Annotated in this window: 53 protein-coding genes and 1 pseudogene (1 of these 54 running past the window's edge); 21 read left to right on the forward strand and 33 right to left on the reverse strand. The window is 34.1% G+C overall.

Translation table 11 applies throughout. The features are described from left to right. On the reverse strand, positions 1–269 hold a 269-nt coding region (locus WFZ85_RS12370; protein ID WP_342696613.1), incomplete at its 3' end, for a fasciclin domain-containing protein. Between the two features lie 348 nt (positions 270–617). Between WFZ85_RS12370 and WFZ85_RS12375 the strand changes: the two genes are divergently transcribed. Further along, a complete protein-coding gene (locus WFZ85_RS12375; protein WP_342696614.1) occupies positions 618–755 on the forward strand; it encodes a hypothetical protein in 138 nt (45 codons plus the stop codon). Positions 756–807: 52 nt separating this feature from the next. Here WFZ85_RS12375 and WFZ85_RS12380 read toward each other — a convergent pair whose 3' ends face one another. The 13 genes and pseudogenes from WFZ85_RS12380 to WFZ85_RS12440 all read right to left on the reverse strand — a co-directional run bounded on the left by WFZ85_RS12380 (position 808) and on the right by WFZ85_RS12440 (position 8,067). Continuing rightward, the gene (locus WFZ85_RS12380) at positions 808–1,020 is read right to left on the reverse strand and encodes a fasciclin domain-containing protein (RefSeq protein WP_342696615.1); all 213 of its coding nucleotides are present in this window, start codon (positions 1,018–1,020) and stop codon (positions 808–810) included. Beyond that, positions 1,017–1,570: pseudogene (locus WFZ85_RS12385) on the reverse strand (REP-associated tyrosine transposase). Before WFZ85_RS12385 ends, WFZ85_RS12380 begins: the two are co-directional and overlap by 4 nt. Positions 1,571–1,627: 57 nt before the next feature. Continuing rightward, a complete protein-coding gene (locus WFZ85_RS12390) occupies positions 1,628–1,816 on the reverse strand; it encodes a hypothetical protein (protein WP_342696616.1) in 189 nt (62 codons plus the stop codon). A gap of 53 nt (positions 1,817–1,869) precedes the next feature. After that, on the reverse strand, positions 1,870–2,451 hold the full coding sequence (locus WFZ85_RS12395; protein WP_342696617.1) for a hypothetical protein: 582 nt from the start codon (positions 2,449–2,451) through the stop codon (positions 1,870–1,872). 3 nt (positions 2,452–2,454) lie between these two features. After that, a complete protein-coding gene (locus WFZ85_RS12400) occupies positions 2,455–2,901 on the reverse strand; it encodes a hypothetical protein (protein ID WP_342696618.1) in 447 nt (148 codons plus the stop codon). 17 nt (positions 2,902–2,918) lie between these two features. Then, on the reverse strand, positions 2,919–3,242 hold the full coding sequence (locus WFZ85_RS12405; RefSeq protein WP_342696619.1) for a hypothetical protein: 324 nt from the start codon (positions 3,240–3,242) through the stop codon (positions 2,919–2,921). A gap of 23 nt (positions 3,243–3,265) precedes the next feature. Then, the gene (locus WFZ85_RS12410; protein ID WP_342696620.1) at positions 3,266–3,490 is read right to left on the reverse strand and encodes a hypothetical protein; all 225 of its coding nucleotides are present in this window, start codon (positions 3,488–3,490) and stop codon (positions 3,266–3,268) included. 64 nt (positions 3,491–3,554) lie between these two features. Next, a complete protein-coding gene (locus WFZ85_RS12415) occupies positions 3,555–3,959 on the reverse strand; it encodes a hypothetical protein (RefSeq protein WP_342696621.1) in 405 nt (134 codons plus the stop codon). Positions 3,960–3,989: 30 nt separating this feature from the next. After that, the gene (locus WFZ85_RS12420; RefSeq protein WP_342696622.1) at positions 3,990–4,568 is read right to left on the reverse strand and encodes a hypothetical protein; all 579 of its coding nucleotides are present in this window, start codon (positions 4,566–4,568) and stop codon (positions 3,990–3,992) included. Positions 4,569–4,800: 232 nt separating this feature from the next. After that, complete coding sequence (locus tag WFZ85_RS12425; RefSeq protein ID WP_342696623.1) at positions 4,801–5,502, reverse strand: hypothetical protein; 702 nt, start codon at positions 5,500–5,502, stop codon at positions 4,801–4,803. Between the two features lie 488 nt (positions 5,503–5,990). Then, positions 5,991–6,659, reverse strand: a complete 669-nt coding sequence (locus WFZ85_RS12430; RefSeq protein WP_342696624.1) for a hypothetical protein — start codon at positions 6,657–6,659, stop codon at positions 5,991–5,993. A 30-nt stretch (positions 6,660–6,689) separates the two neighbouring features. Continuing rightward, positions 6,690–7,229, reverse strand: a complete 540-nt coding sequence (locus WFZ85_RS12435) for a hypothetical protein (RefSeq protein ID WP_342696625.1) — start codon at positions 7,227–7,229, stop codon at positions 6,690–6,692. Between the two features lie 64 nt (positions 7,230–7,293). Further along, positions 7,294–8,067 carry a M15 family metallopeptidase gene (locus tag WFZ85_RS12440; protein ID WP_342696626.1) on the reverse strand — a complete coding sequence of 258 codons (774 nt, stop codon included), beginning with the start codon at positions 8,065–8,067 and terminating at the stop codon, positions 7,294–7,296. 652 nt (positions 8,068–8,719) lie between these two features. On the opposite strand from WFZ85_RS12440, the gene WFZ85_RS12445 reads away from it, so the two are divergent. From WFZ85_RS12445 to WFZ85_RS12460, 4 genes are all read left to right on the forward strand, one after another. Continuing rightward, complete coding sequence (locus tag WFZ85_RS12445; protein ID WP_342696627.1) at positions 8,720–9,205, forward strand: hypothetical protein; 486 nt, start codon at positions 8,720–8,722, stop codon at positions 9,203–9,205. A 75-nt stretch (positions 9,206–9,280) separates the two neighbouring features. Beyond that, the gene (locus WFZ85_RS12450; RefSeq protein WP_342696628.1) at positions 9,281–9,931 is read left to right on the forward strand and encodes a hypothetical protein; all 651 of its coding nucleotides are present in this window, start codon (positions 9,281–9,283) and stop codon (positions 9,929–9,931) included. Next, entirely contained in the window at positions 9,907–10,695 is a 789-nt protein-coding gene (locus tag WFZ85_RS12455; protein ID WP_342696629.1) for a sensor histidine kinase, read from the forward strand. The genes WFZ85_RS12450 and WFZ85_RS12455 overlap by 25 nt, the downstream gene beginning before the upstream one ends. 46 nt (positions 10,696–10,741) lie before the next feature. After that, positions 10,742–11,386 (forward strand): response regulator transcription factor, encoded by a 645-nt coding sequence (locus tag WFZ85_RS12460; protein WP_342696630.1) that lies wholly within the window; start codon positions 10,742–10,744, stop codon positions 11,384–11,386. A 127-nt stretch (positions 11,387–11,513) separates the two neighbouring features. Here the strand turns inward: WFZ85_RS12460 and WFZ85_RS12465 are convergent, their stop codons facing one another. Together WFZ85_RS12465 and WFZ85_RS12470 are read right to left on the reverse strand one after the other, a co-directional pair. Next, the gene (locus WFZ85_RS12465; protein WP_342696631.1) at positions 11,514–11,741 is read right to left on the reverse strand and encodes a hypothetical protein; all 228 of its coding nucleotides are present in this window, start codon (positions 11,739–11,741) and stop codon (positions 11,514–11,516) included. Between the two features lie 220 nt (positions 11,742–11,961). Then, positions 11,962–13,329 carry an MATE family efflux transporter gene (locus WFZ85_RS12470; protein ID WP_342696632.1) on the reverse strand — a complete coding sequence of 456 codons (1,368 nt, stop codon included), beginning with the start codon at positions 13,327–13,329 and terminating at the stop codon, positions 11,962–11,964. Between the two features lie 104 nt (positions 13,330–13,433). Between WFZ85_RS12470 and WFZ85_RS12475 the strand changes: the two genes are divergently transcribed. Then, positions 13,434–14,456, forward strand: coding sequence for a T9SS type A sorting domain-containing protein (locus WFZ85_RS12475; RefSeq protein WP_342696633.1), 1,023 nt, complete (start codon positions 13,434–13,436; stop codon positions 14,454–14,456). Positions 14,457–14,505: 49 nt separating this feature from the next. On the opposite strand, the gene WFZ85_RS12480 is transcribed toward WFZ85_RS12475, so the two are convergent. Beyond that, positions 14,506–15,381 (reverse strand): PPK2 family polyphosphate kinase, encoded by an 876-nt coding sequence (locus tag WFZ85_RS12480; RefSeq protein WP_342696634.1) that lies wholly within the window; start codon positions 15,379–15,381, stop codon positions 14,506–14,508. A gap of 27 nt (positions 15,382–15,408) precedes the next feature. Here WFZ85_RS12480 and WFZ85_RS12485 point away from each other — a divergent pair, with 27 nt between their 5' ends. After that, entirely contained in the window at positions 15,409–16,218 is an 810-nt protein-coding gene (locus tag WFZ85_RS12485) for a DUF6929 family protein (protein WP_342696635.1), read from the forward strand. A 33-nt stretch (positions 16,219–16,251) separates the two neighbouring features. Here WFZ85_RS12485 and WFZ85_RS12490 read toward each other — a convergent pair whose 3' ends face one another. After that, entirely contained in the window at positions 16,252–17,505 is a 1,254-nt protein-coding gene (locus tag WFZ85_RS12490; protein ID WP_342696636.1) for a hypothetical protein, read from the reverse strand. A gap of 57 nt (positions 17,506–17,562) precedes the next feature. After that, a complete protein-coding gene (locus tag WFZ85_RS12495) occupies positions 17,563–19,197 on the reverse strand; it encodes an ABC-F family ATP-binding cassette domain-containing protein (RefSeq protein ID WP_342696637.1) in 1,635 nt (544 codons plus the stop codon). Between the two features lie 193 nt (positions 19,198–19,390). On the opposite strand from WFZ85_RS12495, the gene WFZ85_RS12500 reads away from it, so the two are divergent. Beyond that, positions 19,391–20,593: an MFS transporter gene (locus WFZ85_RS12500; protein ID WP_342696638.1), complete on the forward strand. Its 1,203-nt coding sequence runs from the start codon at positions 19,391–19,393 to the stop codon at positions 20,591–20,593. A 49-nt stretch (positions 20,594–20,642) separates the two neighbouring features. Here the strand turns inward: WFZ85_RS12500 and WFZ85_RS12505 are convergent, their stop codons facing one another. The 5 genes from WFZ85_RS12505 to WFZ85_RS12525 all read right to left on the reverse strand — a co-directional run bounded on the left by WFZ85_RS12505 (position 20,643) and on the right by WFZ85_RS12525 (position 23,424). Further along, complete coding sequence (locus tag WFZ85_RS12505) at positions 20,643–20,945, reverse strand: type II toxin-antitoxin system RelE/ParE family toxin (RefSeq protein WP_342696639.1); 303 nt, start codon at positions 20,943–20,945, stop codon at positions 20,643–20,645. A gap of 1 nt (position 20,946) precedes the next feature. Then, the gene (locus tag WFZ85_RS12510; RefSeq protein WP_342696640.1) at positions 20,947–21,192 is read right to left on the reverse strand and encodes a hypothetical protein; all 246 of its coding nucleotides are present in this window, start codon (positions 21,190–21,192) and stop codon (positions 20,947–20,949) included. Positions 21,193–21,227: 35 nt separating this feature from the next. Continuing rightward, positions 21,228–21,443, reverse strand: coding sequence for a DUF2007 domain-containing protein (locus WFZ85_RS12515; protein ID WP_342696641.1), 216 nt, complete (start codon positions 21,441–21,443; stop codon positions 21,228–21,230). Positions 21,444–21,575: 132 nt separating this feature from the next. Continuing rightward, positions 21,576–22,193 carry a DEAD/DEAH box helicase gene (locus tag WFZ85_RS12520; RefSeq protein ID WP_342696642.1) on the reverse strand — a complete coding sequence of 206 codons (618 nt, stop codon included), beginning with the start codon at positions 22,191–22,193 and terminating at the stop codon, positions 21,576–21,578. Between the two features lie 67 nt (positions 22,194–22,260). Further along, complete coding sequence (locus tag WFZ85_RS12525) at positions 22,261–23,424, reverse strand: sigma-54-dependent transcriptional regulator (RefSeq protein WP_342696643.1); 1,164 nt, start codon at positions 23,422–23,424, stop codon at positions 22,261–22,263. A gap of 252 nt (positions 23,425–23,676) precedes the next feature. On the opposite strand from WFZ85_RS12525, the gene panB reads away from it, so the two are divergent. From panB to WFZ85_RS12560, 7 genes are all read left to right on the forward strand, one after another. Further along, positions 23,677–24,495 carry a 3-methyl-2-oxobutanoate hydroxymethyltransferase gene (gene panB, locus WFZ85_RS12530; RefSeq protein WP_342696644.1) on the forward strand — a complete coding sequence of 273 codons (819 nt, stop codon included), beginning with the start codon at positions 23,677–23,679 and terminating at the stop codon, positions 24,493–24,495. A 101-nt stretch (positions 24,496–24,596) separates the two neighbouring features. Further along, on the forward strand, positions 24,597–25,286 hold the full coding sequence (locus WFZ85_RS12535) for an RluA family pseudouridine synthase (RefSeq protein ID WP_342696645.1): 690 nt from the start codon (positions 24,597–24,599) through the stop codon (positions 25,284–25,286). Positions 25,287–25,371: 85 nt separating this feature from the next. Then, complete coding sequence (locus WFZ85_RS12540) at positions 25,372–26,721, forward strand: hypothetical protein (protein WP_342696646.1); 1,350 nt, start codon at positions 25,372–25,374, stop codon at positions 26,719–26,721. 33 nt (positions 26,722–26,754) lie between these two features. Further along, positions 26,755–28,086, forward strand: a complete 1,332-nt coding sequence (locus WFZ85_RS12545) for an aldehyde dehydrogenase (protein WP_342696647.1) — start codon at positions 26,755–26,757, stop codon at positions 28,084–28,086. Positions 28,087–28,756: 670 nt separating this feature from the next. Next, on the forward strand, positions 28,757–32,161 hold the full coding sequence (locus WFZ85_RS12550) for a PAS domain S-box protein (protein WP_342696648.1): 3,405 nt from the start codon (positions 28,757–28,759) through the stop codon (positions 32,159–32,161). 2 nt (positions 32,162–32,163) lie between these two features. Next, positions 32,164–33,021, forward strand: a complete 858-nt coding sequence (gene ypfJ / locus WFZ85_RS12555; RefSeq protein WP_342696649.1) for a KPN_02809 family neutral zinc metallopeptidase — start codon at positions 32,164–32,166, stop codon at positions 33,019–33,021. A 157-nt stretch (positions 33,022–33,178) separates the two neighbouring features. Next, the gene (locus WFZ85_RS12560) at positions 33,179–34,534 is read left to right on the forward strand and encodes a hydroxymethylglutaryl-CoA synthase family protein (protein WP_342696650.1); all 1,356 of its coding nucleotides are present in this window, start codon (positions 33,179–33,181) and stop codon (positions 34,532–34,534) included. 247 nt (positions 34,535–34,781) lie between these two features. On the opposite strand, the gene tnpA is transcribed toward WFZ85_RS12560, so the two are convergent. The 4 genes from tnpA to WFZ85_RS12580 form a co-directional block, all read right to left on the reverse strand. Beyond that, on the reverse strand, positions 34,782–35,231 hold the full coding sequence (gene tnpA, locus WFZ85_RS12565) for an IS200/IS605 family transposase (protein WP_288132893.1): 450 nt from the start codon (positions 35,229–35,231) through the stop codon (positions 34,782–34,784). Positions 35,232–35,348: 117 nt separating this feature from the next. Next, positions 35,349–36,884, reverse strand: coding sequence for a YifB family Mg chelatase-like AAA ATPase (locus tag WFZ85_RS12570; RefSeq protein WP_342696651.1), 1,536 nt, complete (start codon positions 36,882–36,884; stop codon positions 35,349–35,351). Positions 36,885–36,926: 42 nt separating this feature from the next. After that, complete coding sequence (locus tag WFZ85_RS12575) at positions 36,927–37,832, reverse strand: patatin-like phospholipase family protein (RefSeq protein WP_342696652.1); 906 nt, start codon at positions 37,830–37,832, stop codon at positions 36,927–36,929. Then, positions 37,832–39,865 (reverse strand): M1 family metallopeptidase, encoded by a 2,034-nt coding sequence (locus tag WFZ85_RS12580; RefSeq protein ID WP_342696653.1) that lies wholly within the window; start codon positions 39,863–39,865, stop codon positions 37,832–37,834. Before WFZ85_RS12580 ends, WFZ85_RS12575 begins: the two co-directional genes overlap by 1 nt. Before the next feature lie 204 nt (positions 39,866–40,069). Between WFZ85_RS12580 and recG the strand changes: the two genes are divergently transcribed. The 6 genes from recG to WFZ85_RS12610 all read left to right on the forward strand — a co-directional run bounded on the left by recG (position 40,070) and on the right by WFZ85_RS12610 (position 51,323). Then, a complete protein-coding gene (gene recG / locus WFZ85_RS12585; protein ID WP_342696654.1) occupies positions 40,070–42,178 on the forward strand; it encodes an ATP-dependent DNA helicase RecG in 2,109 nt (702 codons plus the stop codon). A 127-nt stretch (positions 42,179–42,305) separates the two neighbouring features. Then, on the forward strand, positions 42,306–43,364 hold the full coding sequence (locus WFZ85_RS12590) for an efflux RND transporter periplasmic adaptor subunit (RefSeq protein ID WP_342696655.1): 1,059 nt from the start codon (positions 42,306–42,308) through the stop codon (positions 43,362–43,364). Positions 43,365–43,410: 46 nt separating this feature from the next. Beyond that, positions 43,411–46,506 carry an efflux RND transporter permease subunit gene (locus WFZ85_RS12595; protein WP_342696656.1) on the forward strand — a complete coding sequence of 1,032 codons (3,096 nt, stop codon included), beginning with the start codon at positions 43,411–43,413 and terminating at the stop codon, positions 46,504–46,506. A gap of 19 nt (positions 46,507–46,525) precedes the next feature. Then, positions 46,526–47,860: a TolC family protein gene (locus WFZ85_RS12600; protein ID WP_342696674.1), complete on the forward strand. Its 1,335-nt coding sequence runs from the start codon at positions 46,526–46,528 to the stop codon at positions 47,858–47,860. Between the two features lie 188 nt (positions 47,861–48,048). After that, the gene (gene pheT / locus WFZ85_RS12605) at positions 48,049–50,469 is read left to right on the forward strand and encodes a phenylalanine--tRNA ligase subunit beta (RefSeq protein ID WP_342696657.1); all 2,421 of its coding nucleotides are present in this window, start codon (positions 48,049–48,051) and stop codon (positions 50,467–50,469) included. A gap of 143 nt (positions 50,470–50,612) precedes the next feature. Beyond that, positions 50,613–51,323, forward strand: coding sequence for a hypothetical protein (locus WFZ85_RS12610; protein ID WP_342696658.1), 711 nt, complete (start codon positions 50,613–50,615; stop codon positions 51,321–51,323). Between the two features lie 60 nt (positions 51,324–51,383). Here WFZ85_RS12610 and rpsA read toward each other — a convergent pair whose 3' ends face one another. The 5 genes from rpsA to lon form a co-directional block, all read right to left on the reverse strand. Next, positions 51,384–53,159 (reverse strand): 30S ribosomal protein S1, encoded by a 1,776-nt coding sequence (gene rpsA / locus WFZ85_RS12615; RefSeq protein ID WP_342696659.1) that lies wholly within the window; start codon positions 53,157–53,159, stop codon positions 51,384–51,386. 348 nt (positions 53,160–53,507) lie between these two features. Continuing rightward, positions 53,508–54,764, reverse strand: coding sequence for a nucleoside permease (locus WFZ85_RS12620; RefSeq protein WP_342696660.1), 1,257 nt, complete (start codon positions 54,762–54,764; stop codon positions 53,508–53,510). Between the two features lie 71 nt (positions 54,765–54,835). Then, positions 54,836–55,525 (reverse strand): (d)CMP kinase, encoded by a 690-nt coding sequence (cmk, locus tag WFZ85_RS12625; RefSeq protein ID WP_342696661.1) that lies wholly within the window; start codon positions 55,523–55,525, stop codon positions 54,836–54,838. A gap of 19 nt (positions 55,526–55,544) precedes the next feature. Next, a complete protein-coding gene (porQ, locus tag WFZ85_RS12630) occupies positions 55,545–56,576 on the reverse strand; it encodes a type IX secretion system protein PorQ (RefSeq protein ID WP_342696662.1) in 1,032 nt (343 codons plus the stop codon). A gap of 131 nt (positions 56,577–56,707) precedes the next feature. Continuing rightward, positions 56,708–57,671, reverse strand: partial view of an endopeptidase La gene (gene lon, locus WFZ85_RS12635; protein WP_342696663.1) — the final stretch only. It continues 1,487 nt past the right edge of the window; the window shows 964 of its 2,451 coding nt (coding positions 1,488–2,451); its start codon lies off the right edge, out of view; its stop codon occupies positions 56,708–56,710.

The following is a 57,671-nucleotide window of genomic DNA, read 5'->3' on the forward strand; positions in this document are numbered from 1 at the left end:
TTATTCACAGTAACATTAGCACCAAGCGAAGTGAAAAATGTTGTAAACGCAGCATTTGTTGGAGCAAAAACAGTATATTGCCCTGAACCATCTAAAGTGCCAGCTAGATTAGTACGGGTAAGTGCAGTAACCAAAATTGATAGATCTGGATTGGCAACAGCAATGTCTGTAATTGTTTGCTGAGCAGGAGTGTTGTTGTTATCATCACTACATGAGAAAATAGTTAAAGATAATAATGCAATTCCGATAATTTTTGAAAATTTTTTCATTGTTTTTTGTTTTAAATTATTAATTATTTTTTTAATTTTCTTAATGATTACAAAAACAAAAAATGGTTGCGTATTATTTATAAAATAATTTTTTTTTTTTTGATTATTACTATATTGTATTGATATTCTTATATATTTTTTTATCACAAAAATGGTATTTTATTTGACAGTCTTCTAATTTGCAAAACCAAATCTATAGACTTTTACTCCATTGTAGACTAGTTCATACATTCAATAATTAAAGCAGTATTGTTTTAGGTTTAAACGGATTTGAGCCAAATTATTGCTCAATCAAACGTCTATGGTTTTAGTTGCTATCCAAAATAGTTATTTGTTATCCAACGTAGAATGGATAAAAAAGGAGCATCCAAAGGAGAAACAATCGAAAGCGCTTTGCAAGCTTTAGGATTAGGATTTATAGAAAATGTAATTATAGATGCTGTAAAAGCGTTTAATAGTAAAAAGGTATTTGAATTGAATCCATAAAAAAAGGGTTGACAAATTAAAGTCAACCCTATTATATTATTAAATTGTATTTTTAGTTACCTAAGTTAGGTAATAAAACCTTATTTATTCTGTGAATTATACCATTTGTACATCTAATATCTCTAGCTCCAATTTCAGAATCAGCAGTTGTTGTGTTGGCATCAGTAACAGAGACCGTGGTAACATTTGCAACTGTATCTATATTAATTGTAATATTCTGACCCGATAGCGCGGATTTGCAATCCGTGCCCGCAAACCACTTCAAAACAAATTTAGTAAAATAACCTCTAAATCATTATCCAAGCCACCTAATTTCTTGCAGAACTAAAATAGTAATCCTCGGGTAGTGAAACTATTTTATCTTTAACAGGATTGTTATGAATATATTCTACTTTTTGCTTTATAAAAGAGTTACTATAAATTATTTCAGCATGATAACCATCTTGCCAAACTTTATAGTGTTGTTCTCTTTTTAAATGTTCACATGCCTTTTGAAAATAAGCTAACATCCATTCTCTTCTGCTTTCAGGTTCGTCAAGACAGGTTTGTATTATTTTTTTAGAAGTAAATTTTTTAAAATCTCTGATGACATCCGATAAGATAAAACCATCAGTAGTTTTACAAAGCAAATGGATATGACTACTCATAATAACATAAACATAAATTTCTAATCCTTTATTTTGTTGGCAATATTGCAATGCGTTTATTACTGCTTGCTTTTGATTTAATCGTGTAAACACATCAATCCATCCAACTGTTGTTATGGTAATAAAATAAGCTTCCTCTGTTGTTGTGGCTTTATATTTTGTAGACATATTCTATGTTTATTCACTTATGTTTGCGGGTTTGCGGGCACGGATTGCAAATCCGCGCTATCGGGAAGTCACCACCAAATATTTTTTTTCTTGATCATTTTCAAAACTAGCTTCATTCAATTCTTGTAAAGTTTTAAATTTTCCTTTAAAAAGTCGTTGTAAAACTTCGTGACTTACAAATACTTTTTCAAATCCATTTTTATCCGCCCAATCATTATTGTCAATAAAACGTAAAACTTTATCCAATCCTTGACGTTTTGTGTTTTGCCACTCTAGCCAGAAATAATTTTTTATGATTTTTACCAATTAATTTTCAACTTAGATAAAATATTTTCTTTTTTACCTTTTATAGATATACTTAAAGTTAAAGAATCTGGGACTTTCCGCATTTCTTCGAGCAACTTAGGGTTATCTATCCTATATTGTTTGTAAGAAACTAATGGTATTGTATCATATTTTGTCTTAACTTTATCAAGTGATGCGTTTGGATTGTATTTTTTTATCAATTCTAATGCTTGTTGTTTAGTAATTTTATTTTTTCTCTCGATTAAGTAAATATTTTTAGGATAATTATATGTTTTAAAACGATCAAAACCTAAAACAACTTTATTATCAGCTTTATCAGTATAAATATAATCCTCACCTAATTCCATCAAAGAGTTGTTTTTCTCATAATAATCTACGATGCTAAAAATTTCTTCACTGTTTAAATTTAATTCAAGTTCTAATGGAATAAGTAGTACTAGGTATTTATCATTGTAAGTTTCTCGCATAATAATAGAAACTTTTTTATCTGAAATGACTTCTTTAATGTACTTTTTTTCAGCACAACTACAATTTACCATAACAAATATCAGTCCAATAAAAATATTAACTTTCATAAATTAGTTCTTAATAATTATACAATCTACAATATCTGTAAAAGTTCCGAGAGCATTATTTAACACTCTATAACATACAACTATATATGGTTTTTGCTCATCTTTTTCAAAACTAGCATCATTCAATTTTTGATATGTTTTAAATTTACCTTTAAATAAATCTTGAAGGGTTTGATAACTAATAGAGAGTGTTTTAAAATCATTCTTTTTAGCCCAATCATTATTGTCAATAAAACGTAAAACTTTGTCTAATCCTTGACGTTTAGTATTTTGCCATTCTAACCAAAAACTTTCATTTATAACTTTATTTTGTTCTTCTATTTGTTCTAATAATAAATATTCGGCTAGTGAAAAAACAAAAGTATATACTTTTAAAGCAGGAATAAAACCAACAAATGTAGATAATGATGGCATGTTAAACTCGTTATTACTGCTCAACTCTGGTATCATTTCATACATTTACTTAACTACCAATTAATTCTTTCTTTAAACACTTTTTGTTTTCCACCACTAAATCCAATACTGAGTGAAATTGTATCAGGAACTTTGCGCATTTCACTTAAAAAATAAAATTCAGAAGTTCGAAATTTTGAATAAACTTCTAAATAAATTGTGTCATTTTCTGTCTTTAAACTTTGTAAAGTTGCATTAGGATTATATTTATTAATTAATGCTACTGCTTCTTCATTACTAATGAAATTTATTCGATTATATAACAAAATACTTTTTGGATAATTTGGATATTCAAGATCTTCAATTGCATAAATGATTTTATTTGTTTTACCATTCATTACCATATATTCCTCTGCTGGTATTAATCTTTTTTTGTCAATTCTAAAACGTATTCTAACATCTTTAATTTTTTTTTATTTAAAAACAAATTAAATTCCAAAGGTATATTTAATACCAATTGCTCTTTATTAAATGATCTTGCTAAGGAAAGTGAAACTTTTTTATTTGAAATTACTTCTTTAAAATAGTTTTCTTTCTTACATCCATTAATTAAAAGTAATATAGTAAATATTATTGTTGCTTTCATTGATTTAATTATTTATAATTACACAATCAACTATGTCATTAGAAATACCAAGTATTTTATTAGTTTAACGATGACTTATAACAACGCATTTTTTTTCGTCTTCATTTTCTAAAGAAGTATTTCTTAAACTCTCGAAAGTTTTAAACTTTCCTTTAAAAAATAATTGCAAAATATCTTGACTAAGGTAAATATACTCAAAACCATTTTTTTCAGCCCAATCATTATTGTCAATAAAACGTAAAACTTTGTCCAATCCTTGTCGCTTTGTGTTTTGCCACTCTAACCAAAAACTTTCATTTATAATCTTGTCTTGTTCCTCATTGAGTTGCATAATTAATTCCTCGGCAAGTGAAAATGCAAATGCATAAACACCAATATTGGGTACTTTGGGTATAAATCCAACAAAAGTTGATAAAGATGGTAAATTAAACTCATTATTACTGCTTAACTCGGGTATCATTTGTCTCATTTGTTCTAAATCTTGGTTTTAAAGAATTTTTTACCAATTAATTTTTGTTGATGTAAGTATATTTTCTTTTTTACCCGATTTGTATATTGAGAAAGTCAGTGAGTCTGGTATTTTTCGCATATCCTCTAGGAATTTTGGATTGTCATTTCTATACTGTTTATAAGAAATTAATTTTATTGTATCGTTTTTTGTTTGAAGCTCATCAATAGTTGCAGTTGGATTATATTTATTTATTAACACTAAAACTTCTTCTTTGCTTAGTCTTAATTGCCTGTCATATAAATAAATTTTTTTTGGATAATTAAACGCTCCAAAACCATCAAAAAGTAAAAACCTTTTATTTGTGTTTGCATCAAAAAATAGATAATCATCACCTTTCAACATTGATTTATTTCCTTTGATATAATAATGCCCTATACTGTATAACTTTTCTGAATTTAAATCAAGATGAAATTCTAATGGGATGTTTAAGTTGAAATAGGTCTCGTTAAATGTCTTAATTAATGAGATACTTACTTCTTTATCTGAAATTACTTCTGTAATGTATCTTTTTTGAGCACAACTTGACAATAATATGAAAGATAGTAATAATACTGCTTGATTTTTCATAATATTATTTTATTATAATTATACACACCCGATAGCGCGGATTTGCAATCCGTGCCCGCAACCCGACTTTGAGCCTCAATCCCCCTCACAACCTCACCGCCAATCTTACCAATCTCGTGTGAATTGCGCTAACTACTGTTAGTCGTTGTTTTGGCTGCAACTAATATAAAGTATTATTTTTTAAAAACTTTGTCAAAGTTTTAAACTTTGACAAAGTTGTTGTTTTCCTCTCCTATTCGTCCTTAGGATCTTCTAAGCTCTTGTGGCGTGCTGCAAAGAGCAAGTTAAAGTTGAAGAAGTTCAGGCAACGCTTTACATCGCCGGGGAACTTTTTTCCTATGAAGTGAATGGTTTCTAACAAAGCAATCTCTACATCGCGGCGTGCCACGCTCCTATCGGTGCGGTTGGTTTTTACGGCCGCTTTTTCTTGTAGTTGATTTTCACGAAGTGTTTTCCATTTTGTTTCTAGTCCTTGTAGCTCGCCACTAATCGTGGCACCTATTGCCACTTGGTGTTTTACAGCGGCTACTTTTAATCGTTCTACTATAGTGGGCATTTGGGTTTTGGTCACTTTGGTGTATTCTGATTTTCCACGAGGGTAAAATTCAAGCAATTCGGGCGTTTTTTCACCACCCAATGCCGCCGCAATATTGATGTATTTGCTTTGCATATAGGCTTTAAATTCTTTAATAAAATTATCCACCGTCAGGGTTTTACCCACTTGTGTGTTTAAGGTGGTGTCTACCTCGCTTAGCTCCTGTTGAAACGGGACTAAGGCAGTAGTTAAAGTGTTGAGTACATCGTCATACTCGTTGCTTCCGTTGTTATCGGTAAGTTTTGCTTGTACGTCTAATGCAAAACGTTCGATGTAATTGGGGGTCATATTTCTATCGTCAAAAATATTCCCGAATAGCATTCTTGGATTGGGTTTCATAATTTCAATTATTTATTAGTGATGTATTTTTTCGATTTTTATGTTTAAAATTTGTTTTATACCTATACCGCACGAGAGATAGTATATATCCAACTTGTTTTATACCTATACCGCACGAGGGATACTATATATCCAACTTGTTTTATACTTATACCGCACGAGGGATACTATATATCCAACTTGTTTTATACCTATACCGCACGAGGGATACTATATATCCAACTTGTTTTATACCTATACCGCACGAGGGATACTATATATCCAACTTGTTTTATACTTATACCGCACGAGGGATACTATAGATCCAACTTGTTTTATACCTATACCGCACGAGGGATACTATATATCCAACTTGTTTTATACCTATACCGCACGAGGGATACTATATATCCAACTTGTTTTATACCTATACCGCACGAGGGATGGTATATATCAAAGTTTTTCGGGTGGTGCATGGATGGTGTTCATGGTGGGATGTGTACTAGTTTTTAGTTATTAAAATGTTTGACGCGTTTTAGTCGCATGGCAAAAGGCACGGTAGCGTTTTCAAAGGCATAGGTTAGCGTTCGTCCTAGCTGTAGTTTGTTTGCCGCTTGTAAGTGACTGGCGGGTAGCGACGCTTCAAAATCGGCAGCCACATCGGTATCAATTTTTAAGGATAGTGTTCCATAATAGAGTTCTGTGATGATATAGGCTCGTCGAAGTCCCCGTTTATACTCGTCCCAGTGGTGCTCTTTGATTTGGTCGAGCATATCATCGAGCAGGATGAAATCCCGATTGGGCATTTCTTTGCCTTTGGAGTTGCTGATGGTAAAGGAGGCTATTCGCTTCATATCAAAATTGGCATTGATATTTAAATGGTTTTGCAGTTTTATATTCAAGGCATCTTCAAGGGCTAGCTCAATGTTGATATTGGCAAACGAGGCATTCTCTTGGGGTAGTTTTCTAAATCGGTCTAAGATGGCGTCACTTTCCTCGAGGGTGATAATCCCTTGAGCGGCAAACGCATTATAAATATAGTTGGGCATACCATCGCGGGTAAATGAGGGCGTGTCAAACCAACCGCCGTCCCAAACGCATTTGCCAAAAGTTAAACTTTCGAGTGCTACGGGAATTAACTCTAATCCATACTGTCTGTAAAATGTTCTTAAATTCATAGTTTCTATACTTTATCTATTATGCCTACTCTAGTTGCTCTTTTCGGCTGGCGAGCTGGGTTTTACTCTATCGGCGAGTTCTTCTATAAAATACCCCACGGCATAGGGCACCGATTGATTTCGTTTGTTAAAAGGCAGGTTGTAACGAGCATGTTGAAACCCTAGTTTGTGCAACCATTCGTGAAAAAGATAATTGGCTATTTGCTTGCTGGTCATTTGTTCAAATTGGGCTTTATCAATATAAATTTCCTTTTCACGGTGTTGTCCGTTGTTAGCCAGGCGACTGTTTTTGCCGTGGAGCAACTCTAGATAGAGGTCGATAGTGTGAGGCGCAGTATTGCCTGGATAATTGACAGCGTTTTCTATGATTTCGAGCACTTGGCTGCTGGTATAGGGAAAATCGATAGCCCCGCCAAATAGTTTTTTGCGGTAATGAAACTCATAGTACAAGATTTTGTTTTGAAACAATTCGCTGTTCACCACGCGCTCCATTATTTCTAGTGCTTTCTCCAGTTTGTCTAAATTATGACCTTCATATCCTAGACTTTTTCTCAGTATAATTTGTATCATCGTTGGGGTATTTTATAGTAGGTTTTTGGTTTACTTGTTCTTGTTTTGGGACATGGCAGTTGGGTTATCTTATTTGGGCAATTTCAAAGTGCATCCCGTCTTTTCGTTTAAAATGACCACCCCAGTAAAAGCCGTTTTGGTGTGCCAGTTGCACTAAGGTGCGCACACTTCCTTTTTGACCCACGAGCGCCGGAATGGCACCCAGCCTATTCCAAGCCATGTTAATATCGAATGCCGTTCCAAAGGCGTGGTTGCTCAACACCTTGTTACTGCCTCTAACAAATCGAGGTGTATAGGCACCATCCCATGTCAGCACATGATGCATGAGCCCTGCGGCTTCCCAGTCGGCAAAAAGGGAACGGAGTTGGTCAGCGCCTTTTTTATGAAAATATACCGTGCCCGTGCCTTTGATGGGGATGAGTTGGGGTATATTAATTTTGATGATATGGTTCTTGTCCCAGTTATTGGTAATGGCAATGTTTTCTCGATTGCCTGGCACGGGATTCGGGGTAAAGCGGATAGTGCCAAAGTGTTTCGCTCGCTCGGCATTGGTTACCAATGGTGAAAAAGCGGGTTTAGCCGGAAAGTTTTCGCTCAGGATATCGGTTCGACTATCGTTGAGCAATCCAAAACCGAGTTGCATCGCCCGGCCTATGGTTTTGTTGCCTACGATACCATCGGGTTGCAGGCGATGGGCTTTTTGAAAAGCCACTGAAGCTTTATGGGTTTCAGGTCCAAAAATCCCCGTGACCGCACCCACATAATGACCTTGTCCCAGCAGGAAATATTGCCATTTTTTAACATCTGCTCCTGTGTTACCTTGTTTTAGTAGTTTCATGTTTTTGATATTTGATATTAGATTTTAGATGATAGATTTTAGATGATAGATGATAGATGATAGATGATAGATGATAGACAATAGATTATAGATGATAGATGATAGATAATAGATGATAGATGATAGATGATAGATGATAGATTATAGATTATAGATTATAAATTGCTTTAACTACTTTTCAGCTCGTATTTCGTATTTCGTCCATAGTATTTCTAACTTAATATATATAGCGTGCAACACAGCAGTGCCAAAGCGGGCAGCACGATGAGTATATAACCTATTGCGATTTTCAGGCGTTCTACTTTATCGGGGCAACGCGAGGCTGCTTTAATTTTTTTATACATACTATTTGCTTCTTTTTTTAAAAAAACAGTCCTGTCTATATATCTCAAACCACTAAGAAAATGTGAAGAACAGGACTGTTATACAAACTAACTAACTGCCGTATTTTTGAGCAACTACTCTCGATAAAGCGGCACTGGGCAAGGCTTTGTGACTGTTATGAAACAGTTAATTGCTATGCTTGGGACAAAGTTGAGGTTAATTGTAATGCCAAAAAAGGGGGATTCCCGCAATTCGAATTGCGGGAATCCCCCTTTTTTCATAAACAAATAAATAGTCTATTTGCCCCATCAACTAAAAATGTAATCTTATGAAGAGTAGGCACACTTTAAAAATGGCACTAGTAGAAACGATGGTGACCAACTACAAAAACAACCAGTTGCAGGCTATTGAAACCTCACCTACACATCCGATGGCTTTTGATGCTACGGCAGCCCATTTTTCACTCCAGCAATTGAAAAGTTTCATCCACACCATTGAGACAGAAGTAGCCCGACACGCCGAAATACCAGTCGACCAGCTTGGCATTCGGTTTTATTATGCGGCTTATCCCAGCGAAAACAATTGGCAAAACGAGGAAAATGCCGAAATCGCCATGGTCGACTCGCGCTATGCCAAATTGCACACCTTGATAGCGGTTCCTACTATTGAAATCAAGGGCGTTGTTCATGATTTTGACCCTTTTGATAGTAGCACTTATACGGGTGTCAAACCAGCAGGCACCGATGTTGTCGTCATGGCACAAAATCACGGGGGTTTATTTCCACCCAAGTCCTTAGAAGGTGCATGGTTTTAAAAATGGTACAACTGCTTTTGTATATTGATTTAAAAAGTAACTTTGAAACTATAATTTATAGGAACCGTTACTGTAATGGAAGATATACTAGTAGTTTTATCAAAAACCCTAATCCTAGCGGAAGGCATGGCGGTGGCGGCAGGTTTTTATAGGTATGCAACCATTAAAAACACCCCTTGGAAATGGTTTTTATACTACTTGTTGTTTATTTTTTGTGTCGAAGTGTCAGCGCTAACCGAAGTATTTAACGAACACGTCAACAGGAAATTGTTTTTTGGGTTTATCATTATTCCAATAGAGTTTGTGTTTTTTTATTGGCTCTATGCGTGGCAATCGTTTCACAATAAAAAGCTGTTTTGGATTTTTTCGCTGGTGTATTTGCTTTCGTTTTTACCCCATCGGTATTTGGAAAACCACGGTTCTATGGTTTATTCGTTCAACTATGTGGTGGGTGCCTTTTTACTCGCCCTATTATTGGTTTTAGAATATTTAAAGCAAATTCGTTCTGATAGCATATTGCAGTTTAAAGAGAATAAAATGTTCTATATCAATTTGGGCGTAAGCCTGCTTTACCTTGGTACCTTGCCGTTTTTTTCGTTTTATGCGATCATCCTTAAAAACGATATCATTTATATGAATTACTACCTATTTTTTTATATCGCAAATCATTTGATGTACTTACTTTTTTCAATGTCATTTCTATGGGGGAAACCGAATACTTACTAATTACCATTGTTTTCAATTTGTTCTTTCTACTATTTATAGGCGGTATTTTCCTGTATATAGCACAGTACCGACGCAAAAAAAGAGCTAGTGAACTCAAATTAAAACATGAAAAAGACGCGCATCAAAAAGAGCTATTGGCGACACAACTCGAAATGCAGAAGAAAACCATGCAAGAGATAGGCGGCGAAATACACGACAATGTGGGTCAGAAACTGACGCTGGCCAGTTTGTATCTTCAACAAGTAATTTATGAGAATAAAATAGAGTCGGCTACTGTGAATGTAGCTTCTATTAATGGCATAATCAACGAGGCACTAACCGAATTGCGACAGCTGTCAAAATCCCTTTGCGACGATACTATTGAAAACAATGAGCTACCGCAACTTTTAGAACAAGAAAGCGAAAAAATAAAAACTATAAAAAACTGCCAGTTGCAGGTGACCCAAGAGCACGCCTTTATACAGGAAAGCTATGCGGTGAAAAGTGTGTTGCTGCGCCTTACGCAAGAGTTTATTCAGAATGCCATTAAACATGCCGATTGTCAATCCATCACTATTGCGCTCGATAAAACTACTGTGGGTATCACGCTAACACTGTCCGATGACGGCAAAGGTTTTGATGTGAAACAAAGCAAATCAAACGGTATCGGCATTCAAAACATGAAGAAAAGAGTAGCCGTACTGGGCGGACAATTCACCATTTCTAGCAGTAAACAAGGAACGGTTGTAAAAGTAGTGGTGCCCAACGATGTGAATATATTTTAAATTATAACTACCTTCGCTCCTATTACCCAAAAAAGGCACTCATTTTATGAAGCATACTATAGTAATTGTAGACGACCACATCCTTATTGCCAAAGCACTAAGCAGTATTATTGCCCACTTCAACGATTTTACGGTACTTTATGAATGTGAAAATGGTGTAGACTTGCAAGAAAAATTTAAAGACAAAAATAACCTTCCCGATATTGTGCTACTCGACGTGAGTATGCCTATCATGAACGGTTTTGAAACCGCAAAATGGCTTACCCAAAACCATCCTACCATTGCCGTCATGGCCTTGAGTATGCAAAACGAAGAAAGCAGCGTCATTAAGATGCTAAAAAATGGAGCCAAGGGCTATTTGCTCAAAAATACCTATCCCACCGATTTAGAAGAAGCCCTGCAAAAACTAGTTACTCAAGGTTTTTTCTATCCTGACTGGGCCGCGACGACCATCCACACCCATGAGGAGAATCAAGAAAAAATCCAAGCGGCACTCAAAGAATCGTTTACCGCCAGAGAGTTAGAATTTCTAGGGTATGCAGCCACCGATTTGAGTTATAAGGAAATTGCTGGTAAAATGTTTTGCAGCGTTCGCACTATAGAAAACTATAAAGAAAGTCTTTGCACTAAACTCAATATCAAATCCCGAGTAGGATTAGCGGTTTTTGCTATTAAAACGGATTTGTTTTAAAGTGGTTTTAGTCGCCACTGACCCACAGATTTAATGATTAAATAAGCTGTTAATTAGTGCCAAAAAAAAAATAGAAGCGTAGGCAACTGCACAAAAACGGAATAGTTTTACAACTAAACAGTCACTATTACTCCTCGTAAGCCTTCATCTCTTTATCATAAAATTCACCCGCTAAGGTGATTAGATGTTCCATTTCGCTTTCTAATTCTTTTTCGTCTTCGCCTTCTAAATCTTCTAAGAATTCCACTTCGTCGTCTTTCAAATTAATGATAAAACGAGGAAAATCAAGATGAATGATGAAGATGTCATCAGGAAAATCAGAGTTGTCGGCGAGTACAAATTTTGGTAGTTGCATTGTTTTAGTGATTAGTGATTATTTTTAATTATAGTATCTATATTCTTTACTTTTTACTCTTTACTCCTTACTCCTTACTCTTACTCCTTACTCTTCACACTTCACTCTTTACTCTTCACTTTTTACTTTTTACTTTTTACTTTTTACTTTTTACTCTTTACTTTTTACTCTTTACTTTTTACTTTTTACTTTTTACTTTTTACTTTTTACTTTTTACTCTTTACTTCAAAAGCTTTTTCGTTAAGTAGTTAAAGCGAATATACAAAAAAAGTGCGGCTGCTGTCAATCCGGCCAACAAACCTAGCCAAACGCCAACGGCTTTTAAATTAGTATATAATCCCAAATAAATAGAAATCGGAAATCCGATAACCCAATAGGCCACGAAGGTAATATACATGGGGATTTTTACATCTTGCAACCCTCGCAAAGCGCCAAGAACCACGACTTGAATACCATCAGATATTTGAAAAAATGCGGCCACAATCAAGAGTTGCGCTGATATCGCTATTACTTCTTTGGTTTCTATCACAGTCGCTATATCTTGTGTATTGACAAAAATATAAGGTAGCACTTGGTGAAAAATAATAAATAGCAACGCAAAAACAATCTCGACAATAACGGCCAATATAAAGATGGAACGACCTACTATTCGCAACATGATATAGTCTTCTTGGCCTTTTTGATTGGCCACTCTTATCATGGCAGTGACACTTAACCCCATGGCAAACATAAAGGTTAAAGAGGCCAAACTCAACGCAATTTGATTGGCGGCTTGGCTAGTAGTGCCTATCATTCCGCAAAGCCAGATTGCTCCTGTGAACAGCGCCACTTCAAAAAACATTTGCATCGAGGAAGGCAAACCAATTTTAATGATTTTACGGTTGGTCTCTTTCTTAATTTCTTTTAGTCGAAAGCCTTCAAAATAGTAATGAAACTTTGATTTGCTTTTCATTATATAATGCATAAAAATAAGCATGATAACTCTTGAAGCAATAGTTCCGATAGCCGCTCCGATAATGCCCAACTCTGGAAAAATCCAAATGCCGTAAATAAATAAATAATTGATGATGACATTGGCTACGTTGCCTATAATTGTTGCCCACATCGAGTATTTGGTCTCGCTCATGCCATCGGCAAACTGCTTATAAGCTTGAAAAATAATCAACGGAACCAATGAAAAGCCCACGATATCGAGGTAGGGTTTTGCCAATCGCACCACATCTTCGGGTTGTCCCATAAAAGACAACAAAGGTTTGGAAAAGAAAACAAAGACAAAAAGCAGGAAACCCAAAATAGTACATAAATACAAGCCATGGTGAAAGGCCAATCGCCCTTCTTCTTTATTCGATTTTCCGTGTGCTTCAGCCACTAAAGGAGTGATTGCGGTAGAAAAACCAATACCAAGTGACATGGCGATAAAAATAAAGCTATTGCCCAGCGAGACCGCAGCCAATTCCGTCGGACCAATTTTACCCACCATAATGTTGTCTACAATTCCAACCAAGGTGTGACCAATCATCCCGAGAATAACAGGGTAAGCCAATTGTAAATTATATCGAAATTCTTTAGTATAGGCTGCTAAATTCAAAGTACTTTTTTTAAGTGTGCAAAAGTAATGAGTTTAAAACTATGGATATTAAATTGACGTCATTTAATTTGGAATATTGTTATATTTACGCAAAATTTATAAATATGAAAAAAAATCTACTCCTACTTTCTTTATTCTGTTTCAATTTATTATCAGCTCAAAATATTTTTAGAGAATATTTTAATACTTATACGACGGGAGCGCAGTTGAGCGGGCAAGGAACTTGGACAAATAATAGTGCTAATGCTGGTGGTTTAGGAAATTGTACGGGTGCCATTTGTAGCAATGCTCAAGTTTTATCCACTGCTATAAGCTATGGTCAATATGGTTCTTCTCCAAAATCAATTCAAATTGCACCTGACAAAGACGGTTGCGGTACGGCTTTTACTGCATCAAATGCTACAAATCTGTATCTCGGAATGGTTATAAATATTTCAAATGCCATTAGTGCATCACCTACCGATTTTTTTAGAGTGATGAGCGGTAGTAATACAAACGTAGCATTTAGAATTACTTTACAATCTTTTGGTGGTGGGTTTTATGTAGGAATCAGCAAAGCAAATGGTAATGTGTTTTATTTTTCGCAAGCCATTAGTTATAATACAAATCACTTATTAATTATAAAATATACCCGAGCCGCTGGAACAACAGATGACGCAGTTAGACTGTATGTTAATCCAACAATGAGCTTAGGAGAACCTGCAACTCCAGACATGGCCACCACTACTGGTACCGATGCGATTGGCGCTATTGACCGAATGAGTTTTAGACAAAATGCCTCTATTGGATTACCAACAGGTAGAGCTGGTTTAATAAGTGTTTCTGGTTCTTGGACAGGATTAATTTTTCCAACATTAGCCGATGATTCTTTCGAGAAATCAAATTTTATTGTTTCAACTGGTGCTCTTGCTAACGGTATTTTAACTATTAACTCTGATAAAATTTTAGAAAATGCAACGCTAAGCATCTACGATATTCAGGGAAGAAAAATAGAAACTAAAAGAATTTCATTGCAGGAAAATGCGAATGATGTTACTGTAAATCCTATTGAAAATCCTGGTGTTTATATTGTTGAAATAACCAATGGCAGCCAATTAAGATTTACACAAAAAATTATAGTCAAATAATATTTGAATTCTCCAATAAAAAAAAGGTACTAAAAATTAGTACCTTTTTTTATTTGCTAAGTTGCTCCTTATAAAAATCAATGTTTGCTTTTACTTTTGGGTCTAATTCAGGCTCGCTTATGTCGGTTAGTTTTTGCATCGCTTCCCATATTATTTTTGCTACAATAACGCGTGCCATTTCTTTATCATCTGCAGGAATAATGAACCATGGTGCGTGCTCTTTTGCCGTTTTATTAATAGCCTCTTCATAATAAAGCATATAATCATCCCAACGCTCGCGCTCTTTTAAATCGCCTGTCGAAAACTTCCAGTTATCTTCGGGTTGCTCGAGCCTTTTTAACAATCGCTTGCGTTGTTCTTCTTTGCTCATATGGAAATAAAACTTCAAAATAGTGGTTCCATTTTGTGCAATATGGCTTTCAAAATTATTGATTTGCTCCATTCTGTTTTCCCAAAACTTCGGCGTAATGTCTTCTACTTTTTCAATGCCAGGCAAATTTTCAAATAAAATATATTCCGGATGCACCCGAGTCACTAATACGTTTTCATAATGCGTTCTATTGAAAACGGCAAACTTTCCTTTTTCGGGCAAAGCCAAATAATGACGCCATAAATAATCGTGTTCTAACTCTGTTGAATTGGGTGTTTTAAAACTATGCACCACAACGCCACGCGGATTGAACTCTTTAAATACTTCGCGTATCAAACTGTCCTTGCCACTAGTATCCATGCCTTGCAGACAAATCAAAAAGGCATGACGGTTGTGTGCATACATTGCATCTTGTCGTTTGCTTAATTTTTGTTGAATTTTTACTAATTCCTCTTTTTTCTCGTCATCATCACTATCGATAGCTAACTCAGTGGGAATTTTTGACAATTCGATAGTATCAATCACTCGAAAATCGTCAGGATTTATGGATTTCATAATGTTAGTTTTTATATTTGTAAACTTATGGAAAAATTTCAACTTATCCCTTTATTCGAAATCATCGGCATTGGCGCTGCCTCTGGTCTTGTGTACACGAATGATATGCTTTACATTGTATCTGATAGTAGTTCCTATTTGTACCAATATGACCTCAACAATCAGGACTTAACCAAAATTGCTTTGGTGGAAAACAGTCAAGATCACATGATTAAAAAAGAAAAATTCGACTTTGAAGCCATCACGTTACAAGGTAACTCGCTTAGTATTTTTGGTTCTGGTTCTACCGAAAATCGAAACAAGAAATTTACTTATGATTTAACTACTTCAAAAATAGCGCACGAAGATTTGAAACCCATTTATAGCGCTATTCAAGATACATTAGACATTGCTTCTGATGAACTAAATATTGAAGGCGCTTTGTATAAAGACGGTGTACTTCATTTATTTCAAAGAGGAAATGGTAGTAACGCTAAAAATGGTATAGTAATTATGGAGCAAGAAATTACATTCATTCCCATCACCTTACCCAAGATCAAACATGTTGAAGCCACTTTTACGGATGCGATTTTAGTAGAAGATAAAATCTATTTTCTGGCAGCAGCCGAAGATACTACCTCAACTTATGATGATGGCGAGGTCTTGGGCAGTATGATAGGTTGTCTAGATAGTGCGACTTTTACTGTTGAATTCACGCATGTTATCTCTGACTACCAAAAGTTTGAAGGACTAACCTTGTATAAAAAAACAGCAACTCAAATGGAATTGCTGCTTTGTGAAGATAATGACACTGATATTTTGGAAACTACAATTTTTAAATTGACCCTATCAAAATAGGTTTTGAACAAAAACTATCTTTAGTTTCAATTTCTATCGTCCGCCAGCTCTAGTTGAACCAGCACTTTGCCCTGAAGTTGACTTTGAACTAGCACCTGATGACCTCGGACTACCGCTTGCTGAGCGAGGAGTTTGTCTTGAACTGGGTGTATTGACAGACGTAGGTCGCGTTGCTGAGCGTGTGCCCGACATAGTAGTTGAAGTAGGTCTACTTGATGGTCTTGTGCCCGATGTATTTACAGACGTTGGTCTTGTAGCAGGTCGCGTGCCCGATATATTAGTAGACGTTGGTCTTGTAGCAGGTCGCGTGCCTGATACATTAGTAGACGTAGGTCTTGTTGATGGTCGCGTGCCCGATACATTAGTAGACGTTGGTCTTGTCGATGGTCGCGTACCCGTTGTAGTAGTAGGTCTTGTAGACTGCGATGGTGCATCAGGTCTTCTATAATTTACACCATTATAAGTATTTCTATAGCCGTTATTTCTTGTAGTATTCACCACGATTACCGAGTTATTCCTTCTAGGATAATACCCATTGTAATAATGATTATTGACAATTACAGGTGACCTGCGATAAAAACCATTTCCATAAAAGTGGCCGTGATAACCCCAATAATTATTGAAATACATTGGGCTCCAAGGGTTCCAATAAGGCGGATAATATCCCCAGTAGAAAGGAGAATTATACGGAACGAACATCGGCGAAAACATAAACGTTACAATGGGCCATGCACCTACAGAAGCAAAGTTGCCATTGTTGTTATCATTGTTGTTAGTAGTCGTGTTGTTAGTCGTGTTATAATTGTTGGTGGTATTGTTAATTATCGTAGTGCCACCGCCAGTGTAGCCTGGATTTGGTGTTCCTGCTACTTGGCTAGCGTTGGGTTCTACTATATAATCTTTACCATACAAGGTTTCATTGCCTATTACCTGTACCGCGATTTGATCTTTTGCATCTTTTGATACCGTAATCACCGCTACATCTTGCTTTTCTTTTTCGCTTACAAAAACTTGAAGAATAACAAGCGTGGCAGTGCCTTCTTTCTCGCTAACCACTCTAATGTAATCTACTTTGCTATCATTATTCAAGTCTAAATTGTTTAATTTTTTGCTTTCGTCATTCAGTGATTTTTCAAACTCCTCTAAGGTTTTTGATTTTTGAAAAACATCCAAAACAGCAAAAAGATTTAAATTGTCGCCAGGAAGTCCTAGGGCTTCAGGTTCGTTTTGCGCATATCCATTTAATGATAGCAGCACCGATAAAAAGAGTACTAAATTTTTCATCATTATTTAATTACTGGTTATTGATTACTTAAAATTACAATAAATAGCTTTAGCCGTTTATTATTTTTCAATTTCTCTCAAGCTTTCCATTTTCTTATGGGCCAAAAAGCCTTTAATGTCTTCAAAATGTTCTTTTACTCGCTTTTGTCCAAACTCAAAAACTTTAGTAGCTAAGCCATCGAGGAAATCTCTATCATGTGACACTACAATTAGCGTGCCATCAAAATCGCGCAGGGCATCCTTAATGATATCTTTAGTTTTCATATCCAAATGATTCGAGGGCTCATCCAGAATTAACAAATTCACTGGCTCTAATAGTAACTTAATCATCGCCAATCGTGTCTTTTCGCCACCCGATAGTACTTTCACTTTTTTGGTCACATCATCACCATGGAACATAAAAGCACCTAAAATGTTTTTGATTTGTGTGCGAACCTCGCCTACAGCAATATTGTCTATCGTTTCAAAAATAGTTGCATTTTCGTCTAAAAGTGACGCTTGGTTTTGGGCAAAATAACCTATCTGTGAGTTATGACCAATTTCTACACTACCACCATTAATTTCAATTTCTTTCATGATGGCTTTTATCATGGTAGATTTTCCTTCCCCATTTTTGCCCACAAAAGCTACTTTTTGGCCGCGCTCAATAACAATATTAGCATCTTTAAAAATTAAGTGCTCACCATACGATTTATGTAAATCCCTTACAATAACAGGATATTGCCCAGAGCGCACTGAAGGTGGAAATTTTAATTTAAGGGCAGAATTATCTATTTCATCAATTTCAACAGGCACCAGTTTTTCTAACATCTTTACCCGCGACTGCACCTGTAACGTTTTGGAATAGGTACCCTTGAAACGCTCAATGAACTCCATGTTATCGGCTATCATTTTTTGTTGCTCGTCATAGGCTTTTTGCTGATGAATTCTCCTGTCTTTTCTGAGCTCAAGGTAGTGCGAATATTTGGCTTTGTAGTCATAAATTCGGCCCATGGTAACCTCAATAGTTCGATTAGTAATGTTATCCACAAAAGCCCTATCGTGGGAAATCACCACTACGGCTTTCGCCGAATTAATCAAGAAATCCTCTAGCCATTGTATACTTTCAATATCCATATGATTGGTTGGCTCATCGAGCAAAATCAAATCCGGTTTTTGCAAAAGTATTTTCGCCAATTCAATTCGCATTCGCCATCCTCCTGAAAATTCAGAAGTTTGACGCGCGAAATCCTCCCTTTCAAATCCTAAACCAACCAGAATTTTTTCAACCTCGGCTTCATAATTTATTTCTTCAATCGCATAGAACTTTTCACTCAAGTCAGACACGCGCTCAATCAATTTCATGTAGTCATCACTTTCATAATCAGTACGAATGGTCAACTGTTCATTGATGGCATCGATATCGGCTTTCATTTTAAAGATTTCGCTAAATGCTTTTGAAGCTTCTTCCATCACGGTGGCACCATCGGTAGTTAACAAATGCTGGGGTAAATAGGCTATCACGGCATCTTTTGGCGCCGAAATATTTCCAGACGATGGTTTTGCTTCCCCTGCAATTATTTTTAAAAGCGTCGATTTTCCGGCGCCATTTTTACCCATCAAGGCAATTTTATCATTTTCATTAATCGCGAAAGAAACATCGCTAAAAAGAGTTGTCCCGCCAAATTGTACGGAGATGTCGTTAACTGTAATCATTTAGAATATTTAGATTGCTTGGATTGTTAGACTGCTTAGATTTTGAAGGTGCAAATATAGAGTAATTTAGAAATTGAAATTTAAATCCTGAAAAATTAGGTTGAAAGCATTAATTTTGAATTTTAATAAAATAAAAATCAATCCGTTTAAGTCAACCTTGTCCATATAAATGCCTCACATAAATAATAGTAATTTGAAAAATTTAAAACCAAAGGACAAGAGAATAAACAACTTCGGCAGTACTAAAAAATCCTATCTCAAGCGAGTGAGACTAGCTACTTCATTATTTTTCGTTGGTATGGGATTTTGTTTTTCAACATGGGCAAGTCGCATTCCCGATATTAAATCGACGTTACATTTAAGCGAAGGTTTGCTCGGAAGTTTACTTTTTATAATGCCATTTGGTCAGTTAGCCGCCATGCCATTTTCGGGCAAAGCAGTCACAAAATATGGTAGCCGCACGATTTCAATAATAAGTTTAATAATATACGGTATAAGTTTGATTTTATTAGGCTTAGCAACTACAAGTTACCAACTAGCTGGAGGATTATTTTTGTTTGGTTTTGTTAGTAATTACTGCAATATCGCTATTAATACCCAAGGCGTTTATACCCAACAATCGTTTGAAAAACCCATCATTGGTTCGTTTCATGGTTCGTGGAGCATCGCCGGATTTTTTGGCGCATTAATTGGATTTTTGATGCTTTCTTTTGAATTAAGTCCATTTCAGCATTTCATTATAGCTTTTTTTCTAGTTCTTTTGATAGTGGTTTCCAACTACAAGTACCTTTTAAAAGGACAAACAAAGCAAGAAAAAGTAACCGAAAGTTATTCTTTTTGGAAAAACCCTGACTTAAATTTGGTCTGGTTAGGAATCATTTGTTTTTGTGGCATGGCAAGCGAAGGTATCATGTTTGATTGGAGCGGTGTTTATTTTAAAGAAGTTATAAAAGCGCCTGGTGCATTGGTAGTTTTGGGCTATACGTTATTCATGATAAGCATGGCCTCAGGTCGATTTTTAAGTGATATTTTAGTTGCAAAATTTGGTGCCAAAAAAGTGCTTATCACAAGCGGTTTGGTTATTTCTGCTGGATTATACTTGGCTGTACTGCTACCCTACTTAATATCGTGTTCGATTGCTTTTATATTGGTAGGTTTGGGCGTTTCCAATGTAATTCCAATCATATTTACAATTGCTGGAAATAACAAAAAAGTACCCACAGGTATTGCTTTGACCATTGTAACGAGTATCAGTTTTCTAGGTTTTTTGATTGGTCCACCAGTAATTGGTTTTATTGCCGAGTTAACTAATTTGAGGTATTCATTTGCGCTTATTGGACTATTCGGACTATTAATTTCAGTTTTGGTGGGTAAGTTGGGGCCTTTTAGGAATTAAGAAAGTTAGGAGATGAAAACTATATATAGCTAACGATTTAAATTTTATTTTACTTAGAATTAGCTTTATTAGGATTTTGTCGAGTGTCAAAAATCTGCAATATTCTAATTTCAGACTCAGAATGTATTTTATAAATTATCTTATAATCGCGAACTATCATCCTTCGATACGGCTCACCAAGAATTTCATCTACTTGATACTGTTCGGTGAAATGAATGTTTTTACTCTGATTAACAATATCTTTTATTACATTTTTTGCGCCTTGTAAGGATTTTAATTTTATGAATTCATAAATTAGTTTTAGATCATCTTTGGCGTGATTATCCGAATAAATTTTGATTGGTGTTTTCATATTACCAACTTTCAATCTCTTTTTCTAAGTCTTCAATAGTTATATATTTTCCCGATGAAATTCTTTCATCTGCTTCTTTAACCATATTTAGATATTCCACTTTATCGACTGGATAACCAACTATTGTGTGAGCGACTACCTCTTTATCTAAAACTGCTTCTAATGCTAGTACTTTCCTAAGTTTACTTTCATCATTTATTTGAAGTAACCAATCAATCAATTCGATTTTTTTTGCAGCTATGTTCATAATAAATAAATGTATTTTAAACAAATATACTAATTTTAAATACTCAACCGAAATTCTTCAATAACTGGATTGGCTTTGCCAAAATCAATTTCTTGTATAAAAAGTTCAACTGCTTTTTGGGTTTGAACACTCGGAATAACGTTCGCTTGATTGTTATTTCGAATTACGGTAGCTACGCCAATTGCCTCTATTTTTTGCTGTAATGACAAAGCTAAGATTTCATTTCCTGAAAATATTTTTATTAGGCCCATGGATGTTTGTTTAAGGGATTAAAGGTTTAAGAGTTTAAAAGTTGGAAACGGGAAGTTTCGAGTTGGGAGTTTTAAAACTAATTACTGCGACTGAACACTAAAAACTGAACACTGAACACTAAAAACTGAACACTATTCATCTTCCATTTCAAAGAAAACGGGTTCAATCATAATTTTTTCGGCAAGAACTTCAACTCTTTCTGTAATTTGGTTACAAAAAAATACGCGTTGCGTTTTTTCAATACTATTGGATAACCTTAAAATAACGGCGTCCATCCGATTTCTAAATAGTATTTCGGCATCATCAATAACCAATATTTTAATAGTGTTAATGTTAAAACCAGCGGAGGAGAACATGGCATTGATTTTATTAGGTGTGCCAATTAAAATATCTAATCCTAATGATACTATGTTTTTGTCATAATCGATATCGCCTTTATCGTGAACGCCCAGAATACTTAAATCAGTGTAGGTGCCAAATTTCAGGAACAATTCTTCCATTTCCTGAACTTTTTCTTTGTTTTCCACAATAATTAAAGCGCGTGTACTTTCGTCTCGTGTTTTTTCTAATTTTTGAATAACAGTAAGGACAATCGTCGAAGTTTTTCCTGTTCCTGCTGGCGATTGAATAACAGCATCACCGCCACTTTTTAGGGTCGAAAATGTTTCACGTTGCATGTCATTGGCTTCGGTTAAACCGTGTTCAATGAGTGCTTTTTGCAGGTTTGGGTTTATTTTTTTTAGGTTCATTGTTTAAGGGATAAGTTAAAAGGGATAAGGAATTAGACTTTTGCCTTATCCCTTTTCCCTTATCGCTTTATTTACTTGCAAATAACTTCACATCGGTTTCAGAAATCTCGTTTCCGCCAAGAATGATTAAACGTTCTACCACATTTCGCAATTCGCGGATGTTTCCTGTCCAATCATATTCTTGCAACAATTTAATGGCTTGTTTTGAGAATTGTTTTGGTGCATTTCCTTGTTCTTCGGCAATTTTTGCAGTAAAATACTCAATCAATAACGGAATGTCGTCACGTCTTTCGTTAAGTGAAGGCACTTTAATTAATATAACGGCCAAGCGATGGTATAAATCTTCACGGAAACGACCTTCGGCAATTTCTATTTTCAAATCTTTGTTAGTTGCAGCAATGACACGAACATTGACTTTGATGTCTTTGTCTGCACCGACACGTTGGATTAAATTTTCTTGTAAAGCGCGCAACACTTTGGCTTGTGCTGACAAACTCATATCACCAATTTCATCTAAGAAAATAGTACCGCCATCAGCCGCTTCAAACTTTCCGGCTCTGTCTTTCACTGCCGAAGTGAACGCACCTTTAATATGACCGAATAATTCACTTTCTATCAACTCTGAAGGTATTGCAGCACAATTAACTTCAACTATCGGTGCATTAGCTCTTTCGCTTTTTTGGTGTAATTGATGGGCAACCAATTCTTTTCCGGTGCCGTTTGGTCCTGTAATTAATACTCTAGCATCGGTTTGTGCCACTTTATCAATCATGAGTTTGATATGATTGATGGGTTCGCTCTCGCCAATAATTTCATAGTTTTTGGAAACTTTTTTCTTTAGAATTTTGTTTTCAACTACGAGTTGTTTTTTGTCTAAGGCATTGCGAACAGTATTCAATAATCTATTCAAATCGGGTGGTTTTGATATATAATCGAATGCACCAAGCCGCATGGTTTGGATGGCAGTTTCCATATCGCCGTGACCAGAAATCATCACCATGGGAATTTCGGGTTTTATTTTTTTGACTTCTTCTAATAGTTCGACGCCATCCATTTTTGGCATTTTGATGTCGCAGATTACTAAATCGTAGTCGTTGTTTTTTATTTTTTCAAGTCCTTGAATGCCCTCTTCGGCTTCTTCAACTTGATACGTGCTGCTTTCTTCAGAAAGGATTTTGGTTAAAACTCTTCTGATGGCGGCTTCGTCTTCGATGATTAATATTTTTGGCATATTTTTATTTTTAACCGCAAAGTTCGCAAAGCGAATTCGCAAAGTTTACTGAAATTCAAATGGTTTCGGTTTTAGCCCTGATTGAAGCTAGCTACCGTGTAGCGCGAAAAGCAGGAAAATGGCTTTTAAATAGCTCAAACGATTCGCTCCAAAATCAGTTTTGACAAAAGTAGTATAATTTCACATTCTTGGGTTGATTTTTGTTGCATCAAAAATAGATTTTATACTTTTACGACTTATAAACTAAATGTTATGTCGACTGCTAAAAAAGATTACAAAAGAATTACAACCAAGTCATTGTTTGACATGAAAGCGAATGGCGAGAAGATTTCAATGCTTACGGCATATGATTTTACGATGGCAAAGATTGTTGATTCGGCTGGTGTTGATGTGATTTTAGTGGGTGATTCGGCTAGTAATGTTATGGCTGGTCACGAAACGACCTTGCCGATAACGCTGGACCAAATGATTTATCATGCATCAGGTGTGGTTCGCGCTATCGAACGAGCTTTGGTGGTGGTAGATTTGCCCTTTGGCAGTTATCAAAGTGACCCAAAAGAAGCGTTGCGTTCGGCGATTAGAATTATGAAAGAAAGCGGCGGACATGCAGTAAAACTGGAAGGCGGAAGCGAAATTAAGGAAAGTATTAAGCGTATTTTGAATGCCGGAATTCCCGTGATGGGACATTTGGGTTTAACGCCACAATCGATTTATAAATTTGGAACATATACAGTTCGTGCTAAAGAAGATGCGGAAGCAGAACAGTTGATTGAAGACGCCAAATTACTAGAAAAGTTGGGTTGTTTTGCGTTGGTTTTAGAAAAAATTCCGGCAGCTTTGGCCGAAAAAGTGGCTAAAACTATTTCTATTCCGGTTATTGGGATTGGCGCTGGCGGTGGCGTTGACGGTCAAGTTTTGGTTATCCACGACATGCTTGGAATGAATAATGAGTTTAGTCCACGATTTTTGCGTCGTTATTTAAATTTATACGAACAAATGACGACAGCGATTGGAAACTATGTTGCTGATGTGAAATCGAAAGATTTTCCGAATTCTAGCGAACAGTATTAGTAACGAAAAATTAAACCATTAAGAAATTAAGGTTCATTAAGCATTTTTTCAATTTATTTAATGACTTAATTTTTCTTAGTTTCTTAATGGTTCGAATTAAAATGAAAATAGTTTCTACCAAAGATAATCTCCAAATCCTTCACGAAGACAATCACATTATAGTGGTCAATAAACGTGTTGGTGATATTGTTCAAGGTGATAAAACGGGTGACAAACCGCTTTCGGAAGTTGTAAAAGAATATATTAAAGCAAAATACAACAAACCTGGAGAAGTTTTTCTTGGTGTAGTTCATCGATTGGACAGACCAACAACAGGTATTGTGGTTTTTGCACGAACAAGCAAAGCTTTGGAACGACTAAACGCGATGTTCAGCAACCGAGAAACACAGAAAACGTATTGGGCAATTGTAAAAAATAAACCACCAAAAACGTCGGATACGCTTGTTCATTTTCTGAAAAGAAACGAAAAAAATAATACTTCAAAAGCGCATCTAAAAGAAGTACCCGAAAGCAAAAAAGCAAGTTTGGATTATACCATCATCAAAGAATTGAACAATTATTTTGCTCTCGAAATCAACCTTCATACAGGAAGACATCATCAAATTAGAGCGCAACTTCAAGCGATGGGTTGTCCAATAAAAGGTGATTTAAAATATGGTTTTGATCGAAGTAATCCTGATGGTGGCATTCATCTTCATGCTAAGAAATTGGTTTTTACCCATCCAGTTTCGAAGGAATGTATAACAATTTATGCACCAACGCCAAAAGATGTAATCTGGGATTTGATTTAAAAAATGTATTCTATCGACATTTGTTAAAAAAGTCGTAAATTTATATTGTTATAAGAACAAGATTATTTTAAACCAATGTAAAGTCATGAAAAATCGTATCATCGTCGCGTTGCTTTTTTTATTTTCATTCTGTCATTCGCAGGAACATTTTTCTGGGATTTCTACTTCAAATCGTGTGGGTATTTTAAATGGAGTTACGAATCCGGCAGAATTTTCAAATCTTTCTAAAAAATTTGAGGTTAACATTTACGGAATAAGTTTCGATGTGGCCAATAACAAAATTGGATTTAGCGACTTAACTTCGGATACTAATCTTGAAGAGTTAATTTTTAGAGGTTCTGAACCAGTCAATATGCGAATAAATGGTCAAATAATTGGACCAAGTTTTGCCATGAAATTTATGAAATGGGGTTTTGGAATTACTACCAAAGCAAACTTTAAATTCGATATAGTTGATGTTAATCCAACTATTGGGAACGCTATTTTTGATAATAACTTACCTATCAATATAACACAACTCAGCACTGCTGATAATCAACGATTGGCTGGAGTTTCCTATGGAGAAGTTGGTTTTTCTGCGGCAAGAACTGTTTTCGAAAATGATAAACATCGAATTGATGCTGGTATTACTTTGAAATTTTTATTTCCTGGTTCCTATTCTAATTTTGGTTTAAGCGAACTAGATGGAACAATTACACAAGTTGGCGGTAGCGCCTTTTTAACTACAAATTCTCCTGCTACTTTAAATATTGCCTATTCTGGGAGTCTTGCCGATAGTTTTTCGAATTTTGATGATTATACAAAATCTGTTTTTGGAGGATTAAATGGTGTGGCTACTGATATCGGAATAACATATCAATGGAAAGACGGTAAATCAAAATATAAAATTAAAGGTGGCGCATCTATTCGAAATATTGGAAGTTTGAATTTCAAAGACAGTAATAATTATAATACAAGTTATACTTTAGATATACAACCAACACCTCAAAATCCATCAGGATTGGACTTAGGTTTATTTGATAATGTAAATAATTTAAGAAATGTTGAAGACATTTTAATCGCAAACGGTTATTTAACACAAGAACCCAACCAAACAAGTTTTAGAGTTAATCTTCCGACGATGTTTGCACTCTATGGCGATTTTAAAATTGTTCCCAAAGTTTACATTACCGGCTATTTACAACAAAAAATGAATCAAGACAGCGCTGATGATCAAATTACATCTGTGAATATCATAAGTGTAACACCAAGAATAAATTTAGGTTTCTTTGAAAGTTATATTCCAATCAGTAATAATGACATATCGGGCACAAATATCGGCATTGGATTTAGACTTGGTGGCTTTTATTTAGGATCAAATTCTATTTTTTCTGCTTTAACTAGCGATAGCAAGCAAGCTGATTTTTACACCGGATTTCGTTTTGCTCTTTTGTAGCAATCAAGTTTTATTAATGAGAATACCAATACTATGAATTTTAAAACCGATATTAATTACAGAAAGCAATCGTTGATAAAACTTTTAAATACTGTTCAAAATCATGAAGATGAAATCATTAAAGCCTTATATGACGATTTCAAAAAACCAGCTTTTGAGGCTGTTGCTACAGAAACCAGCTATATCATATCAGAATTAAAACATACTATCAAAAACATTCATAAATGGGCAAAACCAGCTCTAGTTTTGCCTTCTATTTTAAATTTTCCTTCTACTGATTATATCTATAAAGAACCTTTTGGAAAAGTATTGATTATTGCACCGTGGAATTACCCTTATCATTTGGCGTTATGTCCACTCATTGCTGCCGTTGCTGCCGGAAATCAAGTAGTTTTAAAACCCTCAGAATTAACTCCAAATACTGCACGTATTATTTCAAAAATAATTAGTGAAACATTTGATAAAAATCATGTGGCGTGTGTTGAAGGCGGCGTTGAAGTTTCGCAAGAGTTATTGTCGCAACGTTGGGATTATATTTTCTTTACAGGAAGTGTAGCTGTTGGCAAAATTGTAGCGCAAGCTGCTGCAAAAAATCTAACGCCTGTAACGCTAGAACTTGGTGGAAAAAGTCCTTGTATTGTTGATGAAACTGTTAACCCAAAATTGGTGGCTAAAAGAATTGTGTGGGGAAAATTCTTAAACGCTGGGCAAACCTGTATTGCTCCTGATTATTTAATTGTGCATCAAGCTATAAAACCAAGACTTATAGATTGTCTAAAGGAGGAAATTAAGAACGCTTTTGGAGAAAATCCCGAAGCTTCTCCTGATTTTGCGCGTATCGTGAACGAAAAAAACTGGAAAAGACAAATTTCTTTACTTGAGAATGAAAATATTATTGTTGGAGGAACTTCCAATGCCAGCGACTGTTATCTCTCACCTACTCTTTTAGATGAACCAAGACTGAATAGTCAAGTTATGACCGATGAAATTTTTGGACCCATTTTACCTATTTTGAGTTATAAAACAGAAGAAGATATCAGCAATATTGTGAATAAATATGAAAAACCTTTGGCGCTTTATATTTTTAGTGAAAATAAAGCTTTTGTGAAAACCTGCATTGAAAAATACTCTTTTGGTGGAGGTTGCATCAATGATACAGTAAGTCATATAATAAATAGACGATTGCCTTTTGGTGGTGTTGGTCATAGTGGAATTGGTGCCTATCACGGTAAATTGAGTTTTTATATTTTTTCACATCAAAAATCAATCGTTAAAAAAGCCAATTGGCTTGACTTGCCTGTAAAGTATGCACCCTACGGTGACAAACTTAGTAGTATGAAAAAGTTCTTGCAATGGTTTTCCTAAAATATTAATTGAGAATTTAAAAAATGTGGATAGACTTTATATATTTGTGTAAATCATGTATAAAAAGCTGATTTTAATCCAATAATTTCACCATAAAACCTACATGTCATTGAATAAATTATACTCATTGTTTACTTTTAATAACTATTTTGCCCTTGGCTGTATTGTTATTTTCTTCATACTGCTCTACTTTGGCATTAATAGAACAATTCAAAAACAGTTACTTATAAGTCCAAAGTATTCCGAATTCAAAACAAATGATGAGCGGTATAAGCTTTTTATCTTATTTTTTGGATTTACAATTCCTTTAATTGAAACCATATTTTATCTTTTTGATATACGTGCAATTAACTACAGTGTATTTAATTATACAATAAGCAGTCTTCTTCTGGTGATTTACTTTTTTTCTACAAAAAATGCATTTATATCTAAATATATATATGCCTTTTTTGCTTCATTCTTTTTGATTTATTACGCTTTTATATGCTACACTCTGTACTTTAATCCCTACGAGTTTGCAAACTATGTCATTTTTATTCTCTTTTTTTTCATTTCTTATTTTGTCTCACAAAGAATAAAGCATTACTGGTTTTTTACCTTACTCGTTTTTACATTATTAATTTCTGCTTACATTTTTAATTTAGTTCAAAAAAATAATTTCATAGTTATATTGAGTATTTTTATAGCTATCATAATTTTTCATATCGGAAATTACCTCACTTACATTGAAAACTTCAATAAATTTAGCTTCTCTGATATTGTAATTAATAACGGTGCATCTATTATCCTAACAACAAACAGAAAAGGACAAGTCTCTTTTTGTAGCAAATCAATAGAAAATATATTAGGTTATACATCAGAAGAAGTACTTGGAGATCAATATTGGAAATTAACCCAAGATAAAGAATTTATTGGTGAGGCCTATCACGATGATTATGTAGACGAAAGGGTTTATATCAGAAAATTGAAATGTAAAAATGGTGACTACAAATATATTCAGTGGAAAGACAAAAAATATTCAGATGATATTTTAATAGGAATTGGTCAAGATGTTACCGAACAAGTAAAAGTGAAAGACCAATACCGCAGTTTAATTGAATCTGCGGCCGATTTAATTTATGAAATAGACTTAAAAGGAAATATTACTTATGTTAATCAATTTGCTGAAAAAACACTCGATTTACCAAAAGATGAAATCATCAACAAAGTTTTTTACCGCTTTGTTGGAAAAGAATATCTGGAATATGTTGTTGACTTCTACAAAGAATTCCCTTTAGATAAAAATGAATATGCTGACCTGGTGTTTCCTCTAATCCGAAAAGATGGTGACATGGTTTGGGTATCACAAAAAGTTACTTTAAAGAAAAATGAAAACAATGAAGTAATTGGTTTTTCAGCCATAGCAAGAGATATCACTTTAATTAAAAAACTAGAACTTGAACATTATAGCAGAAGTAAAAAGGTAAGGATACACAATCAAACCTTAAAGAAACTCACTTCTCAAAGCTATTCTAATAACGATACTTTTACCGGAATTTTAAAAAATATTCTGAAAGTAGCTGGAACCAATTGTGCCATTGATAGAATTGGCTATTGGTCTTATCATCCAGAAGGAATGAGTTGTGAAAATATGTACTACTTTAATTCGGACCGCTTTGAAAAAAACTTCTTTCTAGAAAAAGAGAAGTATCCAATATACTTCCAAAATATTGAAACTGGTAATCAAATAGTAGCTTCAAACGTTTATAATAATAACATCACAAAAGAACTTTGCGAAGATTATTTCCCTAAATATAATATCAAATCGTTATTAGATACACCTATAATTATTAACGGAGAAATCGTCGGTATTCTATGCTTTGAAAAAGTAGACAAAATCATCGAATGGGATAACGAAGATATCAATTTTGCTCGCTCAATTGCCGATTTAATTGCAATTGCAAAAGAGTCCCAATTGTTACTTGAGTCTGATAAAAAGTTATCATACAAAAGCGAAATTTTAACAGTAATTAGTAAAAATATCGACAAATTTTTAGTCCATAAAAATACTGACGACATTTTAAAAGGGATTTTAAATGAAATTGGTAATGTTTTAAAAGTTGATAAAATATCTTTTTTTGCCAAAAACGATACAAACAATTCTTACTATCAAAAACACCGTTGGATTGCTATTGAAAATGGTTTCATACAACCTAGTGAAGCACTACAAAATTTAAGCATACAACTTGTTAGTTATATTTTAAACAAAGTTTTAGAAGATTTTTACTTTGCGTCAACTGTAAAAAAAATCAAAGATCCCGAGTCCAGAAAATTTCTTGAGTCTTTGGGCATCAAATCAGTTCTGTTTTTACCAATAATTGTGAAAAACAAAGTCCATGGCTTTCTCGTTTTTGATGACTCTACAAATGAACGTGAATGGTCTATCGATGAAATAACAATCCTTCAATCATTGGCAAACAATATATCATCGGCATTTGAACGAAATATAAATGAAGATATTATTAGAGAAAGTGAGGAAAAATTTAGCTTACTTGCTAATAACATTCCCGGAACAGTGCATTTATCAAAATATGACGATAAAAGGTCAAAAGTATATTTAAACGACGAAATTGAGAAGCTAACAGGTTACCCTAAAGATGATTTTTTACAAAACAAAATTTATTACAAAAATTTAGTACATCCTGATGACTTAAAGATTGTAGAAAGTAAAGCAGTAGAACTGTTTAATAACAAACAAAAAATTCACTTAATTTATAGAATTACTCACAAAGACGGCCATTATGTATGGGTTGAAGAATTTGGTGAACCCATTTTTAAAAACGATAAAATTGAATTCATAGTAGGTATCTTTATTGACATCACACAACGAATAGAAGCAGAAAACGCCATTAAAGCGAAAAACTACGCCGAGTCAGCCAACAGAGCAAAATCAGAATTTTTAGCCAATATGAGTCACGAAATTCGAACACCTCTCAATGGAATTATTGGATTTACGGAACTACTCATGTCAACCAAACTCGAAGACTTTCAAAAAAAATACATGACCACTATCAATCAATCTGCAAATTCGCTGATGGATGTCATTAATGATATTTTAGATTTTTCTAAAATTGAGTCAGGTAAAGTAGAGTTGAATATTGAAAAAAATAGCCTCTGCGAATTATCAAGTCAAGTTATCGATTTAATTCAATTTGAAGCTAGTAGTAAAGGATTGCAAATCAACGCAATTGTAGGTAAAAATGTACCAAAATATATTTGGGTAGATTATGTACGCCTTAAACAAGTTTTAATCAACTTACTAAGTAATGCTGTGAAATTTACTGAAAAAGGAAAAATTGACTTTGCTATCACTTTATTAGAAAAGATAGACCAAGAAACATTAAAATTGAAGTTTTCAGTGAAAGATACTGGCATTGGAATCAGAAAAGACAAGCAATTAAAGATATTTGATGCCTTTTCGCAAGAAGACAATTCCATCTCTAAGAAATTTGGTGGTACAGGTCTTGGACTAACAATTTCAAACCAATTATTAGCTTTAATGAAGAGCCACTTAGAACTTGAAAGTGAAATAAATGAAGGAAGTGAATTTAGTTTTATTCTTGAGGTGAAATATTCTAATGAAAAAGCGGAGATTCTGGATAATAATAACTCTTTTGAACAAAATATTGACGAAAACAATAGCATCTCCAAGGAAATGAAAACTATTTTCTTAGTCGAAGACAATCAAATAAATATGCTACTTGCTAAAACTTTAGTGAAGAGAATTTTACCAAATGCCGATATAGTTGAACTTGTTAATGGTAAAGAAGCAGTCGAAAAAGTAAAAAAAATTCTTCCAGATTTAATACTCATGGACATACAAATGCCTGTTATGAACGGCTATGACGCAACAGTAGAAATCAGAAATCTTCCCAATACAAAAGATATTCCAATCATTGCGTTAACTGCCGGAATAGTGGCTGGAGAAAAAGAAAAATGCATTGAATATGGCATGAATGATTACATTCCAAAACCTGTTGACAAAGAATTATTAAAAGAAACTATAAAAAAATATTTAATTCCAATAAACGAATAATCATGAAATGGGATAGAAAAGAAAGCGGCAATTTTGAAGACAGAAGAGGAATGTCTGGCGGAGGCAAAGCATTACTTGGTGGCGGAGCTATTGGAATTATAATTTTATTGTTAAACATGTTTGGCGGCGAAACTGGACAAACTATTGGCAATATACTAGAACAAACTCAAGGCAACCAGCAACAAACCGAACCTACAAAAACTCGCGAACTTACAGCCGAAGAAAAAGAATTGGGTGACTTTTCTGAAGCTTGCTTTGTCTATAATAATGAAACATGGACAAAGTTATTTAATGAAAACAATATGCAATACGAAGAACCTGGCATGGTGCTTTTTGACGATGGTGTCAATACGGCTTGTGGCAGTGCTACATCAGCATCTGGTCCGTTTTATTGTCCAGCTGACAAAAAAGTATATATGGACTTACGCTTTTTTGAAGAATTAAAAACTCGTTTTGGTGCCAAAGGTGGCGATTTTGCCATTGCTTATGTAATAGCCCACGAAGTTGGACATCATTTACAAACTATTCTTGGAACATCAGGAAAAGTGCGCAAACTTCAAGCACAAAAACTTGAAGCAGAAGCCAATAAGTTATCAGTATGCTTGGAATTACAAGCCGATTTTTATGCTGGAGTTTGGGCACATTATAATAAAAATCTTTTAGAAGAAGGTGATATTGAAGAAGCGCTGAGTGCTGCCAATGCCGTTGGAGATGATGCTATTCAAACTAAAATGCAAGGTCATGTAAACCAAGAATCGTTTACTCATGGTTCATCTGAACAACGAATGGAATGGTTCATGAAAGGTTATAAAACAGGAGACATTAAACAAGGTGACACCTTTTCAGCATTATTAAATTAGATTTACACATATATCCTATTAAAAACTAACAATATTCAAATTATAAAAGTATTTTTTTGATGATATCATAAAAAGTGTTTACTATCACTATTTTAAAGGTAATTTCAAGTAGAATTGAGATTGCCTTTTTTAATTTTGTATTTCTAAAATAGTGAAAATGAAAGTAGGAATTGATAGTATTGCCTTTGACATACCAAAAATATATTTACCCATAAATACATTAGCTGAAAACAGAAACATTGAAGCTGACAAACTCATTAAGGGTTTAGGTTTGCACAAAATGAGTTTTCTCGATTTGCATCAAGATGTAGTGACAATGGCATCAAATGCAGCTTTGAAACTAATTCAACAAGAAAATCTAAATCCATCTGAAATCAATCGAATTTACATTGGAACCGAGAGCGGTGTTGATAGTTCCAAACCAGTTGGTTCCTATGTTTTATCCAACTTGGAACAAATATTTGGCACAAGAAGTTTTAAAAACTGTGATGTGGTCGATTTGACATTTGCTTGTATTGGTGCGGTTGATGCGTTGCAAAATTGTTTGGATTTCATTCGATTAAATCCAACCAAAAAAGCGATTGTCATTGCCTCAGATAATGCCAAATATGACTTAAATTCTTCAGGCGAATACACACAAGGTGCAGGATCAATTGCGATGTTAATCACAGCTGATCCCAAAGTTTTAAGTTTTTCCAATGAAGTTGGCGTAGCAACCGAAGGTGTTTTCGATTTTTTCAAACCTAGAAGGAATTTTTCTAAAGAAGAAATCCTTCAATCAGAAAACAATCCTGAATGGAATGGCATTTTAGAAAATGAAATCAATATCTACAAAGAACAACCTGTTTTTGACGGACAGTATTCTAATCAGTGCTATATCAATAGAATTACAGAAGCATACGAACATTTTAAAATAGAAAGCAAACAAATAGGAAAAGTATATGAAACTTGGTCAGCAATACTAATGCATCTTCCCTATTGTTTTCAGGGACGACGCACTTTTATAGAGATTTTTGCAAAAGAAAATCCAGAATTATTGGAAAGTCAAATTGGTGAAAATTCGAAAGAAAAACTAAAAGTATTAGCTAAAAGTTCAGAATATCTAGATTTAGTGAAACATTATATTTTGCCTTCTGAAATTGCTTCGGGACAAATTGGTAACATTTATACTGGTTCGATTTTCTTGGGATTACTATCGACTTTGTGTTACCATTTAAAAGAAAATTCAAATTTAGAAAATAAAAAATTTGGTTTCATTGCTTACGGAAGTGGTTCAAAGTCAAAAGTTTTTGAAGCAGTTGTAGAAGAAAATTGGAAATCTGTAATTAAAAAAAATCAATTATTTGAAACATTAGAACAAGCTATAGCCATTGATTTCTCAACTTATGAAAATTTGCATAAAAAAGAATTGAAACAATCAGTTATTGCTCCAAAAAATGAGTTCTATTTGGATAAAATTGAAAAGGAAAATCCAGTTTTGATTGGTGCGAGATATTACAGTTTTCAATTGTAGTAATCAATTTGAATCGCCTCCAGCTTTAGTATGAATTGCCTCCAGCTTTAGCATGAATTGCCTCCAGCTTTAGCATGAATTGCCTTCAGCTTTAGCATGAATTGCCTCCAGCTTTAGCATGAATTGCCTCCAGCTTTAGCATGAATTGCCTCCAGCTTTAGCATGAATTGCCTCCAGCTTTAGCATGAATTGCCTCCAGCTTTAGCTGGAGGAAAACAAATCAAAATCAAGTGGCTTTAGCCAAAACTCATTTCAAAATTTGAATATTATATTTTTGAATAATCTCATCATATTCATTTTGAAAAGTTTTCTTTTTATGATGTTCTTCTTGATTTTTAATATAATTCCGAACTCTATTCAAAACTGACTCAGAAACAGAAAGTGCAAAATATTCATCTTGCCATTCAAATTTTCTGCCATTCAAATTAGGAAATAATTCTTTATTCTTATTTATCCAAAAAGAAGACTCTCCTTTAATCAATTGCATGATTTTATCAACACTTTGATTAACTCCCAGTGAAATAAGACAATGACAATGATCTTCGTATCCATTAATAAAATCAATATAAATTCCTTTCGATTTAGCATTTTCTTTAATATGTTGCCAAACTTTTTTTCGTGAGTCTATTGTATTCAAAAATGGTTCTCGATTTTTGGTACTCCAAACAAAATGAATGTAAATTTTTAGATATGGCATGGGATTTTAGGTTTTTGGCTAAAGCCAAATGGGGTTTATATTTTTTATGCTCCAGCTAAAGCTGGAGCCAATTCAAAAACTGGAGCCAATTCAAAAGCTGGAGCCAATTCGATAAAATCAACCCAACCAACCATCTCTATCCAAACTTCTATACTGAATTGCTTCGGCAATATGATTAGAATTTACAGTTTCTGATTGTTCTAAATCAGCAATAGTTCTCGAAACTTTTAAAATTCTATCATAAGCGCGAGCAGAAAGATTTAATCGTTCCATAGCGGTTTTCAATAACTGTAACGAAGTTTCATCTAGCACACAAAATTCTCGAATTTGCTTTGTTCCCATTTGTGCATTGTAATGAATCCCTTCAAAATTTTCAAATCGAATGGATTGAATTTCTCTCGCTTTTGTAACTCGTTCTCTAATCGAAACGCTACTTTCTGCTGGTCGAGTTTCTGTTAATTTTTCAAATGGAACTGGCGTGACTTCAATATGAATGTCAATTCTGTCCAATAATGGTCCCGAAATTTTACTTAAATAACGTTGCATTTCGGCTGGCGACGAACTTACTGGCGCATCTAAATCGTTAAAATAGCCACCAGGACTTGGATTCATACTGGCGACTAGCATAAATGACGACGGATAAGTAATCGTAAATTTGGCTCTAGAAATCGTAACTTCTCTATCTTCCAATGGTTGACGCATGACTTCAAGAACTTCACGCTTGAATTCAGGTAACTCGTCTAAAAATAAAACACCATTATGTGCCAACGAAATTTCTCCGGGTTGTGGATAACTTCCGCCGCCAACTAATGAAACGGAACTTGCTGTGTGATGTGGTGAACGAAAAGGTCGTTGATTCATTAAACCAGCATCTTTAATTTTCCCCGCTACACTGTGAATTTTTGTAGTTTCGAGTGCTTCTCGCAACGTCATTGGTGGTAAAATACTTGGTAATCGTTTGGCTAGCATTGTTTTTCCTGAGCCTGGTGGACCAATCAAAATAATATTATGTCCGCCAGCTGCGGCAATTTCCATACATCGTTTAATACTTTCTTGCCCTTTGACATCAGAAAAATCAAATTCAGGAAAATCTAAAGTTTTATAAAATTCATCTCGTGTATTTATTACCGTAGGTTCAATGGTTCCTTTTCCATCAAAAAAATCAATCACTTGGGTTACATTTTCAACACCATAAACATCTAATCCAGTAACAATTGCCGCTTCTTTTACATTCTGAATTGGTAGAAAAAAACCTTTAAAACCTTCTTCTTTGGCTTTAATTGCAATTGACAAAGCGCCTTTTATGGGTTGCAATCCACCATCAAGCGATAATTCGCCCATGATTAAATAGTTGGCAACTTCATCCGCTTTGATTTGTCCAGAAGCCGCAAGAATACCAACGGCAAGCGTTAAATCATAAGCAGAACCTTCTTTTCTTAAATCGGCTGGCGCCATGTTTATGGTAATTTTTTTTACAGGAAGAGAATAACCGTTGTTTTTTAACGCAGCTGCAATTCGGTAACTACTTTCTTTAATAGCATTATCAGGCAATCCAACTAAATGATAACCAACACCTTTATCTATATTTACTTCAACGGTTATTGTTGTTGCTTCAACACCAAAAACAGCACTTCCGAAAACTTTTATTAACATGGCTTTTATTTTTGAAAGCTAAAACTAATAAAAGTTTTACAATTACTGCAAATTATCGCTCATTAATTCACTTTTGTTTTGAGCATATTCATAACCTTTGTGCCACCAATCTTTCATTCTTTCATGATTAAAAATCAAAGCATTGTCCGTTAGTTGCGTTGGTGTGTAATATAAATTGAGTTTTACATTTTTGTTTTTAGCCGCTAATTTCCCAATAGTGATGTTATGTTTTTCAACTTGAGTGAGTAATGTTTGGAATAAATCAATCATGAGCGAAAAAGGATTTTTGCCAATTTTTCTCGGTTGAATCTGTACTTCGGTTTCAAGAATAACCACATCAACTTCGGTTGCGCCACGATTAATCGCTTCACGAATTGGGACTAAACTCGAAAATCCGCCATCGCCATATTCAAAACCATTTTTAGTTGCTAAACTCATAAACGGAATGTAGTTGCAAGAAATCCAAATCCATTCACAGAAATCATCATAATCAAAATCTTTTATCGACTTGTATTCCACTTCGTTTTTTGTGAGATTAGTAACGGTTACCACAACCTCGCAAGCCGTTGATTTTAACAGTACAAATTCAGCGACAGTAAAATTTTCTTTGATGTATTCTAATAATTTATGGCTTTCGCCAAAAGTTCGTTTTCCTTTCAAAAACTGTTTAAAAACGTTAAGGTGATTAATAGAAACGGTTTCGTTTGGTGTATTTTTATTTTTTACAACAAAGGGACTAATATCGAAAATACTTCGCATATTCACATTAGAATAAATAGTGTAAATCTTGTTGACTTCGCCCAAAGCCAAATGCGGAATTAGCAAACTTCCTGTTGAACTTCCGATGAGAATGTCATATTTACAGCCGTTTTCTTGCATCAAATATTGAGCAACACCACCAGCAAATGCGCCTTTACTTCCGCCACCAGAAATTACTAAAGCTCTCATTACTTTTCATTTAAAAGTTTGCTCAACTGCGATTTTTCTTCATTTTTTAAATTTAATAATAAACTTTCAAACTTTGCGCGATATTCAGGTGATTTTAACAAATTTCTTATTGAGTCACGAGCAAATTTGGTCATTTGCCATTTATGATGTGAAGTGGCATTGACAAGGTTTTTTAAAACTTCATTATCAATAGGTTGTTTGGCTTGAAAAACAGCACTGAAAGCATTTTGTCTCACTGAACTTTCATTTTTTGAAGAAGTATAATCGACTAATTCATTTAAATATTCTTGTTTCTGATTTTCATCAAAAACCGATGATATTTGAGTTAAAAGTAAAAAAGTGACGCGCAAACCTAAATCATTATTTCCATACCAATTTTTAGCTTTTTCTAGATAAATCGCTTGACTTTCAGGGAATGAATTACATAATTTTATCAACGCTATTTCTTTAGTATCATAAGAATTATCATCAAGCAACGTTTCATATTTTGACTTGAATTCTAACGGAATTTCATCCATAAATTCAGCAACTGATTGACGCACTTTTACATCATTGGTTTGCAACGCTAATTCTAAAAGTTCCTTTTTATCTGCAAATTTAACATCTTTAATTTGGTAAATGATTTCAGTCTTAATTGGGTAAAACAAATCTGATTGAAGTAATTCTGAAAACTTGTTTTTATTTTCTACAAAAGATTTTTTTCGCAGTTGTTGTAGGTCAAAAAATGTTTTCATAAACGAACTTTTTCGCAAGATTTCAGTGGCAATTTCATTTGGGAAATGATAATCCTCAAGCCATATTTTCTGAAAAGCAACGGTATCAAAATTAGGTACCAAATTTTTAACTTCTGCTAAAAAATTGCTGGTTTCAACGTTTTTGAATTGGTATTTTTTCAAATAATTCTGAACCGCTTTTTGAAACAACTTCGCTCCTATTTTTTCTCTCATATAATGCAAAGCCCAAGCACCTTTTTGATAGAATGACAATGAACTCGCTTTTTCATTCATCACTGGAATAGTATCGGTTTTGGCGGCATTTCGCAATTGCAAAGAATTTCGATACAATTGATGATTGAAATAATCGTCGCCAAAAATTTCTTTTTCAGCCAATAACGCATAATACGTTGCAAAACCTTCTTGTAACCAATGGTGTTTTCCAGATTTTGCTGTAACTAAATTACCAAACCATTGATGGGCTAATTCGTGCGCATTGACGTTAATGTAATTTCTATCGTTAAAACCGATTTCGTCAACTACAAAATCTTGCGCGAAAACAGTACAAGTTGTATTTTCCATTCCGGCATAAAGAAAATCTTCCACCGGAACTTGTTTGTATAATTTCCACGGATAGTCAAAACCAATTTCTTTCTCCAAATAATCGAATATTTGTTTCGAATGACGATACGTTGGTTCAAATTTTAATGTGTCTTTCGGTTGAATAAAAAACTGCAACGGAATTCCCGACTTGGAAGCGATAATTTTATTATAAAAATCGCCAATAACTAATGCCAAAAGATAGGAACTCATTGGCTTTTTCATTTCATAATACCAAACTTTATATGCACCGTTCGTAACTTTATGAGGAACAACCTTCTTCAAAAAACCATTCGAGATTACATTATAATTACTAAAAAATGAAATTTTCATATTAAAAATCACTTTTTCATTTACATCATCAAAACTCGGAAACCAATGGCTTGTATATTTGCCTTGACCTTGCGTCCATATTTGACTATTGTTATAACAAGAATCATCATCACAATCAAAATTTCCATTAAAATACATCGTTTGTTTTGGAAAAGCTTCGTAATAAAAAGTGACTGTGTTTTTTCCTTTTTTAAAACCTTCAAACAAGTTTAATGTCTTTCCTGAATTGGAAAATTTAACTGATTTTTTATTGATTTTAACATCCGAAAAAGTCATTTTCTGTGCATCAATTTTAATCGTATCGATATTTGCTTTTACTTCAAAAACATAATTGACAGTTCCAAAAACTTTCTTTTGATTGACATCAATTGAAATTTTTCCTTTCACAGTTTTAAAATCAACTTGTTGTGTTTGCTGTGAAAATGAGAAAGAAAAAACTAATAAAAAAATTAAATAGCGCATAATTATTTCACGGAGTTACACAGAGATGAACAAAGATACACAGAGTTTTTATAAATTTAGATTAAAAACCTATCTTCGCTACACCGAAAATTATTGCATTTTTAATTTGCAGTTACTATTAAAATTGAAATGTCCAATCAACTTCTTCTTACTTCTATCGAATACCTAAAAGGCGTTGGTCCGCAACGTGGCGAACTGTTGCGCAAAGAATTGGGCATTCATCGCTATGAAGATTTGATTAATTTTTATCCTAATCGTTACATCGACAGAACGCGTTATTATAAAATTAATGAACTCAACAATAATCCTGCGGAAGTACAAATTGTTGGTAAAATTATAAATGTTAAAACAGTAGAATTCGGCAAAGCCAAAAAACGTTTAGTAGCCACTTTTGTTGATGAAACTGGCGAAATGGAACTCGTTTGGTTTCAAGGTCATAAATGGATTAGAGAAAGTTTGAAAATCAATATTCCTTATGTTATTTTCGGAAAAGTAACATCGTTCAATGGTCAATACAATATGGCACATCCTGAAATGGAATTGCTTAGCGAACACGAACAAAGTTTACGTTCGGCATTGCAACCCGTTTATCCATCAACTGAAACTTTGACCAATAGAGGAATTTCTAATCGGGTGGTGAATAAAATGATGCAGCAATTGTTTCTTGAAACGCAAGCAAAATTCACGGAAACGTTGCCGCAATATCTTTTGGATGAATTAAAATTAATTCCGAAAAACGCAGCTTTATTTAACATTCATTTTCCAAAAAGTCCCGAACTTTTAGCGAAAGCACAATTCCGATTGAAGTTTGAAGAATTATTTTTTATTCAACTTCAATTAATCACCAAAAATTTAGTTCGAAAACATAAAATCAAAGGTCATCCGTTTACCGTAATTGGAGAAAATTTCAATAATTTTTACAAAAATCATTTGCCTTTTGAACTAACCAATGCGCAGAAAAAAGTGTTGAAAGAAATTCGAAACGATATGGGAACCAATGCCCAAATGAATAGATTACTTCAAGGCGATGTTGGTTCGGGAAAAACGATTGTAGCATTAATGGCAATGCTAATCGCTTTAGACAACGGCTTTCAAAGTTGCTTAATGGCGCCAACCGAAATTTTAGCCAATCAACATTTTAACGGATTGACTGAATTAGCCAAAGATTTAAATATCAATATAAAAATTCTAACGGGTTCAACGAAAACTTCAGAAAGGAAAATCATTCATGAAGAATTAGAAAATGGCAGTTTACATATTCTTATCGGAACACATGCTTTATTGGAAGACAAAGTGCAGTTTCAAAATTTAGGATTAGCAATTATTGATGAGCAACATCGTTTTGGTGTCGAACAACGTTCAAAATTGTGGAAAAAGAATGAAATTCCGCCACATGTACTTGTAATGACGGCAACGCCAATTCCGCGAACATTAGCCATGAGTTTGTATGGTGATTTAGATGTTTCAGTTATTGATGAATTGCCACCAGGACGAAAACCCATTCAAACCGTTCATCGCTATGACAGTAACCGATTGAAAGTTTGGAAATTTATAAAAGATGAAATTGCCAAAGGCAGACAAATTTATATAGTTTATCCGTTAATTCAGGAAAGTGAAACGATGGATTATAAAGATTTAATGGATGGTTATGAAAGCATTTCCAGAGATTTTCCACTACCAAACTATAGTATTTCCATAGTTCACGGGAAAATGAAACCAGCCGAAAAGGATTCTGAAATGAAACGCTTCGCCGAAGGAAAAACCAATATTATGGTGGCAACAACAGTAATTGAAGTTGGTGTAAATGTTCCTAATGCCAGCGTAATGATTATCGAAAGTGCTGAACGTTTTGGTTTGTCCCAATTGCATCAATTGCGTGGTCGCGTTGGTCGTGGCGCTGAACAGAGTTATTGTATTTTAATGACTTCTCACAAACTTTCCAACGAAAGTAAAATAAGATTGGAAACCATGTGTAAAACCAATGACGGTTTCGAAATTGCCGAAGTCGATTTAAAACTTCGCGGTCCTGGTGATATCATGGGAAAACAACAAAGCGGTGTTTTAAATTTACAAATAGCCGATTTGGTAAAAGACAAAGACATATTAGTCGTTGCTCGAAATGAAGCTATAAAATTGTTAAAAAAAGACTCTTCGATGTCATTGCCCGAACATCAAACGTTACGAAACGTATTTATCGAGCTCACTAAAAAGAAAAACATTTGGAATTATATCAGTTGAATTTACGACATTTGTACCTACAAACGTTAAATAAAAACCAACTGTTAAGGCGAACCCGATCTTATAATTTACATTTGCAACGCCAATGCTTTTAGCATCTTATTTGTATGCATTCAAATCAAAACTTATGAAAATAAAACATATCGTCTATTTATTACTTATCATCGGACTTGGAAGTTTTATTGGCTATAGAATAACAACAAACCAAAACAAAAACGGCGAGTTTAAAGGAAAAGAAAGTAAAAATAACTCCATACCTGTCACTGCTGTTATTGTAAAATCGGAAGAATTCGATAATACGATTACACTTTCAGGTTCGATTGAAGCCAATGAACAAGTTGAAATAAGAAGTGAAATTTCAGGACTTGTTGAAGGAATTTATTTTAAGGAAGGTAGTACTGTTAACAAAGGTCAACTGCTTTTTAAAGTCAATGATACAGAACTTCGAGCACAATTAACCCAAGCCAAAACCAAGCAAGAATTAGCTTCTGAAAATGAAAGAAGAGCAAAATTATTACTTCAAAAAGAAGCAATTAGCCAAGAAGAGTATGACGTAGCACGAGCCGAATTCAAAATGGCACAAGCACAAGTACAACTCATTCAAGCGCAAATCACTAAAACAGTCGTAAAAGCGCCTTTTTCGGGGAAAATAGGATTGCGAGCTATTTCACCTGGAACATTTATTACTCCTAACCTTTTGGTAACACGATTGGTCAATATAAGTACACTAAAAATTACTTTTTCGATTCCCGAAAAATATGCCAATCAAATAAAACCAAACTCTAGTATAAGTTTTACAGTTGCTGGTTCAGTTCAAAAATATCAGGCCAAAGTATACGCAATAGAACCCGAAGTTCAAGTAGCTACAAGAACGTTACAAGTGCGTGCTGTTGCAGAAAACAAGGATGGAAAATTATTGCCTGGAACTTTTTCTAACGTAACATTACCATTAGAAAATATCAAAGATGCGATTGTAATTCCAACAGAAGCTGTAATTCCGGTACAAGACGGAAAGAAAGTATTTATTGCCAACAACGGTAAAGCCAAAGAAGTAAAAATTGAGACTTCAAACAGAACAAGCGCTACTGTTTTAGTGTTGTCAGGTTTGAAAGAAGGCGATACTGTATTGACAAGCGGTGTAATGTCTTTAAAAGAGGAAACACCAATTGAGGTAAAAATTAAATAATAGAATTCTAAGATTTCTACTATTGAAATCCGAAATTTAACTACAAATGAGTTTATCAACCACTAGCATTAGAAGACCTGTTTTTACCATTGTCATCAATTTACTTATTGTATTATTTGGGATAATTGGCTATACTTTTCTTGGCGTGAGAGAATATCCTTCTATCGATCCGGCACAAGTATCGATACGAACAAGTTATACAGGAGCTAATGCAGATATCATTGAGTCGCAAATTACAGAACCACTAGAAAAAGCAATTAATTCTATTGATGGAATTAGAAACGTAACTTCTTCAAGCACACAGGGAAACAGTAACATTACCATTGAATTCAATCTTGATAAAAATTTAGAAGAAGCAGCTAATGATGTCAGAGATAAAGTATCGCAAGCCATCAGAATTTTGCCTCAAGATATTGATGCACCGCCAGTTGTTTCAAAAGCTGATGCTAATGGCGATGCTATCATATCGATGACCGTTCAAAGCGATACAAGAAATCCATTAGAGTTGAGTGATTTTGCTGAAAATGTAATTGCGCAACGTCTTGAAACAATACCAGGAGTTAGTGGTGTTCAAATTTGGGGACAAAAACGATACGCGATGCGGTTATGGATAGATCCAATAAAATTGGCCTCATATGGTTGTACCGTTTCGGAAGTTAGAGATGCATTAAAAAAACAAAATGTTGAATTGCCATCGGGAAAAATAACTGGAGCCAACACGGAACTTACTGTTAAAACCATCGGAAATCTTTCCAATGCTGAGGAGTTTAACAATATTATCATTCGTACAGATGGTGAAAAGATTGTACGATTTAGCGATATTGGCTATGCTGCATTAGGTCCTGAAAATTTAGAAACCAAAATGACACAATCAGGTTTGCCATTGGTTGGTGTTGCGATTGTTCCACTTCCAGGTGCAAATTATTTAGATATTTCAGAAGAATTTTATAAAGAATTTGAAAAACTTAAAAAAGATTTGCCCAAAGATATCAAGTTAAACATTGCGTTAGACACTACTTTTTTTGTAAAAAAATCAGTAATTGAAGTAGCAGAAACCTTAACTATATCAGTATTACTCGTAATTTTAATCATCTTTCTATTTTTTAGAGATTGGGCAATTGCGTTCAGACCATTAATTGATATCCCTGTTTCGTTGATTGCTACGTTTTTTATCATGTGGCTTTTTGGTTTTTCTATAAATGTACTGACATTACTTGCCATTGTTTTAGCAACAGGATTAGTGGTGGATGACGGAATTGTTGTTACCGAAAATATTTTCAAAAAAGTAGAAGAAGGAATGACACCTATCGAAGCAGCAATTAAAGGTTCGAATGAGATATTTTTTGCCGTGATTTCTATATCCATAACACTCGCAGCAGTTTTTCTTCCTGTTATTTTTCTTGAAGGATTTGTAGGCAGATTGTTTAGAGAATTTGGAGTCGTTATTGGTGCTGCGGTTTTGATATCCGCTTTTGTTTCTCTTACTTTAACTCCTATGTTAAATGCCTATTTAATGAATAGTGGAGAACAAAAGAAGTCTACTTTCTATTTAAAAACCGAACCGTTTTTTGTCAAATTAAATCAAAGTTACGCCAGCTCACTTGAAAGTTTTATGAAGAAAAAATGGCTAAGCTTCCCTATTTTGATTGCTTGTTTTGGATTAATCTACTTATTTTTTAATGTATTACAAAAAGAAACAGCACCTTATGACGATAGAAGTGCACTAACAATGCGAGTGAATACTGCAGAAGGTTCAACCTATGAATATACCGATCGTTTTATGCAAGAAGTATCAAGGTTACTTGATGACTCAATTCCTGAGAAAAAAGTAGCGTTAGTTATAACTTCTCCCGGATTTTTGGCGGCGTCAGCAAATAACGGCTTTATAAGAATTTCATTAAAAGAACCTGAAAACAGAGAACGTTCGCAAAAAGAAATAGCCGAAAAATTAACCAAATGGACCAGTCAATATTCTGAAGCTAAAATATCGGTTACAGAACAACCTACAATATCTGTAAATAGACGCGGTGGTTTGCCTATTCAGTACATAATTCAAGCGCCAAATTTTGAAAAATTGGAGGAAAAAATACCGCTATTTATGGATGAAGTTTCAAAGAACGAAACTTTTTCCACCTCTGATGTAAATTTAAAATTCAACAAACCCGAAATCAACATTTCAATAAACAGAGAAAAGGCAGAGAGTTTAGGTATTTCGGTTTTAGACATTGCACAAACATTACAGCTTTCATTAAGCGGTCAGCGTTTTGGTTACTTTATGCAAAACGGCAAGCAGTACCAAGTTATCGGACAATATGACCAAAAGGATCGTTCAACACCACTCGATTTGACTTCCATGTTTGTTAAAAATAATAAAGGAGATTTAATCCAAATGGATAACGTGGTTACAATTAAAGAGAAAAGTAATCCACCACAACTATTTCATAATAATCGCTATATGTCAGCAACCGTTTCTGCTGGCTTAGCACCTGGAAAAAGTATTAGCGATGGAATTGATGCCATGAATGACATAAAATCAAAAATATTAGATGATACTTTTACTACGGATTTAGGCGGAGAATCTCGAGATTTTGTTGAGAGTAGTTCCAATACTTCATTTGCATTTGGTTTAGCATTATTACTTATATTTTTGATTTTGGCCGCACAATTTGAAAGTTTCATTGACCCTTTTATAATTATTTTAACTGTGCCAATGGCAGTTGCTGGTGCATTATTTTCGCTTTGGTTATTTGGTCAAACATGGAATATTTTCAGTCAAATTGGTACTGTTATGCTTATTGGACTAGTGACTAAGAACGGAATTTTGATTGTTGAATTTGCCAACCAATTGAGAGAACAGGGAAAACCAAAGTTAGAAGCCATTCTAGAAGCATCAGAAGCTAGGCTACGACCTATTTTAATGACAAGTTTGGCGATTTCGTTGGGTGCTTTGCCTATTGCAATGTCTATTGGTGCAGCATCAGCCAGCAGAATGGGAATGGGTGTTGTAATTGTTGGAGGAACAATATTTTCGCTGGTTTTAACCCTGTTTATAATACCAGCTTTGTATTTAATGTGGTCCAAAGCAAGAAAACATTATCCCGAATTTGATCATATTAAAGAGTATGAAAGTGAGCTTAATTAATTATATGTTCCCAAATACTATGCGTAAATTAGTGGTAAAAAACAGAAATTATACATTTTATTTTTGGAACTTATTCCTATGCCTATTTTGCATTTTAGAAACAACTGCGCAAGAAGTTTTAACCCTAGAAAATGCAATAAAAATAGCATTAGAAAATAATTTTGAAATAAAAATAGCATCGAATAATTTAACTATCGACAAAACCAATGTTGCCATAGGAAATGCGGGAATGTTACCTCGAATTAATGCAACACTAGCTGATGCTAATAGCGTTCAAAATAGTACACAAATTAGACAAGACGGAACTATTAATACATTAGATAACGCTAGAAATAATACTTTAACTTATGGCGTTGGTCTTGATTGGACTGTTTTTGATGGTTTTAGAATGTTTGCTCGACTAGACCAACTAAAAGAGTTACAAAAACTTGGTGAAGCAAATTTAAAACGAGTAATTATCCAGAGAATAAGTGCCGTAAATGCAGTTTACTATGATTTAGTTCAGCAACAACAACAGTTAGCTGCTCTCGACACGACGATTGCAATTTCTACACAACGTTTAACATTGGCACAAAATCGTTTCAATATTGGTAAAGCATCGAAATTAGAAGTCTTAAATGCACAAGTCGATTTAAATACTGATAGGGTAACGTTGTTGCGACAAAAGGAAACTTATACCAACCAAAAAATCATTTTGAACCAAATTTTAGCAAGAGAAGCCAGCATCGACTTCAAAGTTGTTGATAAAGTATCCGTTGATGATAAATTAATTTTAAACGAGTTAATTTCTCTGGCTGATAAACAAAATCCGCAACTGCAAGCTGAAATTATCAATAAACGAGTTTCCGAATTAGAATTGAAACAAGTAAAAGGAAACCGTTATCCTGTTTTAAACGTGAATACAGGATATAATTTTCTAGATAACCAATCGAGTTTGGGATTTACCTCTCAATTTATAGCACAAGGTCTAACTTATGGATTTCGAGCTTCGTTAAATGTTTTTGATGGATTTGCGCAAAACCGCAATGAAAAAATTGCGAAGATTAGAGTAGAAAATGCTAAAATCGCTATAGAAGAACAAAGTCAGCTATTGCACTCAGAACTAAATATTGCATTTCAAACCTATTTGACTAACATCGATTTAATTCAATTAGAAGAAAAAAATGAGGCAATCGCTAAGCAAAACTTAAACATCACAGTTGATAAATTTCGGATTGGCACCATCACTACAATAGAATTTAGAACGGCACAACTAAACTTTATAAATGCAAAAGTGCGTTCTAGCAATGCGCAATTTCAAGCTAAACTATCTGAAATCGCTTTGAAAGAGCTAGCGGGAAATATGAGTTTTTAAAATTCAACGGTTACCTCTTCTGGTGTTGTTAAATTGCGTTAATTCGCCAACAGCAATCCATAAAACATTACCTTTCAATTATAGAATTGTTATGAGCTTGTAGCGGTAAAAAAAAGCATATTTTCCGGCGCATCAATTGCTATATTTTTTGATTATAACTATCTTTGCAAACTTATAAAAAATCGAAAATGAAGATTTCATACAATTGGTTAAAACAATTTATTAAAATAGATTTAAAATCAGAAGAAACTGCTGCTATACTGACCGATTTAGGTTTGGAAGTTGAAGTCGTTTCTAATTATCAATCTGTTCGTGGCGGTTTAGCAGGAGTTGTGGTTGGTCATGTTTTAACTTGCGAAAAACATCCTGATGCTGATAGATTGAAAGTGACTACAGTTGATTTAGGTGATGGAAATCCGGTGCAAATTGTTTGTGGAGCAAATAATGTAGCAGCAGGACAAAAAGTACCTGTTGCGACCATTGGAACAAAGTTGTTTGATAAAGACGGAATTGAATTTGAAATCAAAAAAGGAAAAATTCGCGGGCAAGAAAGTCATGGGATGATTTGTGCGGAAGATGAACTTGGTCTTGGCTCAAGCCATGAAGGCATCATGATTTTGGACGAAAAACTAAAACCCGGGACTCCATGTGCAAAAGTATTTAATATCGAGAATGACGAAGTATTCGAAATTGGGTTAACACCCAATAGAGCTGATGCGATGTCACACTATGGAGTTGCACGTGATTTACGTGCCAGTTTGTTGCAAAAAAACAGCAATATCGAGTTAATAACTCCATCCGTTAGTACTTTTAGAATTGATAAAAGAATTCTAAAAATAGATGTTGACGTAAAAGACCAGAAACTTGCGCCGAGATACTGTGGTGTAACGCTTTCAGGAATTACAGTAAAACCATCTCCTTCTTGGCTACAAAATCGATTAAAAGCTATTGGTTTAACACCAAAAAATAATATTGTAGACGTAACCAATTATATTTTACACGATTTAGGTCAACCATTGCATGCCTTTGACGCGGCAAAAATAAATGGAAAAATTACAATTAAAACGTTAGCAGAAGGAACAAAATTTACCACACTTGATGATGTTGAAAGAAGTCTGAGTTCAGACGATTTAATGATTTGTGATGAAAAAGGACCTTTGTGCATAGCAGGCGTTTTTGGTGGTAAAAGTTCGGGAGTTTCAGAAACTACTAATTCTATTTTCTTAGAAAGTGCTTATTTCAATCCTATTTCAATTCGTAAAACAGCCAAACGCCACGGCTTGAACACTGATGCGTCATTCCGTTTTGAACGAGGAATTGACCCAAATATTACCGAATTTGCATTGAAACGCGCCGCATTGCTAATTAAAGAAGTTGCTGGTGGTGAAATTACTTCGGATATTATTGATATTTATCCGAAAAAGATTGAGGATTTTCCCGTGTTTTTAAATTTTGAAAAAGCTTATAAACTTATTGGGCAAGAATTACCAAAAGAAACTATTAAAAAGATATTAGCTTCGCTCGATATTAAAGTAACTACTGTTTCCGATGCTGGTTTAGGATTAATTATTCCTTCATATCGAGTTGATGTGCAACGAGAAATTGATGTAATTGAGGAAATATTGAGGGTTTATGGTTATAACAACATTAACTTTACAAAAAAGCTAAATGCTACTGTCTCAAATTCTGCCAGAACTGAAGATTATAAGGTTCAAAATATCATTGCTACACAACTAAACAGTTTAGGTCTTCATGAAATGATGGCAAACTCATTAACATCGCCAGAGTATATCCATTTATCGGAAATGCTTCAAGAAGAGCATAATGTTTTGATGTTAAACCCTTTAAGTAACGATTTATCCGCACTTCGTCAGTCGCTACTATTTTCAGGTTTGGAAGCTGTTTCTTATAATATCAACCGCCGAAATAATGATTTAAAATTATTCGAATTTGGAAAAACCTATCAAAAGTTACCATCAGGTTATAAAGAACAAAAGCACTTAACGCTTTTTATGACAGGGAATAGAATGGAAGAAAGCTGGACCACTTCTCAAAAGCCATCTGACTTTTTTTTGTTTAAAGGATATATCGATGCTATTTTTGCTCGATTAGGAATTTGCAAAGTACAGAACAAACCTGCTTTAAACGATATTTTTTCAGAAGGTATTGCAATCGTTTCAGGAAATACTACATTGGTTGAATTTGGCACTGTTAAAAAATCTGTTTTGAAACATTTTGATATCAAACAAGATGTGTTTTATGCCGACTTTGACTGGACCGAAGTTCTAAAAATAATTACAACAAAAATTAAATTTCAAGATATCCCAAAATATCCTGAAGTGAGACGAGACTTGGCGTTGTTAGTTGACAACTCCATTGCTTTTGAAACTGTTTACCAAATTGCTAGGCAAACCGAAAAATCTTTATTGAAAGATATAAATCTGTTTGATGTTTATGAGGGAAAAAATCTTCCTGAGGGAAAAAAATCATATGCAATTAGTTTTATTTTACAAGACAATTCAAAAACATTGACAGACGAACAAATTGATAAAATCATGCAAAAGTTACAAAAGAATTTGCACTCTGAAACAGGTGCAGTAATAAGATAAATTATTTTTCCTTGATATTTTATTACACTCAATTAATAGGCTCGAAGTAATTCGAGCTTTTTTTATATGAACAATTGTTAAACATTATAAATTAATTACATATCAAATACTATTTTTTTAATTTCGTAAAAAAAACTTTTGCCATGAAAAAAATAGATCTTGAATTGAAACTAAGGTCCTTCAGGGACAATGAGAAGAATAGTGATTTATTATTACAGGTTGAAAAAATCCTGAATGATGACGAAAATTCTAGAACTGAAATTTCTAATAAGTTATCCACAAAAAATCCAAGTAAGGCAGAAAACGCGCTTGTTTTTGATTTGCTAAAGACTGAAAACATCTATCATTTAAGTCATATTGAAAAGATTTGTGTTGATTATCGTTTGCGCTTTTTAGATAGTAACTTATTTAAAAACACTATTCCAGAGGAAGCAATTAGCAAGATTAAAAATCTTGAAAAAGAACATCAAACTAACTTGAGTGGTTTTAAAATTGTTGCTCCGAGTAAAGCGTTTCATTTGGTTAATTATGACGATCCCTTGTTATTTGTGCCTATAGGGAATAATTATTACTATTTAATTCATAAATGGGGTGATGAAATGAATAGTTTCAGAAAACTGATGGTTCTTCCACTAAAAAGTTTACGGAACTTCACCATTTTTACCGTAATTTTAAGTGTATTGGTAACACTTGTAATACCACAAAGTAATTTAAGTAAATCTGTGCCGTTAGCACCTGTAATTATTTTCTTGTTTACCTTCAAATCCATATTTGCAATTTTAGGATATTTCTTCTTTATGGTAGGTAAAAATTTCAATACCGAGATTTGGCAGCGAAAATATTATAATAATTAAGTAGCAAAAAAAAGTCCTCCCGTTTTCACGAGAGGACTTTTACTTTATACAATAAAAGAATTACTTCTTTTTCTCGTTTTTTTCCATTTTTGCTTTCAAACCAGCAAGAACATCATTTGCATCCAAAAGAGATGAAGCTGGTGCATTATTATTTGAAGCTACAGCTTCAGCAACCGCTTTTACATTTTTCTCTTCTTCTTCACGGAAAATTGCTGTGTGCGAAGCGACAACTCTTTTGAATTCTTTGTTGAACTCAATTACTTTGAATTCAGCTTCTTCACCTTTTTTCAATTTTTTGCCATCTTCTTTTTCTAAATGACGAGTTGGAATAAACGCAACTACATCGTCACCAAAATCTACAGTAGCACCTTTGTCAACAATCTCTGCGATTGTTCCAGTGTGGATAGTTCCAACAGCGAATGCATCTTCATGTTTGTCCCAAGGATTAGCTGTAGTTTGTTTGTGACCTAAAGATAATTTACGTCCATCAACATCTAGCTCTAAAACTACTACGTCCAATTTGTCACCTACGTTAACAAACTCTGATGGGTGTTTGATTTTCTTCGTCCAAGAAAGGTCAGAAATATAAACTAAACCGTCAATTCCTTCTTCTAATTCAACAAATATTCCAAAGTTAGTAAAGTTTCTAACGATACCAATATGTTTTGAACCAACAGGATATTTAGCGGTGATATCTGTCCAAGGATCTTGTGTTAATTGCTTGATACCTAAAGACATTTTTCTATCATCTCTATCTAATGTTAAAATAACTGCATCAACAACATCACCCACTTTCACGAAATCTTGAGCCGAACGCAAGTGCGTAGACCATGACATTTCAGAAACGTGAATTAATCCTTCAACACCTTCAGCAACTTCGATAAACGCACCGTAATCTGCAATTACAACTACTTTACCTTTTACTTTATCTCCCACTTTAAGATTAGCATCTAAAGCATCCCAAGGATGAGCGTTTAATTGTTTTAATCCTAATTGAATTCTTGTTTTCTCATCATCAAAATCAAGAATTACAACATTCAATTTTTGGTCTAATTCAAGAACTTCACTTGGGTGATTAATTCTTGACCAAGAAAGATCAGTAATGTGGATTAATCCATCAACACCGCCAAGATCAATAAACACACCGTAAGAAGTAATGTTTTTAACAACACCTTCTAAAACTTGTCCTTTTTCTAATTGACCAATAATTTCTTTTTTCTGAACTTCGATATCCGCTTCGATAAGCGCTTTGTGTGAAACTACAACATTTTTGAATTCGTGGTTAATTTTTACCACTTTAAATTCCATGTTTTTGTTTACATATACATCGTAATCACGGATTGGTTTCACATCAATTTGTGAACCAGGTAAAAATGCTTCGATACCAAAAACATCTACAATCATACCACCTTTAGTTCTACATTTCACAAAACCTGTAACAATTTCACCTGTTTCGTTAGCAGAAATAACTCTATCCCATGATTTGATAGTTCTTGCTTTTCTGTGAGACAATACTAATTGACCTGTTTTGTCCTCACGAACGTCAATCAATACTTCTACTTTGTCACCCACTTTTAAGCTTGGGTTGTAACGGAATTCGTTTAATGAAATAACACCTTCCGATTTTGCATTAATGTCAACAATCGCGTCTCTGTCAGTGATTCTAACTACAACACCTTCTACTACTTCTTCTTGATCAGTTGAAATAAAAGTTTTAGTAACTAAATCTTCAAACTCTTGTAAGTTTTTTTCGTCCACAGCATCAATTCCTTCTGAGTAATTGTGCCAGTTAAAATCGTTTAAAAACGCTTGTTGTTCTTTGTTTAATTCAGACATGCTGATAAAAAATTTGTATTCTGTTTTCTCTGTGTTTCATTTTGCGGTAAAAAAACAGAAGTTGTTTGTATAATTAATTGAACCCTAGAGGAAACACTGACCGCCAAAAGGATTGCAAAAGTAGGTATTATTTGTTTAATAAAAAACTTTTTACACAAGAATATGGTTGTTTTTTCTTGAAGCAAAACGCTTGGGAATTTTTGGATGCCATTTTCCCGCTTTTCGTTACAATCTCTTCGAGGATTTCCACTTCAATCGGGGCTAATTTAGATTTGTATTGATTTCTTAGAAACAAAAAAACCTGTCAGAGTTTGAAACTCTGACAGGGTTATATTACTATTCGATTTCTTAATGACTTATATTCGCCACAGCTTTCGGATCATGTTTATGTTTAAACAAAATTGCAAAAGCGATCGCTATAACCAATGAATAAGCCGCAAAAGACAACCAGATGTTGTGCCAATCTCTTTCTCCATCATGTGTAAAATATTTTTCAATTGCCCAACCAGAGGTGAAACTTCCTAAAATAGCGCCAACGCCATTAGTCATCATCATGAATAATCCTTGTGCTGACGAACGAATTTTAGAGTCTGTAGTGGTTTCGACAAACAATGAACCCGAGATATTAAAGAAATCAAATGCCATTCCATATACAATGCACGACATGATAATCATCCATAAACCATCGGTCGGATTTCCATAGGCAAATAATCCAAAACGCAAAACCCAAGCCAACATAGATATCAACATTACTTGTTTGATTCCAAAACGTTTCAAGAAAAAAGGAATAGCTAATATGAACAACGTCTCAGAAACCTGTGAAATAGACATAATAATAGTAGAATATTTCACCACAAACGAGTCGGCATATTGAGGAACATTTTTAAATTCATCTAAAAACACATCGCCGTAAGCATTTGTTAACTGCAACGCTCCACCCAAAAACATTGAAAATATAAAGAATAGTGTCATTTTATAGGTTCCAAATAACTTAAAAGCTTCTAAACCTAAAGTTGCAACAAATGATGATTTCTCAACTTTAACGTGTTGTGGTTTACATTTTGGTAATGTAAAAGCATATAATCCTAACAAAATTGCCGCAATTCCAGCTATATAAAATTGATAAGCTGTAGCTTTATTACCGGAAAGATTGGTTAACCACATCGCGGCTATAAATCCGATTGTTCCCCAAACTCTAATGGGTGGAAAATCTTTTACAACATCACTATCGTTACTGTTCTTTAGTGCGTTATAAGAAATTGAATTCGATAAAGCAATGGTTGGCATATAAAAACACATCGCTAAAAGCATGATGTAAATAAAATTATCTGGAGTGCTAACTTGCGGTAAATAAAATAAAACGAAAGCATAAAGTATGTGTAAAACTCCATACAGTTTTTCGGCATTTATAAATCTATCAGCAAGAATTCCTGTTAATGTAGGCATAAATAAAGAAGCAATACCCATAGTTCCAAAAACCAATCCAAATTGTGTGCCTTCCCATTGTTTTGTCCCAAACCAAAAATTGGCAATGGTAATCAACCATGCACCCCAAACAAAAAATTGGAAAAAGTTCATGATGATTAATCTGTTCTTTACACTCATAAAAATATTTTTTTGGTTTACTAAAAATAGGAAGTAAATCTACTATTTAAATCGAGATAAACAAAAAATCGCTACAATTTCGATGCCTTTTGAACTAATTCTAATACTTTATCAAATTGAGCCGCTTTACTCAATTCAGAATTATCTATTTCAATTGCATCAGCTGCTTTTATCAAAGGCGAATCGGCTCTGTGTGTGTCAATATAATCGCGTTCTTGAACGTTTTTAAAAACTTCGTCATAGGTAACAGTATCGCCTTTAGCTTGAAGTTCGTCAAAACGACGTTGCGCGCGAGTTTCAGGACTTGCAGTCATAAAGACTTTGAGTTCCGCATTAGGAAAAACAACGGTTCCAATGTCTCGTCCATCCATCACAATGCCTCTTTTTTTGCCCATTTCTTGTTGCTGTTCAACTAATTTTAAGCGAACTTCAGAAACCTCAGCTACTTTGCTAACAAAACTAGAAACTTCAATACTTCGAATTTCTTTTTCAACATTGACATCGTTTAAATACATTTCAGCAAAACCTAAATCTCCATTAAATTGAAAATGTAATTTTATATAATGTAAACTATTGATTAAAGTTTGTTTGTCAAAAAAATCAGTTCCAATATAACCGTTTTGCATAGCAAATAATGTTACTGCACGATACATCGCGCCTGAATCAACATAAACATAACCCAAGTGATTAGCCAATTGTTTTGCTAAGGTACTTTTACCTGTGGAAGAAAATCCGTCAATGGCAATGGTAATTTTTTTCAATGCTTTATTTTTAAATCCTTTAATATCTGTTTCCAGAAAAATCAATTGTTAGTCCGAACAAACTGGTATTTGCTGCTAATGTATATCTTGAGTAAGAATAATTGAACTTCAAATTATTAATTTTTAATCCAAAGCCCACCGAAATTCCTGAAAAATTCCGTTGTTCTAATATTCGTAATTCTTCGGCTCTACGAAAATTGTAACCTAACCTAATATTAAATCCCTTCTCAGGAAACAACTCTGCTCCAACAATAACGTGACGTAATGCATTATTAAAAAAAGAAACTCTTTCTGGAGTTGAACTTCCATCTAATGAACCCTCTGCCCTATTTGGATTTGAAAAGGCAACTTGCCATTGTTGCATGTTTTCTAAAGTCAAATGCCAGCGAATAGGAACGTTTTCCATTAATTGGGAGACGCCAATTAAGACTTCAAGAGGTAATTTTTCGCGCGTTTCTTGATAAGGTGTAATTTGAGTTCCTAAATTTCTTATCGATAATGCCCAGTTTACATCATTTCTCTCATCAATAAACAAAACGCCAATATCGACAGCTGCACCAAATGAGCTATAACTTTCTAATGTTGAAGAAATCAATTTAGCATTGGCTCCAATATAAAAATCAGAAAAAGGAATATTATAAGCGTACCCAAAAGTAAGCGCTAATTCGCTTCCTGTAAAATCTGAAGTTTGTACACCGTTTTCATCATAGCCATCAAAACTACCATAATTAACATAGTTTACACCTCCAAAAAAAGTTTGCACATGCCTGTCATAAGTATAAGCGTAGGAAGCAGTTCCATAAGTCACTTCACCAAAGTAACTTCCGTAGTTTAAGGAAAGATTGTTATCCATTTCGCCGTTGATACATGCGGGATTAAAATGAGCTTGATTCACATCTTTATCATAAAAAGTGATGACTTTTCCGCCAATAGCTGCTTGTCGTGGTGAAGTAACTAGATTTAAAAATTGATATACTGACCTTCCGCCTACTTGACTAAAAGAGGTCAAACAAGTTAGGCAAACGACAATACATACTATTTTTTTAAACATCTAAAAAGAGTTGTTCTGGTAACTATAACGAAAATGCGAAGATATTATTTTATATTCTAGTAAAAAAGATAAAAAAAGAAAGGCATATAAGCGATATTGCCTATGCCTTTTGAGAAAATACAATTATTGGATTATAATTTTTTAGCGTTTTTCACTTTCTGATTTGTGAGAGCTACGTTAATAACTTCACTCATTTCTTTCACATAATGAAAAGTCAAACCTTCAATATACTCGGATTTTATTTCATCGATATCACTTTTGTTTTCATGACACAAAATAATTTCTTTGATGTTGGCTCTCTTTGCAGCTAAGATTTTTTCTTTAATTCCACCGACTGGCAATACTTTACCTCGAAGAGTTATTTCCCCTGTCATAGCTAAATTATTCTTCACTTTACGCTGAGTTAATAAAGAAACTAATGATGTAAGCATGGCAATACCAGCGCTTGGTCCGTCTTTTGGAGTGGCACCTTCGGGCACATGTAAATGAATATTATATTTTGAAATCATTTCTGGTTCTAATCCAAATAGTTCAGCATTAGCTTTAATATATTCTAATGCTATGGTAGCAGACTCCTTCATTACCGTTCCTAAATTTCCAGTTAAAGTCAGTATTCCTTTTCCACTAGAAATAAGCGATTCAATAAATAAAATATCTCCACCCACTGTAGTCCAAGCTAAACCAGTTACTACACCAGCAACATCATTACTTTCTGATTTGTCACGTGCTAATTTTGGAGAACCAAGAACTTTTACAATGTCTTCATCAGTTACTTTTTTATTGTATTCTTCTTCCATTGCAACCGACTTTGCCGCATTGCGAATAACCTGCGCCACTTTTTGCTCTAAACTTCGAACACCCGATTCCCGCGTATATCCTTCAACAATTTTTTCTAATTGTTTTTTTCCAATTGTTAAATCCTTGGCCTTTAAACCGTGTTCTTTTAATTGTTTTGGGAACAAATGCTGACGTGCTATTTCCACTTTTTCCTCAACAGTATATCCAGTCATTCTAATTACCTCCATTCTATCTAATAAAGCTGGTTGAATAGTAGCCATATTATTAGAGGTTGCAATAAACATGACTTTGGATAAA

Source organism: Flavobacterium aureirubrum (genome assembly GCF_038739835.1).
GTDB classification, from domain to species: Bacteria; Bacteroidota; Bacteroidia; order Flavobacteriales; family Flavobacteriaceae; genus Flavobacterium; species Flavobacterium aureirubrum.

What these genes read in the sequence shown, in the direction of transcription:
- WFZ85_RS12375 (WP_342696614.1), top strand. Translation starts at nt 618, where the DNA reads ATGGATAAAAAAGGAGCATCCAAAGGAGAAACAATCGAAAGCGCTTTG.
- WFZ85_RS12395 (WP_342696617.1), bottom strand. Translation starts at nt 2,451, where the DNA reads ATGAAAGTTAATATTTTTATTGGACTGATATTTGTTATGGTAAATTGT.
- WFZ85_RS12400 (WP_342696618.1), bottom strand. Translation starts at nt 2,901, where the DNA reads ATGATACCAGAGTTGAGCAGTAATAACGAGTTTAACATGCCATCATTA.
- WFZ85_RS12405 (WP_342696619.1), bottom strand. Translation starts at nt 3,242, where the DNA reads ATGAATGGTAAAACAAATAAAATCATTTATGCAATTGAAGATCTTGAA.
- WFZ85_RS12410 (WP_342696620.1), bottom strand. Translation starts at nt 3,490, where the DNA reads ATGAAAGCAACAATAATATTTACTATATTACTTTTAATTAATGGATGT.
- WFZ85_RS12415 (WP_342696621.1), bottom strand. Translation starts at nt 3,959, where the DNA reads ATGAGACAAATGATACCCGAGTTAAGCAGTAATAATGAGTTTAATTTA.
- WFZ85_RS12420 (WP_342696622.1), bottom strand. Translation starts at nt 4,568, where the DNA reads ATGAAAAATCAAGCAGTATTATTACTATCTTTCATATTATTGTCAAGT.
- WFZ85_RS12425 (WP_342696623.1), bottom strand. Translation starts at nt 5,502, where the DNA reads ATGAAACCCAATCCAAGAATGCTATTCGGGAATATTTTTGACGATAGA.
- WFZ85_RS12430 (WP_342696624.1), bottom strand. Translation starts at nt 6,659, where the DNA reads ATGAATTTAAGAACATTTTACAGACAGTATGGATTAGAGTTAATTCCC.
- WFZ85_RS12435 (WP_342696625.1), bottom strand. Translation starts at nt 7,229, where the DNA reads ATGATACAAATTATACTGAGAAAAAGTCTAGGATATGAAGGTCATAAT.
- WFZ85_RS12440 (WP_342696626.1), bottom strand. Translation starts at nt 8,067, where the DNA reads ATGAAACTACTAAAACAAGGTAACACAGGAGCAGATGTTAAAAAATGG.
- WFZ85_RS12445 (WP_342696627.1), top strand. Translation starts at nt 8,720, where the DNA reads ATGAAGAGTAGGCACACTTTAAAAATGGCACTAGTAGAAACGATGGTG.
- WFZ85_RS12450 (WP_342696628.1), top strand. Translation starts at nt 9,281, where the DNA reads ATGGAAGATATACTAGTAGTTTTATCAAAAACCCTAATCCTAGCGGAA.
- WFZ85_RS12455 (WP_342696629.1), top strand. Translation starts at nt 9,907, where the DNA reads ATGGGGGAAACCGAATACTTACTAATTACCATTGTTTTCAATTTGTTC.
- WFZ85_RS12460 (WP_342696630.1), top strand. Translation starts at nt 10,742, where the DNA reads ATGAAGCATACTATAGTAATTGTAGACGACCACATCCTTATTGCCAAA.
- WFZ85_RS12465 (WP_342696631.1), bottom strand. Translation starts at nt 11,741, where the DNA reads ATGCAACTACCAAAATTTGTACTCGCCGACAACTCTGATTTTCCTGAT.
- WFZ85_RS12475 (WP_342696633.1), top strand. Translation starts at nt 13,434, where the DNA reads ATGAAAAAAAATCTACTCCTACTTTCTTTATTCTGTTTCAATTTATTA.
- WFZ85_RS12480 (WP_342696634.1), bottom strand. Translation starts at nt 15,381, where the DNA reads ATGAAATCCATAAATCCTGACGATTTTCGAGTGATTGATACTATCGAA.
- WFZ85_RS12485 (WP_342696635.1), top strand. Translation starts at nt 15,409, where the DNA reads ATGGAAAAATTTCAACTTATCCCTTTATTCGAAATCATCGGCATTGGC.
- WFZ85_RS12490 (WP_342696636.1), bottom strand. Translation starts at nt 17,505, where the DNA reads ATGATGAAAAATTTAGTACTCTTTTTATCGGTGCTGCTATCATTAAAT.
- WFZ85_RS12495 (WP_342696637.1), bottom strand. Translation starts at nt 19,197, where the DNA reads ATGATTACAGTTAACGACATCTCCGTACAATTTGGCGGGACAACTCTT.
- WFZ85_RS12505 (WP_342696639.1), bottom strand. Translation starts at nt 20,945, where the DNA reads ATGAAAACACCAATCAAAATTTATTCGGATAATCACGCCAAAGATGAT.
- WFZ85_RS12510 (WP_342696640.1), bottom strand. Translation starts at nt 21,192, where the DNA reads ATGAACATAGCTGCAAAAAAAATCGAATTGATTGATTGGTTACTTCAA.
- WFZ85_RS12515 (WP_342696641.1), bottom strand. Translation starts at nt 21,443, where the DNA reads ATGGGCCTAATAAAAATATTTTCAGGAAATGAAATCTTAGCTTTGTCA.
- WFZ85_RS12520 (WP_342696642.1), bottom strand. Translation starts at nt 22,193, where the DNA reads ATGAACCTAAAAAAAATAAACCCAAACCTGCAAAAAGCACTCATTGAA.
- WFZ85_RS12525 (WP_342696643.1), bottom strand. Translation starts at nt 23,424, where the DNA reads ATGCCAAAAATATTAATCATCGAAGACGAAGCCGCCATCAGAAGAGTT.
- panB (WP_342696644.1), top strand. Translation starts at nt 23,677, where the DNA reads ATGTCGACTGCTAAAAAAGATTACAAAAGAATTACAACCAAGTCATTG.
- WFZ85_RS12535 (WP_342696645.1), top strand. Translation starts at nt 24,597, where the DNA reads ATGAAAATAGTTTCTACCAAAGATAATCTCCAAATCCTTCACGAAGAC.
- WFZ85_RS12540 (WP_342696646.1), top strand. Translation starts at nt 25,372, where the DNA reads ATGAAAAATCGTATCATCGTCGCGTTGCTTTTTTTATTTTCATTCTGT.
- WFZ85_RS12545 (WP_342696647.1), top strand. Translation starts at nt 26,755, where the DNA reads ATGAATTTTAAAACCGATATTAATTACAGAAAGCAATCGTTGATAAAA.
- ypfJ (WP_342696649.1), top strand. Translation starts at nt 32,164, where the DNA reads ATGAAATGGGATAGAAAAGAAAGCGGCAATTTTGAAGACAGAAGAGGA.
- WFZ85_RS12560 (WP_342696650.1), top strand. Translation starts at nt 33,179, where the DNA reads ATGAAAGTAGGAATTGATAGTATTGCCTTTGACATACCAAAAATATAT.
- tnpA (WP_288132893.1), bottom strand. Translation starts at nt 35,231, where the DNA reads ATGCCATATCTAAAAATTTACATTCATTTTGTTTGGAGTACCAAAAAT.
- WFZ85_RS12570 (WP_342696651.1), bottom strand. Translation starts at nt 36,884, where the DNA reads ATGTTAATAAAAGTTTTCGGAAGTGCTGTTTTTGGTGTTGAAGCAACA.
- WFZ85_RS12575 (WP_342696652.1), bottom strand. Translation starts at nt 37,832, where the DNA reads ATGAGAGCTTTAGTAATTTCTGGTGGCGGAAGTAAAGGCGCATTTGCT.
- recG (WP_342696654.1), top strand. Translation starts at nt 40,070, where the DNA reads ATGTCCAATCAACTTCTTCTTACTTCTATCGAATACCTAAAAGGCGTT.
- WFZ85_RS12590 (WP_342696655.1), top strand. Translation starts at nt 42,306, where the DNA reads ATGAAAATAAAACATATCGTCTATTTATTACTTATCATCGGACTTGGA.
- WFZ85_RS12595 (WP_342696656.1), top strand. Translation starts at nt 43,411, where the DNA reads ATGAGTTTATCAACCACTAGCATTAGAAGACCTGTTTTTACCATTGTC.
- WFZ85_RS12600 (WP_342696674.1), top strand. Translation starts at nt 46,526, where the DNA reads ATGCGTAAATTAGTGGTAAAAAACAGAAATTATACATTTTATTTTTGG.
- pheT (WP_342696657.1), top strand. Translation starts at nt 48,049, where the DNA reads ATGAAGATTTCATACAATTGGTTAAAACAATTTATTAAAATAGATTTA.
- WFZ85_RS12610 (WP_342696658.1), top strand. Translation starts at nt 50,613, where the DNA reads ATGAAAAAAATAGATCTTGAATTGAAACTAAGGTCCTTCAGGGACAAT.
- rpsA (WP_342696659.1), bottom strand. Translation starts at nt 53,159, where the DNA reads ATGTCTGAATTAAACAAAGAACAACAAGCGTTTTTAAACGATTTTAAC.
- WFZ85_RS12620 (WP_342696660.1), bottom strand. Translation starts at nt 54,764, where the DNA reads ATGAGTGTAAAGAACAGATTAATCATCATGAACTTTTTCCAATTTTTT.
- porQ (WP_342696662.1), bottom strand. Translation starts at nt 56,576, where the DNA reads ATGTTTAAAAAAATAGTATGTATTGTCGTTTGCCTAACTTGTTTGACC.